We start from the raw sequence: 57671 nt of genomic DNA, 5'->3' as shown, positions 1-57671 counted from the left end.
CCATCAACACCCGTCTTATTCAAGCCAACATCAAGACCTATTTCGACGTGCTGGATCCGGAATCACAAACCACTGACGACATCACCGGGGTCATCACCCGCAACATCACCGCATGCACGCACTTGCTCGCAGTGATTTCGGAGAACACCGCACAGTCCTGGTGGGTGCCGTTCGAGATCGGCGAAGCGACCATCAGCAATCGCCGCATCTGCTCGTACCAGGTTGGCCCCAGCGCTTTACCGTTGTACCTCGACAAATGGCCGAAACTGAGCGGCGATACGGACATCAATTTTTTCATTGATGCTTATCGTGAGGAGGTGATAACCAAACGCTCGATAGGACTGGAATCGATCAGTGAGTCGGTTCGCGGCACCTACAAAGGAAATGCAGACCTGTTCCACGACCAACTCAAGAACCGCATCCGACGCGGTTTCTGACAGGTGCAAAAAAAGCCGCGATCATCTCGCGGCTTTCTCATTTTCAGCGTGCAGCTTTTTCCAAGGTCCAGCCCAGCACATCCAAGGCATCACAGCCGTCCTGGATCAACATGTGCGCAGCATTGGCGAAATGCTCCAGGTCGTGGCCTTCGGCTTCTTTGACGCACAGGCAAGTGACGCTATTGAGCAGATTACGTGCGGCTTTGAGTCGGTGGACGGCGGTTTCAAGAAGGTCGGAAGCACGGGCTTCAGTGTCGATGTATAGCGTCGGGCCGACGCTAAAGTTGCCTTGGAGCGGGTGAAATTTAGGCATGACTTGAATCTCATCTGATTGGTGAAACTCCCACCCTTTCGTGGCTAAACGAATTGGGGTGGTAGCTGTACGCGGGTTAGCCAACCGGACAGATGAACCCGGCACACCCGAAGGTGTCCCACGCACAGCCACCATAGACATGTAGATGTCAGGCAGCAAAAAGCGCCGCGATTATACGGGCGCTTGTGCATCATCTGTTACGACTGGCTAAAGTCGATCACCGATTCGTCGGCGACGGACAAACTATAGGCGAGCCTTAAGCGAAGAAAAACCCGGTTTATACGTCTCGGAGACTTCCTACACCTTTCTCGGACATGCCCTCATTCCTTGATTTTTACCGCGATCAGGTAGATCTAAATACATTCTTGCAGGCACAAAAAAGCCGACATCGCTGTCGGCTTTTTTGCAGGTCACTGCTTCGGTGGTTCACCGGGTTTCGGCACCGGGTCATCAAAGAGATTCAAGCGCTCGCGAAGCTCATGCGCCGGCAACGGTTCTTTATCCGCCGGCAACGCATTCGGATCGGCTTGCGTGGCCGGCACTTCACCCGGGCCGCCCTGCCCTTGCGCTTGCTCTGGCGCCGGTTCCGCACCTTGCGAACCTTCGATGGCACGCTGGGCTTTCTTGGTCAGCACCACGATGTCGATACGGCGGTTGACCGGATTGAACGGGTTCTCGCGATCGAACAGTGCTGACGAGGCATAACCGACGACCCGCGCCACCTGTGCATCCGGATAGCTGCCAGCGATCAGCGCACGACGTGCCGCGTTGGCACGGTTGGCCGAGAGTTCCCAGTTACCGAAATCACCCGTGCTCGAATACGGCTTGGCATCGGTGTGGCCGCTGATGCTGATCTTGTTCGGCACCGCTTTGATGGTGTCAGCCATGGCCAGCAGGATGTCTTCGAAGTACGGCTTCAGACGGGCACTGCCAGAGTCGAACATCGGCCGGTTTTCGGCGTCCACGATCTGGATGCGCAAACCGTCCGGCGTGATTTCGAACAGGATCTGGTCTTTGAATTTCTTGAGTTGCGGGTTCTCTTCGACCTTGTTTTGCAGTTCTTGCAGCAACAGCTCGAGACGTTCCTTCTCGACCTGCTCGGCCATGCCTTCAACCTGCTCGGCGTCGATGGTCACCTTGTCTGGCTGCGGCTGGGATTTCACCTCGGGGTTGAGGGTGTTCTCCGGCGCCAGGGTCGGCGAGCCGCCCAGGTCGATGATGTACGGCGTGCCGCTTTCGGAAAAGCCGACCGGGTCCTTGAAGTAACCGGCGATGGCGATCTTCTGTTCAGGCGTTGCGGTGGACAGCAGCCACAGCACCAGGAAGAACGCCATCATCGCCGTCGCGAAGTCCGCAAAGGCGATTTTCCAGGCGCCCCCGTGATGCCCGCCGGCGATGCGCTTGACGCGCTTGATGATTATCGGCTGGTTATTTTCCATGACTTAACGACCGCGAACCGCTTGTTCCAGCTCAGCAAAGCTAGGACGGTGCGCCGGGTACAGAACCTTGCGGCCGAACTCTACCGCCAGCGACGGCGGCATACCGGAAGCGGAAGCGACCAGCGAGGCCTTGATGGCTTCGTAGACGTTCAGTTCTTCCTTGGCATCGTGGCCCAGGGAAGTGGCCAATGGGCCGAAGAAGCCGTATGCCGCGAGAATACCGAAGAAGGTACCGACGAGGGCCGCACCAACGTGCAGGCCGATGGACTTCTGATCGCCCTCACCCAGGGAAGCCATGGTCACCACGATACCCAGTACCGCTGCAACGATACCGAAACCCGGCATGGCGTCGGCAATGCCGTTCACCGCGTGGGCAGGGTGTTCCAGGTCTTCCTTGAGGCTGTAGAGTTCCATGTCGAACAGGCCTTCAAGCTCATGGGGAGCCATGTTGCCGGAGGACATGATGCGCAGGTAATCGCAAATGAACGCGGTCATGCGCTCGTCTTTGAGCACGGACGGATACTTGGCAAAAATCGGGCTCGCGGCGGCATCTTCAATGTCGCCCTCGATAGCCATCATGCCTTCGCGGCGGCTCTTGTTGAGGATCTCGTAGATCAGGCCCAGCACTTCCAGATAGAACGTGTGACTGAAACGCGAAGTGAACATGCCCAAGGATTTCTTGAGCACGTGCATGGTCATGTAACTGGGGTTGGCCTGCAGAAATGCGCCGAGGGCCGCGCCACCGATAATCAACACCTCGAAGGGCTGAATCAGGGCGGCAATCTTGCCGTGGGAAAGCACGTATCCGCCGAGCACGCTCGCGAATACGACGATGATGCCGATAATTTTAGCCATAGGTAGGAGAGCACTTACTGAGTCGGGTTCAAGGTCATATTCGGAAGTTAAAAAATCTCTTCTTCTACTTATCGGCAAAACTGCGCCAGACTATAGCCAGTTCAGGCGAAAAGCCAATTTGGCCCGCTCCGGGCATAGGTAATGCAGACGATGATCGCGTCCAACCATGGCTAACGAAACGAACGTTCCAACTCCAAAACCAACCACTCTCGAAGGCTGGGTCAAGCTTCTCGATGGCGTGCGCTTGCCCGTTCCGCAAGCCAGTCATGACCGTGTCTGCAAGGCCATCGCCAACAGTCGCAGCTCCCTGCGCGATATCGCCGAACTGATACAGGACAGCCCCGCGCTGGCCTTGAGCGTGATTCGCGAAGCCAATCGCCACACCCATGGCAGCATGACCGAGCCTGCGGAAAACCTTGAGGTTGCGATCAATCGCCTCGGTTTGAAGCGCACCGAAGAACTGCTCGCCCGCCTGCCCGCCGAACCTCAGTCCGACATCCCGGTTGCCCTGCGTCAGCTGCAGCTGATCAGCCAGCACGCGACCCAACAGGCCAACGGTTTTTTCGCCAGTCGCCTGGCGCGGCTGTGGCAAGACATCCACTGGGGCAGCCTGCTGTTTCTCTCGCCGCTCTGGCCGATGGCGTTGACTCATCCGCAGTTGCTCGAAGAGTGGGAGCTGCGGGTCATGCACAAAGGCGAGTCGGCGCGCAAAGTCGAAAAGCAATTGTTCGGCGCTCGCCTGCTGGATATCTGCCTGGCGCTCGTGGACATCTGGCGCCTGCCGATCTGGGTGCAGCAGGGTTATCGGCTGCTGCTCAACGAGCAACGTGAGCTGGTGAAAGTGCTGCGCATCGCGCGCGACAGCGATCATCCATTACGCCAGCAGAACCGCCTCGATGACGATCCGACCCTGCGCCGCTGGCTCAATCAACCGGCCAATACGGTACTGCTGGCCAACGGTCTGGCGCTGTCGGCGCAACAGGCCTGGGACAGTCCGCACAGTGAACGCTGGCAGTACCTGACCAGTCTTTACCTGCAAATGCCAATGGACGAAGTGCAGCAGCAGTTGCACCAACAGGCCGCCAACAGCGCCCGTCATCATGCGATGCCGGACCTCTGGCACCCGGCCGTGTCGCTGATCTGGCCGTGGGGCATGAACCGTGTCCACGCTGGCTTGCTGCCGGCCCCGGCGCCGACCGCCGAAGACCTGGCGAAATGGCGCAGACAGTGTGCCGAGTTGCTGGTCGAGCCGAGTCGTTTCACCAATGCCATGCACTTGACCACGTCTGCCCGGGACGCTTTGGTCGCGTGCGGCATGCGTCGGGTGATGATCCTGATGGCCGACCGCACTCACGCCAATCTGCGGGTGCACCAGACGGCCGGGCTGCCAAAAGAAGTGGCCGGTCTGAACTTCGTCGTCAGCCAGAGCACCGTGCTGCAACGCCTGCTCTCGCAGCAGGCCCAGGTACGCCTGACGCCGGCTAACAACGCACAATTTTCCGCCCTGCTGCCAGCCAATCTGCGCTCACAGTTCGGCGGCGAACACCTGCTGTTGCGCTCACTGGTCAATAATGGTCGGGTGATCATGATTGTGGTGGCGGATCAGGGCGGCGGGCCGTTCTCGGAAATCACCGTACAAGCCTTCGGTAAAACCGCGCAGTGCATCGAAAAGGCACTGCACAGCTTTAGTCACCGCGGCCAATGACGCTGCTATACAATCCTCCCCTTTGTGTTCTGGAGACCTCACATGTCTGACTTCTCTGGCTTGCCGCTGGTCATCGAGCCGAGCGACTTGCTCCCTCGTCTCGACGCCCGCGATCTGATTCTGGTGGACCTGACCAGCAGCGCCCGCTATGCCGAAGGGCATATCCCCGGTGCGCGTTTTGTCGATCCGAAACGCACGCAACTCGGTCACGCGCCTGCGCCGGGACTGATGCCGCCGCAAGCGGCACTCGAAGCGTTGTTCGGTGAGCTGGGACACAACCCCGATGCGGTCTACGTGGTCTATGACGACGAAGGCGGCGGTTGGGCCGGGCGCTTTATCTGGCTGCTGGATGTCATCGGCCACAGCAAGTACCACTATGTCGACGGCGGCCTGAAGGCCTGGCTGGCAGAAGGCTTGCCCATGTCGATCCAGATCCCGGCTCCGGTCGGCGGCCCGGTTGCGTTGACCCTGCACGACGAACCTACTGCCACCCGCGAGTACCTGCAAAGCCGTCTCGGTGCCGCCGACCTGGCGATCTGGGACGCACGCGGGCCGCTGGAGTACTCCGGCGAGAAAGTCCTGGCGGCCAAGGCCGGGCACATTCCCGGCGCGGTCAATTTCGAATGGACCGCGGGCATGGATCAGGCGCGCAACCTGCGCATCCGCACCGACATGCCGCAGATCCTGGAAAAACTCGGGATCAGCAAAGACAAAGAAGTGATTACCCACTGCCAGACTCACCACCGTTCTGGCTTCACCTATCTGGTGGCCAAATCCCTCGGTTATCCGCGGGTCAAAGGCTACGCCGGTTCCTGGGGCGAATGGGGCAACCATCCCGACACCCCCGTAGAGATTTAAGGTTTTTAAGGACAGTTAATGAATAAGCGTTTGTTTATCCTCAGCCAATACCTGCTGCCCCATCACCTGCTGTCGCGACTGGCCGGCTGCATTGCCGAATGCCGCGTGCGCTGGTTCAAGAACGCCTTCACCGCCTGGTTCGCCAAGCGTTATCAGGTGGATATGTCGCAGGCGCTGGTCGAAGACCCGACTGCCTACGAGCACTTCAATGCGTTCTTCACTCGCGCCTTGAAGGACGGCGCTCGCCCGCTGGACGAGACGCCAGGCGCGATCCTCAGCCCGGCCGACGGCGCGGTCAGCCAACTTGGCCCGATCGAACACGGTCGCGTGTTCCAGGCCAAGGGCCACAGCTTCAGCGTGCTGGAATTGCTGGGCGGCGACGCGGCCAACGCAGCGCCGTTCATGGGCGGTGACTTCGCAACGATTTACCTGTCGCCGAAGGACTACCACCGCGTGCACATGCCGCTGGCCGGCACCCTGCGCGAGATGGTCTACATCCCGGGCCGGATCTTCTCGGTCAACCAGACCACCGCCGAAAACGTTCCGGAATTGTTCGCCCGCAACGAGCGTGTGGCGTGCATTTTCGACACCGAGCGCGGGCCGATGGCCGTAGTGTTGGTGGGCGCGATGATCGTTGCGTCGATCGAAACCGTTTGGGCCGGGTTGGTCACACCGCCAAAACGCGAGCTGAAAACCTTCCGCTACGACGAAGCTGCCCGTGCGCCGATCCATTTGGAGAAAGGTGCAGAACTGGGTCGCTTCAAACTGGGTTCGACCGCTGTCGTGCTGTTCGGGCCTGATCAAGTGAAGTGGGCTGAAGAACTGGCGGCCGGTTCACCGGTGCAGATGGGCCAGGGCATGGGCCTGGCAAAAGCCTGATCACTTCAGCTAAGGCACAGAACCTGTGGGAGCGAGCTTGCTCGCGATAGCGGACTGGCAGGCAACATAGGAGTTGAATGTAAGACCGCTATCGCGAGCAAGCTCGCTCCCACATTGGGTTGCGGTATCCAAATTCTTTTGACTGGCATTAACCACTGATCCGCCCTTTCGAACGTCTTCGAAGGGGCGGATGCTACTCGGTGGTGCCGTTACTCTATCTGTCCACGGAAGCCGATCGGCCCTTCGTTGGCGTAGGTATTGGTGCCACTGAGGTTTTTCCCTCCATCACTGGAGGTCACGCTCAACGCCACAACGTTCTGATTATCACGGCCGCCGATGACCCATTTGCCACCCGGATGCCAGGGGGCATCGTTGCCGCCCCACTGATTTTCAACGTTGTACTGGTTCTGGCCCGTGCGCTGAGCCTTGAAGCCAATGGGACCTTCACCCGCATACGTCATGGTGCCGGTGAAACTCTTCCCGCCATCGCCCGATTTGATCTCGATCGCGACAACGTTCTGGTTGTCCCGCGCGCCTAGCGTCCAGTCTCCGCCCGGATGCCAGGGTGCCGAACTACCGCCCCATTGATTTGCCACTACATATCTAGACATAAACTTCATCTCCTTGAAGTTACAAAGAGACCTGCCCTGCGTAGGCAGCAGGCCATACGACTGTGCGTATCCAGTCGCACGACTGTCAGATTAGTAGTACGCCCGGATGGCATTCGACTGACAGACAAACGGTAAAAATCCATAGCTGCTACAGTCAGGTTATTCACCGCCCATTTACCGGTTGGAGTTTTTCCACGGCATGGATGAGACCAGTCCCCACCTGTTGCTACGCGCCCCGATCCCGACGCAGTTGCGCCTGTCGTTCTGTGAAGCCACACCGCGTGATCTCAAGCGCTGGATCGCCAACCTGCCCAAAGCCAATATCGGCGAAACCGCTCGCCAGCTGTATCAAGGCTTGAGCGAACTCAATCAGTTGCTCACGCCCAGCGACAATCGCCTGCAATTGCTCGAACTGCTGCGGCCCGAGGTGTATTACGTCTGCAAACACCTTGAGCAGCATTTCCTGCATCAGTCGATTGTCCTCGACGAGCGTTCCCGCAAGATCGCCAACCTCTGCCAGGCGCTGCAAAGTCACTTGGCCATTGGTTATAAACAGATCGTCGTGCGCATCACTCCGAAGTTCAACAAGGACCGTGCGCCGCTGCTGACCCAGGCGCTGCAACGGGCGATCCACTGCCTGAACGGGCCGCTGATTCGCGCTACCAAACTCTATTGCCCGGTGCCGGAAGGTCTGTGGCTGGAGCTGCATCAGCTCTACCGGATCGCCTGCGCGCACCGACTCCAGCACACGAGCCTGCGCGATGAACTGGCCAGCCAGACGCAAAACCTGAGCATTGAACAGACATACGTGGTCGCGTTGCTGCTGGGCGCCTCACGCTGCAACCAACTGCGCCAGCACCAGATTGCCCGGGTGGCCGAGGTGCTGGAGCCCTGGAGCCAATGGATCAAGCTGCAACCCGGCAACCCGGCAACCGGACTGTTCGCCGTCGTGCCAGACCTCGACACCGGACCGCGTTACCGCACCAAGTTCCGGGCCGAGCAGCAAGAGAGCTTATTGGGGATTGATCCGCAGCCGTTGGTCGCGGCGATTGAAGCTCATTTGCAAAAAAATGACAGTTCATCGCCACTGCCCGTGCCAGCAGGGTTAAGCCTGGATACGTTGCAACACCTTCATGCCGCCTGGGGCCAGGCTGCCGAGCGCAGTTTCCAGCGCACCGTCGGCCAAGGCACGCTGACCCTGTGCATAGGCATGAGCGCGCTGCACTTTTATCTGGGTGGGCAACGCTCATTCAGCGACATCCTGAAAAACCACGGCGCCCGGCCTGCACAGTTTTCGGTAACGTCAGTGACCGGCCGGGAAAAGGACCAATGGCACCAGGCTTTCGACGCCGCTCCCCAAGGCAATGCAGACGCTCTATTGCCCTACGAAGAGATCGAATACCCGCAGCTTCAGAATGACGACAGCCACGAAGCATCCGACCGCAATCAGCACTTCCCGACTCATGTCCTGTCAGTGGTCAATCACAGCCCCGGCGGTTACTGCCTGGCTTGGCCCGCCGCTGTGCCGGCCGAGTTACAGGCGGGTGAGATGGTCGGTATCGAGGACTCTGCCGGGCAGGGTTGGAGCATCGCGGTGGTGCGCTGGATCCGCCAAGTGCGCGGCGGTGGCACGCAGATGGGCATCGAGCAGGTTGCACCCTTCGCCGAGCCTTGCGGCCTGCAACTGGTGCGCACCCGTGATGACCACAGCCAATACCTTCGCGGTCTGTTGCTGCCGCAAATCAGCGCCATCGACCTGCCGGCCACTCTGCTCGCACCGCGCCTGCCCTTTCAGGAGGGCAACAAGGTCATGATCAATACCCACGGCGAGGAACGCCGGGTCGGGCTGGAGCGGCAGGTGGCGAGCACCAACAGCTTTAATCAGTTCGCCTACCGTCCACTGGAGGCCGCCAGAAACGACAACGCCGCGGTGAGCGGCGCTGAGGAGGATTTTGATTCGTTGTGGAAAACACTTTAATCGGGGGGCCACAAAAGCAAAAGATCGCAGCCTGCGGCAGCTCCTACAGGGGAACGCATTATTCCTTTGTAGGAGCTGCCGAAGGCTGCGATCTTTTGATCTTTCTTAGAGCTGTCCGTCGCGATCCCGGAAGCCCAGCAGATACAGCACGCCATCCAGCCCAAGGGTGGAAATCGCCTGCTTCGCCGACTGCTTGACCAGCGGTTTGGCACGGAACGCCACGCCCAACCCGGCGATCGCCAGCATTGGCAAATCGTTGGCGCCGTCGCCGACCGCAATGGTCTGCTCCAGACGCAAACCTTCCTTGTGCGCCAGTTCCTTCAGCAGATCCGCCTTGCGCTGCGCATCAACAATCGGCTCGACCGCCACGCCAGTCACTTTGCCGTCCACTACTTCCAGTTCGTTGGCGAACACGTAGTCGATGCCCAGCTTGGCCTGCAATTGCTTGGCGAAGTAGGTAAAGCCGCCCGACAGGATGGCGGTCTTGTAGCCCAGACGCTTGAGTTCGGCGAACAGGGTTTCGGCACCTTCGGTCAGGCGCAGGGAGGCGCCGATGGAATCCAGCACGCTGACGTCCAGCCCTTTCAACAAGGCCAGGCGCTCCTTGAAGCTGGCGCGGAAGTCCAATTCACCGGCCATCGCCCGTTCAGTGATCGCAGACACCTGATCGCCCACGCCGGCAGCCTTGGCCAGTTCGTCGATGACTTCGGCTTCGATCAGCGTCGAGTCCATGTCGAACACCGCCAGACGGCGGTTACGACGGAACAGCGAATCTTCCTGGAAGGCGATGTCGACGTTCAGTTCCTGCGCGACGCTGAGGAATTCGGCCCGCAGCGCTTGCGGATCAGCCGCTTCACCACGAACGGAAAACTCGATGCAGCCCTTGCCTTGATCGGCCGGGGTGTCCAGCGGCATGCGCCCGGACAGACGATCGATGTGGTCGATGTTCAGGCCATATTTGGCGGTGATCGAACTCACGGCCTGCAATTGCCCGGCGGTCACTTTGCGAGTCAGCAGGGTCACGATGTGGCGTTTCTTGCCCTGATTGCCGACCCACTGCTGGTAATCCTCTTCGGACACCGGCGTGAAACGCACCTGCTGGTCAAGCTTGTAAGCCGTGAACAGGATGTCCTTGAGCACCGACTTGCCTTGCTCGGTGTCAGGAATTTCAACCAGGATGCCGAACGACAAGGTGTCGTGGATCACCGCCTGACCAATGTCGAGAATGTTCACACCACCCTGGGCCAGAACGCCGGTAATGGCCGCAGTCAGACCCGGACGGTCGACTCCCGTGATGTTTATCAGGACGATTTCGCGCAAGGCGCACCCCCGCAGGTGGAAAAAAACCGCATTCTACCCACTTTCAGTGACCATCGGGCACCGTGAGCGCTTTGACGGTCTAGGGCCTGTCGCTATACTGCGCGTCAACTTCACGGACAAAAGAGCCGAGCTCAAGTGAACCGGCCCACGCCAGTAAAAACCGATAACTTCTTTCTGCTGATCTTCCGTGCACTGCGCCACCGCCGTGTACCGATTGCATTGCGCATCGCCAGCCATAACGTGATCCTGGTCGCTCTGGCCCTGGTGATCTATGCCTGTGTGATGGGTTTGCAGTTCAAGCAGGCCATGCACGAGCAGGCGGATGCCCTGGGCGAAAGCCTGACCACCCAGACTGCCACGTCCGCCACGGAGCTGTTGGTGTCCAACGACATCCTCAGCCTCAACGTGCTGCTCAACAACCTGACCAAAAACAAGCTGGTGGCTCACGCTGCCATCTACAGCGTGGATAACCGCATCCTCGCCGAAGCCGGTCAGCGCCCCAAGCATAGCCTGCTGGGCGAAGCCGAAGGCATGTACCAGAGCAAGATCACTTTCCAGGATGTGACCGCCGGGCAACTGCGCATCAGCCTGGACATGGATCAGTTCCAGCAGCCGATGACCATCAGCCTGCAAAGCATGGGCATTTTGAGCGCGATTCTGCTGGCGCTGTCCCTGGCCTTGAGCCTGCGACTGGGTCGGCACATCTCCACGCCGTTGCTGCAATTGCGGGTGTGGCTGCGCCATATCGACGAATACACCCCGGCCACCGAGCGTCAGGATGAGATCGGCGATCTGGCTCGCCAGCTGCACGCCGACTTCGCGCCAGAGCCCGCCGAACCGGAACCCGCTCCCGAGCCTGAATACGACGAAAGCGACTACGAAGACGCGGACGATAACGAGCCAACCTTCGCAGTGCGCAATTTGCGTGACCCGAGTTTCGATGAAACCAAGCCTGTGGCCGGCCTCAAACCTGCGCCACGGCGCATTGTCAGCACCGTTGAAGACGATGATGACGATGATGACGACGATGCATTTGCCGACCTGCGTGATGAGTCAGCTTCGACCGCGCCGAAACCGGTAGCCAAACCGCAAATATCGAACGTGCCGCAGCACAGCGCGGTGCTGGCCGTGCAACTGGGCGCTCAGGATCAGCTGCGTCGTCTGCCCCGCACACGACTGGAAGAACTGCTCAAACGCTATCGCGACTGCCTCGATCAGGCCGCCTCGCTCTACCAGAGCGAACTGCACACCCTGAACGATGGCAGCACGCTGATGCTGTTCCACACCGAAGACAGCGGTGACGACTACCTGACCAACGCTATCTGTTGCGGTGAGTTGTTGCGGGCTCTGGGCCATCAATTGCAGATCGAAGTCGCCGACAGCGGCATCACCCTGCAATTGCAACTGGGCCTGACCCTGGGTGATGAGCTGTTCGGCCTGAGCCAGATTGATCTGCTGCTGACCGAAACCGCTCAGGATGCGCTGGCCCTGTCGCAACACAGCCGCAACCTGTTGCTGGTGGAGCGCAAGATCGGCGACGACGCGTTGATCCGCCAGCGTGCGCGTATCCGACCGATCGCAAGCCCTGAGGGCGCGTGCTGCGTGGAGCGGTTGATGGAGCCTTATCCGTCGATGCTCGAGCGGCAACTGGCGCGGATGCATGAGCGCCGGGCGTAAATAGCCCTGTTGTGAAGAAGCCCGCAGACAAGTGATTGTCTGCGGGCTTTTTGTTGCCTGCTCTGGCCTCATCGCGAGCAAGCTCGCTCCCACAGGGGATTTTTGAACGACGCAGATCCAATGTGGGAGCGAGCTTGCTCGCGATGAGGCCAGGACAGACAGCAGAGATCTCTAAACTGCAGAAACAACAAAGCCCGCACTAGGCGGGCTTTGTTCCTGGATCAATCCAGCCTCAGAACCTGAACACTTCCATATCGGTCCGGATCGGCGAAGCCATCGGGATCTTCGGTTGCTTATCCTTTTCTGCCGCAGGCGCCACAGGCTTGGCAGCCGGTTTTTTTGGCGCTTCGGCAATTGGCGGCTGATTAGCCAGCGGCTTGAGCGCCGTCGACAGTTGCTCGGCCAGACGCTGCAGCAATACACCCTGAGCCTGAACCTGAGCCGCCGTGCCACCGGCATGCTGTTCCTGCAGGTGAATGATGCGGTTATCACGAACCTGGCCACGACGGTCGATCAGACGCCATTGCGCATCAAGGATCGCCGGTTGCGCCTCACCCGAGTCCAGGCGAGTAATCGTCAGAAGAACCTGCACATCCGGCCTGAAGCCCACTGTCGCTGGCGCCAGCACTACGCGCTGGCTGTCCAGATGACCGGCGACCTGACGCAGCAGCAGCTGATCGATATCCGACGACAGGCTACCCGCCCAACGACCATCAGCCGAAGCTTGCAGGCTGCCATCCGGCTGTCGCTGCAACAATGTTTCGCGTTGCAGGTAATCAGCGACCGTTACCGGACCCAGCAACACAGCCATGCCCGCGCTTTGCGCAGGCTGAGCCGGACTTCCGCTGTCCAGCTGATACAGCGACACCGGTTGGTGAACGCTGCAACCCGCCAGGCCAAGAACGCCAGCGAGCATCAAAATAAAAGGAAGGCGCAGAGCAGTCATCGTCCCATCCAGGTGGTTGCCACAAGGCTAACCACAGTGAAAATACTCAATAAATATGAAGAACGCTCGGCCACGCCGGCGCTTGAAAGGCCATATCATCCGTGAATATGCGTTCCGACTCCAGCGGCAAAGCGTCGATCTACGCGTTAAATCGTAGATCGAGCGCTCTAGGACGCTTAATTGAGGTTTTCGACGAGCAGCGCATCTACCCTCTGAAAGCCACGTGGCAATTTGTTACCACGACGTCCACGCTCACCTTTGTAGTGTTCGAGGTCGTCTGCTTTCAGTGACAATGTACGTTTTCCGGCCTGCAGCACCAACGTGGCGCCATCCGGCAATACGGCGATGTCCGTGACATATTCTTCGCGACTGGCGACACGCTCACCGGAGATCCCGATGATCTTGTTGCCTTTGCCCTTACCTAATTGTGGCAGATCGCTGATCTTGAAGATCAGCAGGCGACCTTCGGTCGTCACCGAGGCCAACCAGTTTTGCTCACGATCAGCCACTGGACGCGGCAGAATCACCTTGGCGTTGTTCGGCAGGCTCAACAGCGCCTTGCCCGCCTTGTTCTTGGCTTGCAGGTCTTCACCTTTTACCACGAAACCGTAACCGGCGTCGGAGGCGATCACGTACAGCGAGTCGTCTTCCGGCATCAGCACGCATTCGAAGCTCGCCCCTGGCGGCGGCGTCAGACGGCCGGTCAGCGGTTCGCCCTGGCCACGGGCCGATGGCAGCGTGTGCGCAGCCACCGAATAGCTGCGACCGGTGGAATCGATAAACACCGCAAACTGGTTGGAGCGGCCGGGCGCCAAGGCCTTGAAACCATCACCGGCCTTGTAGGAAAGCCCGGTGGCATCGATTTCGTGCCCCTTGGCGGAACGAACCCAGCCTTTTTCCGACAGGACGACGGTCACTTTCTCATTTGGCAGCAGATCGTGCTCGGTCAAGGCCTTGGCTTCGGTGCGCTCGACGATTGGCGAGCGACGGTCGTCGCCGTAGGTTTCGGCGTCCTTGATCAGTTCGGTGCGGACCAGTTTTTTCAGCTTGGTTTCGCTGCCCAGCAGGGCTTGCAGCTTGGCCTGCTCCTTAAGCAGTTCATCCTGCTCGGCACGCAGCTTCATTTCTTCCAGTCGCGCCAACTGACGCAAACGGGTGTCGAGGATGTAATCGGCCTGGATTTCGCTCAGGGCGAAACGTTCGATCAGCGCGGCTTTCGGGTGCTCCTCGGTGCGGATGATGTGAATCACTTCATCCAGGTTGAGGTAAGCGATCAACAAACCGTCCAACAGGTGCAGGCGACGCTCGACCTTGTCCAGACGGAATTGCAGGCGACGACGCACGGTGTTGACGCGGAACTCGAGCCACTCCACCAGCAGCGCACGCAGGTTTTTCAGCTGCGGCTTGCCGTCCAGACCGATGATGTTGATGTTGACCCGGTAGCTCGACTCCAGCTCGGTGCTGGCGAACAGGTGGGTCATCAATGCATCGTGGTCAAAGTTTTTGCGTGCGCCCGGAATAATCACGATCCGGCACGGGTTTTCGTGGTCGGATTCGTCTCGCAGGTCAGCGATCTGTGGGGCTTTCGACGGCTTGGCCTGCATCATGGCGGCGATCTGTTCCAGCACCTTCGCGCCGGATACCTGATGCGGCAGCGCGGTGACAATGATGTCGCCGTCTTCGATGTGGTAGACGGCGCGCATGCGCACCGAGCCCTTGCCGGTTTCGTACATTTTCAGCAGGTCGGCGCGGGGCGTGATGATTTCTGCTTCGGTCGGGTAATCCGGGCCCTGGATGTGCTCACAGAGCTGCTCTACCGTGGCTTTCGGCTCATCGAGCAAACGCACGCACGCCGTAGCGACTTCGCGCAGGTTGTGCGGCGGTACGTCGGTGGCCATGCCCACGGCGATGCCGGTGGTGCCGTTGAGCAGGATGTTCGGCAAACGCGCCGGCAACACCAGCGGCTCGTCGAGGGTGCCGTCGAAGTTCGGGCCCCAGTCCGCGGTGCCCTGGCCCAGTTCGCTGAGCAGCACTTCGGAATAACGCGACAGCCGCGCTTCGGTGTAACGCATGGCGGCGAAGGACTTGGGATCATCCGGCGCACCCCAGTTACCCTGGCCGTCGACCAGCGTGTAGCGGTAGCTGAACGGCTGGGCCATCAGGACCATGGCTTCGTAGCAGGCCGAGTCGCCGTGCGGGTGGAACTTGCCGAGCACGTCACCGACGGTACGCGCCGACTTCTTGTGCTTGGAATCGGCGTCCAGCCCCAACTCGCTCATCGCATAGATAATGCGCCGCTGTACCGGTTTCAGGCCGTCGCCGATATGCGGCAAGGCACGGTCCATGATCACGTACATGGAGTAGTTGAGGTAGGCATTTTCGGTGAAGTCAGCCAGTGACCGGCGTTCTACACCGTCCAGGCTGAGATCAAGGGAGTCGCTCATGCGGGCCTCATCGGTTCGTTGTCTGGCGCAGCAGCATGGTGCCACCGCGCTGGGTAAATTCAAGTTTGTTCAGCGCGCTCATACCAAGCAGCACTTGCTTGCCATCCAGGCCTGGCACGATGAGGGCGCGCACATCACGCAGCACAATGTCGCCCAGTTGCAGCCGGTCGATGCGGGTTCGGTAACCCTGGGTGCGACCGTTGGCCGTGCTCAGGGTCACCCCAAAGCCTTTTTCCAGTTTTAGCCGTTCGGCCATTTCCGCCGGGATCGACACGTCGGTCGCCCCGGTATCGAGCATGAAATCCACCGGCTGGCCGTTGATCTGGCCGCTGGCGACGAAGTGACCCTGGTTGTTACTGGCCAGTTTCACCTCGATAAAACCCTCGCCCTGCTCAGAGCTGACGACAATATTAGGATTCTGCTGACGCACTTCCCACTGGCCGAAAAACCGCGTCGCCAGAAACAGCGCCGCGCACCAGGCCAGCACCATCAACACTCGACCGGCGCGTTTGCCTGGCGGCTGCTGACTCATGACTTGGCACTCCAGCCGCCTTCAGGCGCGGCAAAGCGCCAGACGATCGGACGTTCCTCGCCATCGGCGCGGGCATCGTTGTTGTTGTCGGTGCCAATCCACGCCCCCTCGGCATCAATAATCAACGCTTCGGTCAGGCCGTAAGGATTTGAGTAGCGACGATGCGCCTGCAAGGCTTCATCGGCAAACGACCAGCAGCGCTCGACCTTGGCCGTCACCGAATCACGGCGGCAGATCTGGTAAGCGTTGCGCTCAAGGGTAAACAGCTTGCCGTTGAACAGCGACAGGTCGGCAAAGTCTCGGGACACTGCTTTGGCTCGGGGAAACTGCGCCGGCTGCATTTCTTTCCCGGCTTCGCTCAGCAACACACAGCCACCATCGCAATCCCATACCGTTTGTTTGCGCTTGATCAGCAACAATCCACGGCTTTGACGCTCGGCGGCGAGCCACAATTGATCACCCGCCGGATTGATCGCAAGGCCCTCGAACAACGCATTGAAGTGCAGCAGCATGCCGCTGGCCCGGGCTTCGCGAATCAGAATCGGCGAGATCTTCAGCCAGAACGATGGCCCAACGGGTGGCACTTGCAGAATCGCAGCATGGGATTCGCTGACGATGTAGCGATTACCGGCGCTGTCGCAGGTGATGCCTTCAAAATCCAGATCCCCGCCACGGACAAACGACGCCACCCAGGTTCGCGAACGCAAGCCCCAGGGCAAACCGCTGTCTGGCACCGGTGGTACGCCGATGCCCACGGTTTCGGCTTGCCATACCTTGTCGCGGGTATCGAGCCGGTAAATCTGATCGTCGTCGCGATCCGACACCGTCCACATATCCTTGCCACACTGGGCCAGCCCGGACAGGTTGCCGCCGCGCATACCGTCAACGGGATGCTCGGACAGCAGGCGCAGTTCCGGCACCGGTTCGGCAAACACCGAAACCGAGGTCAGAAGTAACGCACACGCCAGGGCAAAGCCAACCCGCATCAGCCAAGAACCTCGGCCAGGTTGCCTTTGGATTCCAGCCAGGATTTACGGTCACCGGCGCGTTTCTTCGCCAGTAGCATGTCCATCATTTCCGAGGTCGCGTCGTAATCTTCCAGCGTCAGTTGCACCAGACGCCGAGTGTTCGGGTCCATGGTGGTTTCGCGCAGCTGCGGCGGGTTCATTTCACCCAGACCTTTGAATCGTGTGACCTGCGGCTTGCCGCGTTTCTTCTCGGCCACCAGACGATCGAGGATGCCATCGCGTTCAGCTTCGTCCAGGGCGTAGTAAATCTCTTTACCCAGGTCGATACGGTACAACGGCGGCATCGCGACGTAGACGTGACCGGCATCCACCAACGGGCGGAAATGCTGGACGAACAACGCGCACAGCAACGTGGCGATGTGCAGACCGTCGGAGTCGGCGTCGGCGAGGATGCAGATCTTGCCGTAACGCAACTGAGCGATGTCCGCCGAGCCCGGATCGACACCGATGGCCACGGCGATGTTGTGCACTTCCTGGCTGGCCAGCACTTCGCTGCCGTCGACTTCCCAGGTGTTCAGAATCTTGCCGCGCAACGGCAGGATCGCTTGAAATTCTTTATCCCGCGCCTGCTTGGCCGAACCACCGGCGGAATCACCTTCCACCAGGAACAGCTCGGAACGCATCGGGTCCTGCCCGGCGCAGTCGGCGAGTTTGCCCGGCAGTGCCGGCCCCGCAGTAATGCGTTTTCGCTCGACCTTTTTGCTCGCCTTCAATCGACGGCCAGCGTTATTGATCGCCAATTCCGCCAGCAGCATGCCGGTTTCCGGGTGGGCGTTTAGCCACAGACTGAACGCATCCTTGACCACTCCAGAAACAAACGCGGCCGCTTCACGGGACGACAGGCGCTCTTTGGTCTGGCCGGAGAATTGCGGCTCTTGCATCTTCATCGACAGCACGAAAGCGATGCGTTCCCAGACGTCTTCCGGCGCCAGCTTCACGCCGCGTGGCAGCAGGCTGCGGAATTCGCAGAACTCGCGCATCGCATCGAGCAAGCCCTGACGCAGACCGTTGACGTGGGTACCGCCCTGCGCCGTCGGGATCAGGTTGACGTAGCTTTCCTGAACGCTGTCGCCACCTTCAGGCAACCACAGCAGCGCCCAATCGACCGCTTCTTTGTTACCGGCCAGGCTGCCGCAGAACGGCTCGTCCGGCAGACGCTCGAATCCGTTGACCGCGTCGACCAGGTAGGAGCGCAGGCCGTCTTCGTAATGCCATTCGACTTTCTCGCCGGTGGCCTTGTCTTCAAAACTGACCAGCAGCCCCGGGCACAGAACGGCCTTGGCCTTGAGCACGTGCTTGAGGCGGCTGATGGAGAATTTCGGCGAATCGAAGTATTTCGGGTCCGGCGCGAAGAATACGCTGGTACCCGTGTTGCGCTTGCCGACGGTACCAATGATTTCCAGCTCGGTTTTCTTGTAACCGTCGGCGAACGTCATCTGGTATTCGTTGCCGTCACGCTTTACGCGCACCCGGACTTCGTTCGACAAGGCGTTGACCACGGAAATACCCACCCCGTGCAGACCGCCGGAGAACTGGTAGTTCTTGTTGGAAAACTTGCCGCCAGCATGGAGCTTGGTGAGGATCAGCTCGACGCCCGACACGCCTTCTTCGGCGTGGATATCCACCGGCATGCCGCGGCCGTCATCGCTGACTTCCAGGGAGTGATCGGCGTGCAGGATGACCTGCACCGAGGTCGCGTGCCCGGCCAAGGCTTCGTCGACGCTGTTGTCGATGACTTCCTGGGCGAGGTGGTTCGGCCGACTGGTGTCGGTGTACATGCCGGGGCGTTTACGCACCGGGTCGAGGCCCGAGAGGACTTCGATGGCGTCTGCGTTATAAGAGCTAGCGCTGGGAGTGGCCATGGGGTCTCGTCGTCCGCCTGTAAAAAGAGTGTTCTGTGAAAAAGAGGCGACGACTCACAGTGCAGTGAAATCAATCGCCTGATACAAATCTGCGCCGATGCCGGCAAAACTCAGCATTGCCGGCAATTGCTCGGCAAAACCCTGGAAGCTATGGTCGCCGCCGGCCTGGATGCGCAAGGCACAGGCCCGGTAATACTGCTGGGCGAGGCGGTAGTCCAGCGTTTCATCGCCGGTCTGCAACCACACCTGATACCGCTGCGGGTCCTGGGGTGCCGGCACTTCCAGCTCGGCCAGGGCCGTCACGTGGTCGTGGGTCAACTCCCATGCTTCATCGGTATACAGGTTTTTCTGCGTCCCCAGATACCCGTCGAACATCCGGTGCGGACTGACGGCAGGGTTGATCAACAGGGCCTTGAGGCCATGGCGCTCGGCCAAGTGAGTCGCATAGTAGCCGCCGAGTGAGCTGCCGACCAGCAGTGGCCGCCCAAGCTCCTCAATCGCCTTGTTTAGCTGACCGATGGCCTCACGGGGATGGTGATGCAAGGCCGGAACGCGCAACTGATCGCTCAAGCCCAGACGTTCCATTACTTGTACCAACTGCGTGGCCTTTTTAGACGAAGGCGCGCTGTTGAAACCGTGGATATATAGGATCGAACCGGACATTTGAGCTCCCTGTGCGTCGGGTAAAGAGGCGCAGTTTACTGTAGGAGCTGTCGAGTGCAACGAGGCTGCGATCTTTTGATCTTGCTTTTAAAAAACAAAATCAAAAGATCGCAGCCTCGTTGCACTCGACAGCTCCTACAGGGGCTTTGTCAGTAACCGTTGGAGCCGTAGTCGACCTGGAAGTCGAAGCCGGTAACGCGTTCCACGCCGGTTTCCAGCTGGCCATCAGGCAAAAGTCGCAACCAGCGATACCCCGGCGCCTGGTCACTGACCTTGAAATCATCACTGCCCGGTTCGAATTGAATACACGTGGAAGGCGAGGCAATCAGCCGCACACCCTTGCGAACCTGGTCGATCTCTTGATGCACATGCCCCCATAAAACAGCGCGCACCTGCGGAAACCGATCCAGCACCGCAAACAGCGCCTCAGGATTACGCAATCCGATCGGCTCCATCCACGCACAGCCAATCGACACCGGATGATGGTGAAAACACACCAGATGATGGCGCTCCGGCGCCTCACTCAACGAGCGGGCCAGCAACTGTAGCTGCTCATCCTGCAAATACCCCGGCACCGAACCCGGTACGGCCGAATCGAGCAATGTGACGCGCCAGTTACCGACATCAACCACCGGTTCCAGCAGCGCGCTCTGCACGGCGGCCTCCGCCATGATCCGCGGCTCATCATGATTACCGGGAATCCAGCGCGCCGGCGCATCGAGCTGTCGCGTCAGGTCGCGAAACAGTTGATAGGACTCCAGCGTTCCGTCCTGAGACAGATCACCACTGGCAATAATCAGGTCGATCTGCGGCTGCTGAAGCCGTACCAGCTCGATGACTTTTTGCAGGCTGTCCCGGGTATTCATGCCCAACAACGTCCCGTCCGTTTCGGCAAACAGATGACTGTCGGAAAGTTGCACCAGCAACGCCGAATCGGCGGCGGTCAAAATGGATACGCTTGGCAAGGCGTTCTCCCAGGGCTGAATCACGGGATGGATGAGTGCCGCAATTATGCTGGGGGACGATCAAAAGGGGAAACCTGTGAACCTGACGCAGTTCACACTCAGCGCACAACGGCGTACTCATGCCCGCAGGCCAGGCAATGGCTCAGCCATTCGCCCAGAAACATATTCAGCTGGGCCTTTTCGTCCGGCTGATGCATTGAGGCATTCGGGTAAGGATAGATGCCGCGAAAGCGTCGCGCATGTTCGGCGCTGACCACTTCGGCCATGCACGCATCGTGATAGACCTGGACTTCCAGTTGCGGCACCGGCAGCCACGGCAGGCTGTGTTCCTGGCGCACTTGCAGGGTTGTGGTGTACGGGCAGACTTGAAGGACTTCAAGGGCCAGCACGCCGAGCATCTGGTCGCCGTGGGTTACGGCAATGCGCCGCGCCTCCGGCTCGTTGCGCATGTCCGGCAGCAGTCGCATCAGGCGCACGTAGTTGGCCTCGCAGGAGGCTTGCAGCCCCACGAGGTCGACCCTATAGCGATCGCGCAGTTTGTTTACGACCATAACCCCCTCACTTCAGCGCGGTTCAAAGCTAGCCATTGCAAGGCAATGATGCTGGCCGCGTTGGCAATTCGTCCGTCGCGTACGGCCTGCAGGGCATCTTCGAACGCCCAGACCGTGACGCGGATATCTTCTGCTTCTTCCTCCAGCCCATGCAGGCCGCCGACGCCGGTGCTGTCGCAACGCCCCAGGTACAAGTGCACAAATTCATTGCTGCCGCCCGGCGATGGAAAGTATTTGGTCATCGGCCAGAGCGCCCCGAACACAAGCCCAGCTTCCTCCTGCGCTTCGCGGTGAGCAACTTCTTCCGGCACTTCATCCTTGTCGATCAGACCGGCGACCAGTTCGATCAGCCATGGATTATCGGTCTTGCCCATGGCGCCGACGCGAAACTGCTCGATCAACACCACTTCGTCACGCTGCGGATCGTAAGGCAGTACGCACACTGCATCGTGGCGAACAAACACTTCACGATTGATCTCGCGACTCATGCCACCGGCAAACAATTCGTGACGCAAGTGCACACGATCGAGCTTGTAGAAGCCCTCGTAGCACTTTTCGCGCCGGACGATATCAACGGCGGTCGGAATGGCGTTGGCAAAATCAGTCATGACAATCCTCTTTACTGCAAATCCGTTACGAGGCTCCTTTTTGTTACTTGCAACCTCGACTTCGCGCCATCCTAACGCGCCCGTGACCTTTGATGCAGCCCCTTTCCAGTCAGCGGGATAGACGGTGAGGGTGAAACCAACTCTAATTAGCTTAGTGGCGAACTGACTGCTTCGTTGATAGTCGAAGCGGATAACTTTTCGCCTTTCCCTGTTTTATGAAGGACGCCCATGTCGCTTTTTAAAATCGCCTCCGTGGCCGCAATCGCCCTGACCCTGGTCGCCTGCCAGAGTTTGTTCCAACCCAACTACCGGACGCCGCTGGAAACCACCCGCGACGCTTCCGAACAGCTGAAACCGGGTTGCACAACACCTGACTGCCCGCTGGTGAACATCGATACGCTGCGCTTCCCTGCCGAACCGCAGTTGGACGGCATTATCGAAAAACGCCTGTTGCAAATGACCCGCACCTCGCCCGATGCCCCGGTAGCGCCGACGCTGGCAGCGTATCGCGAGCAGTTTTTGAGCAGTGCCGGCCCGCGCTACAGCAGTTATCTGCAAGCCAAGGTACGTGAGCAGCATGACGGCTTGGTGATCGTTGAATTCTCCAGCTACCTGGACACCGGCGGCGCCCATGGCACACCGGGCCGCAGCTTCATCAACTATTCACGCCAGCAACACAAAGTGCTGACGCTGTCGGACATGTTGGTGCCGGGGCAGGAAGAGGCGTTCTGGAAAGCTGCGCAGGTGGCGCACAACAGTTGGCTGATCAGCACCAAGCTCGATCAGGAGCCGGAGTTCGTGAAGAACTGGCCCTTCGTCAAAACACAAAACGTTGCGCTGACGTACGGCGGGGTGATCCTCAAGTACGAAGTGAGCACCATCGCGCCTTACGCGCTGGGTCACGTCGAACTGAAGATCCCTTACCCTCGCCTGAATGGCATTCTCAAACCCGAGCTGTTTCCTGGCCGTAACTGAAGGCCCGACCCAGCACGAGTTGTAGCAGCCCTGCCAGAATCAGTGACGGCAGGGTTGCGCCGATGTCCGGATACAGATTAGCCAGCAAATGGTAGGTGCTCACCCCGCCTAACCAGGCGAGCAACGCCGGCCAGCGCAATGCGGCTGACGCCACGCGAGCACCGCGCTTGCGCAGGATGAAGTGATCCACCAGCACCACGCCGAACAGCGGCGCAAACACCGAACCGATCAACAGCAGGAAGTTCTGGTACTGGACCAATGGTGCCAGACAGGCGATCAGGATGCAGATCACACCGATGGCCAGCGCCAGATGCTCGACTTTCAAACGCAACAGAATCCCGCTGGAAACGGCCGCCGAGTGAATGTCAGCGAAAGCTTTTTCGGACTCATCCAGCAGGATCAGCAATAGCGGAATCCCCAGGCCGGCACCGGCCAATGCCAACAGCAAGGCATTCACTTCACCGCTCGGCGCGAACGCCAGGGTGTAGGCCACGCCGAGGCTCATCAGCCAGAAGTTACCGATAAAGAAGCCCAGCGCCGTGCCGCCGAACACGTTTTTCGCACGCTTGCCGAAACGCGAGTAGTCGGCAATCAGTGGCAGCCAGGACAGCGGCATGGCGATGGCAATGTCGAAGCCCACGGCGAACGGCATCGAACCATCACCGGCCTGCGCCCACAATGCCGCCAGATCGGCTTTGGCGAACAGGTTCCAGGTCAGCCAGATGCACGCGGCCAGCAGCAACCAGATGCCCCACTTGCGCAGGATCTGCCGCACGAATGTCAGCGGACCACTGACGGCCAGCAAGGTCGCCAAACCACCAAAGAACACGGTCCAGAGCAGGGGATTCGACAGCAGACTGCCTTCACTGAACGCCCGTGCGCCGAGCAGGCTGGCGGCATCGCGCATGACGATGATTTCGAACGATCCCCAACCGATCAGTTGCAGCAGGTTCAGCACGGCCGGCAGGCTCGCACCTTTTGCACCGAGGCTGAGTTTGAGCGCGGCCATCGATGACAGGCCGGTGTCGCTGCCGATCACGCCAACCGCGGCCAGCAGCAGAACGCCGACCAACGTGCCAAGGAAGATGGCCAGCAATGAGCCGGACAGACCCAGACCTGGTGCGAGCAATGCACCGGTCTGCAGGACCATCAGACCGATGCCGAGGGAGAACCACAGGGAAAACAGATCGCGGCCGCCGAAGACACGTTTGTCTGTGGGCACCGCGATATCAGGGGAATAAGTGCTGGGTTGAATGCTCAAGGGTGTTATCTCAGAGGGACATTTGTTGTTCTTTTGATCGCCATCGTCGGAACGCCGCCCGGAGCAAGCTCACTCCCACAGGGGACTTGCGGCGCTCACAAATCCCTTGTGGGAGCGAGCTTGCTCGCGATGGCGGCGGTGCAAGCACCGCCGACCTCAGGTCAGATCAAACCTTCTTGTACAGCTGACTGCCTTCCTGTTTGAACCGCTCGGCCTGGTCCGCCAATCCCTGGGCGACTTCGGCGTCGACGGTTTCGATGCGCTGGTTGGCCGCGTATTCGCGGACTTCCTGGGTGATCTTCATCGAGCAGAATTTCGGCCCGCACATGGAGCAGAAGTGCGCGACCTTGGCCGAATCCTTCGGCAGGGTCTCATCGTGATACGAACGAGCAGTGTCCGGATCAAGGCCCAGGTTGAACTGGTCTTCCCAACGGAATTCGAAGCGCGCCTTGCTCAAGGCATTGTCGCGGATCTGTGCGCCCGGATGCCCTTTTGCCAGATCGGCGGCATGCGCGGCGATCTTGTAGGTGATGATCCCGGTCTTCACGTCATCCTTGTTCGGCAGGCCCAAGTGCTCCTTCGGCGTCACGTAGCAGAGCATGGCGCAACCGAACCAGCCGATCATCGCCGCACCGATACCCGAGGTGATGTGGTCGTAGCCTGGCGCGATGTCAGTGGTCAGCGGGCCGAGGGTGTAGAACGGCGCCTCGTCGCAGCATTCCAGCTGCTTGTCCATGTTCTCTTTGATCAACTGCATCGGCACGTGGCCCGGGCCTTCGATCATGCATTGCACGTCGTGCTTCCACGCGATCTTGGTCAGCTCACCGAGGGTTTCCAGCTCACCGAATTGTGCCGCGTCGTTGGCGTCGGCAATCGAGCCCGGACGCAGGCCATCGCCCAGCGAGAAGCTGACGTCGTAGGCCTTCATGATTTCGCAGATGTCTTCGAAATGGGTGTAGAGGAAGTTCTCTTTGTGGTGCGCCAGGCACCACTTGGCCATGATCGAACCGCCACGGGAAACAATGCCGGTCACGCGTTTGGCGGTCAGCGGCACGTAGCGCAGCAACACGCCGGCGTGGATGGTGAAGTAGTCGACGCCCTGCTCGGCCTGCTCGATCAGCGTGTCGCGGAACAGCTCCCAGGTCAGGTCTTCGGCAGCGCCGCCGACTTTTTCCAGGGCCTGATAAATCGGCACAGTACCGATCGGCACCGGCGAGTTACGGATGATCCACTCGCGGGTTTCGTGAATGTGTTTGCCGGTGGACAGGTCCATGACCGTGTCCGAACCCCAGCGAATGCCCCAGGTCAGTTTCGCCACTTCTTCTTCGATGGACGAACCCAAAGCGCTGTTGCCGATGTTGCCGTTGATCTTCACCAGGAAGTTACGGCCGATGATCATCGGTTCCAGTTCGGTGTGGTTGATGTTGGCCGGAATGATCGCGCGACCGCGGGCGATCTCTTCACGGACGAATTCGGGAGTGATGATTTTCGGCACGCTGGCACCGAAGCTGTAACCGGCGTGTTGCTGGTCCAGCAGGCCAGCGGCGCGCGCCACTTCAAGCTTCATGTTTTCGCGGATGGCGACGTATTCCATCTCAGCGGTGATGATGCCTTTGCGGGCGTAGTGCATCTGGCTGACGTTGGCACCGGCCTTGGCCCGGCGCGGGTTGTTCACATGAGCGAAACGCAGCTTGGTCAGCTCCGCATCGGCGAGGCGTTCCTGGCCGAAGTTGGAACTCAGACCCGGCAGACGCTCGGTGTCGCCACGGGATTCGATCCACGGCGAACGCACATCGGCCAGGCCTTTGCGTACGTCGATGATGACGTTGGGGTCGGTGTACGGGCCCGAGGTGTCGTACACAACCACTGGCGCGTTGATCTCGCCGCCGAAATCGGTCGGGGTCACATCAAGGCTGATTTCGCGCATCGGCACGAGGATGTCCGGGCGAGAGCCCTGAACATATATTTTTTGCGAGCGGGTAAACGGCTGAACCGATTGCTGATCGACTTGGGCCGAATCACTCAGGTTCGTCGTATTTTTTAGTTTTATCGTCATCACGGGCTCTCCGAACACATCCAGGCAGTGGATTTTTGTCGGAGCGAACCTGTCATCGAATGGACGCACGGGCGCTGGGGAAACCAGCAGTGCTGTGCTCAGTGCTCGAGGGTGTTCGATTGTCGAACAACATCCCGGACGAAGCACAAGAGGACTCGCCGGGTGACGAGAAATCTTGTTCCCTACGCAGGCGCTAACCTGATCAGGTTCAACGGGATCCGAAATTATTCGATCTCAGCCTCATAGCAAGGCACCCCGACAAGAACCCGGCCAGTCTAGACACAACTGGCAAAGAACGCCAACACCGCGGTAAACACCATGATGAATGGCGCAAATACAGGATTGTTGCCATGCAGATGCCCAACTACACTCGCAACCCATGCCCCGCCTTGACGCTGCGCGGGCTGCGCCGTACCTTTGGCGCTCAAATTATCAGCGTAATTTTTTAGGGATCGCCTCATGCTGCGCAAACTCTCACTGGCCCTTGCCGTGTCTTGTGCGTCCAACGGAATGGCCTGGGCAGCAGAAGCGCCCTTATCGACCAAGACGGATCTGGTCAGCGTCTATCAGGAAGCGGTGGACAACAACGCCGACCTCGCTGCAGCCATCGCTCAATATGGCGCCCAGAAAGAAGTCGTGCCCCAGGCCCGCGCCGGGCTGCTGCCCAATCTCTCGGGCGGCGCTGAACTCGCCGCCGTGCGCACCGCGATCGATCAGCCATCGGCGACTGCCAACCGTAACGCTCATTCCTATCAAGCGACCCTGGCTCAACCGCTGTTCCGTGCTGATCGCTGGTTCCAGTTCCAGGCCGCCAAAGACGTTAACGAACAGGCTGCGTTGCAGCTCTCGGCGACCCAGCAAAACCTGATTCTGCAGAGCGCCGAAAGCTACTTCAATGTGTTGCGCACCCAGGACAACCTGGCCTCGACCAAGGCCGAAGAAGCAGCGTTCAAACGCCAGCTCGACCAGTCCAACGAACGCTTCGATGTCGGCCTGTCGGACAAGACCGACGTGCTGCAATCGCAAGCCAGCTACGACACCGCGCGAGCCAACCGGATCCTCGCGCAGCGCCAGGTGGATGATGCGTTTGAAGCGTTGATCACCCTGACCAACCGTCAGTACAACTCGATTCAGGGCATCGTCCACACCCTGCCGATCCTGCCACCATCACCGAACGACGCCAAAGCCTGGGTCGATACGGCGGCCAGGCAGAACCTCAATCTGTTGGCCAGCAACTACGCCGTCAGCGCCGCCGAAGAAACCCTCAAGCAGCGCAAGGCCGGCCACGCGCCAACTGTCGACGCCGTGGCGAAATACGAGAAGGGTGACAACGATGCCCTGGGCTTCAGCAACCCGAACGCCTTCGGCCAGCCATACAGTGGCAACGTCGAGCAAACGACAGTGGGCCTGCAACTGAATATCCCGATTTACAGCGGCGGCCTGATCAACTCCCAGGTGCGCCAATCGTATGCACAACTGGATCAGTCCGAGCAGCAACGTGAATCCTTGCGCCGGCAAGTGGTGGAAAGCACCCGCAACCTGCACCGCGCGGTGAACACCGACGTCGAACAGGTGCAGGCGCGCAAGCAGTCGATCATCTCCAACCAGAGCGCGGTGGAAGCGACCGAAATCGGCTATCAGGTGGGTACGCGAAACATCGTCGACGTACTGGATGCCCAGCGTCAGCTGTACACCTCGGTGCGCGACTACAACAACACGCGTTATGACTACATCCTCGACAACCTGCGCTTGAAGCAGGCCGCGGGCACCTTGAACCCGGGGGACTTGCAGGACCTGGCGCGTTACCTCAAGGCTGATTACAACCCGGATAAAGACTTCCTGCCGCCGGATCTGGCCAAGGCTGCGGCGGATCAGCTCAAAGCCCGACCTTAAAAGCAAAAGATCGTCCGAACGCGGCCCGAACCTTCGGCAGCTCCTACAAGGAAACGCATTCCAACGTAGGAGCTGCCGAAGGTTCGGGCCGCGTTCGGACGATCTTTTCGTTACAGGCGCCCCGGTCTAACGGTCGATCAACCGCCCCAACCCATCAAGCAATCGCTGCAACGCGCCCTGATTGGTGCGCATGACTTTCAACCCTGCCTCCGCCATCCGCTGCGCATCGCGCGGCAACTCGAACAGCCGCTGCACCGCCAGCGCCAGACCTTCGGCATCCTCCACTTCCTGCAACGCCCCGGCACTGCGCAGTTGCGCGGCGATTTCGAGGAAATTAAACAGGTGCGGCCCGCTCAATACCGGTTTGGCCAGCGCCGCCGGTTCCAGCAAGTTATGCCCACCGTTGGGCACCAGACTGCCACCGACGAAAGCGCTATCAGCCAAGGCATAAAGAAACAACAACTCACCCATGGTGTCGCCCAGCAGCACCGACGTACCGGCGTTGACGGGTTCGCCAGCGGAACGACGGACCGTGGCGAAACCCTGTTGCCGACACAACTCGAACACCGAATTGAATCGCTCCGGATGGCGCGGCACCAGAATCAGCAACGCATCGGGATGATTGGCCAGCAACTGACGATGAGCCGCCAGCACCACTTCGTCTTCACCTTCGTGAGTACTCGCGGCGATCCACACCGGACGCTCCTGCGCCTGCCATTGCGCACGCAACTCGGCGGCACGCTGAAGCAGTGCCGGGTCGATGGTCAGATCAAACTTGATCGAGCCGGTCACTTCCACGGTTTGCGAGCGGGCGCCCAATTCACGGAAGCGCTGGGCCTCGGCCTCGGTCTGCACCGCGAACAGGCTCATCTCGGCGAGCATCGGCTGGGTCAGTTTGCCGAAGCGGCCATAGCCCTTGGCCGAACGCTCGGAGAGTCGCGCGTTGGCCAGGGCCACTGGAATCCCGCGCTTGGCGCATTGATGGATATGGTTCGGCCAGAGCTCGGTCTCCATGATCACCGCCAGTTTCGGCTGGACCCGATCAAGGAATCGCTTCGCTGCGCAAGGCAAGTCGTAAGGCAAATAGCAGTGCTGGATGCGCGGCTCATTGGCGAACAGCGCGTGGATGCGCTCCGAACCGGTCGGGGTCATGCAGGTCACGGTAATGGGCAACTGTGGATAACGTTGCAGCAAGGCGCGAATCATCGGCGCCGCGGCAATGCTTTCACCCACCGACACCGCGTGCACCCAGATGCCGCCCGTTTTCATCGCCGGTAACCCGAGAGAGAAACGTTCGCCAATGCGCTTGGCGTACGCCGGCGCCTTGCGCGCCCGCAGCCAAAGCCGAATCGCTACCAGTGGCAGCCCCAGGTAAAACAGCGCGGTGTAGAGAGTTCTATTCATGGCGGCGGAGTTTATCGGCTTTTTTCACCGATCGTCTGCAAGTGCACGGCAAAACGTTCCGCCAGCCAACGAGCCGCTGGCCCCAGAGGCTCATCGCGGCGCCAGACCAGCTCCACCACCAGCGCTGGCGGGGTCCATTCGCTGGCCAGTTCGACCATCAGATCCTGATACGCCGGGTACTGCACCACGTGGCGCGGCAGCCAGGCCCAACCGAGTCCGCGCACCAGCCATTCAGCCATCACGTAGAAACTGTCGGCCCGCCAGACTTGCGGGCTGGCGGGTTCGCTACCGGGATAGACGCTCGACTGTGTGGACATCAGCAACTGACGATGCTGCGCCAGTTGCTGGCAATCGACCCGGGCCTGTTGCGCCAGTGGGTGGCCGACGCCGCACACCGTGACCATTTCGACGCTGCCCAACACCCGCCGCTCGAGCGCTTCGGGAATCTGGTCGTGATAAAACAGCAACCCCAGATCGGCCCGACGCTCCACCAGTTTGCGCGCCACATCGCCTTGGGCGGCGCTGGTCAGCTGCACTTCAAGGCTGGGAAATTGCTGAGCCAGGGCTTCGAAGCTTTCGATGATCGGCTGATAAGGCATCGCCTCATCCTGAGCCACACGCAAACGCGCCTCCTGGCCGCGCATCATGGCCAGCGCCCGACCGTTAAGGCGTTCGCACTGGCGCAGCACTTCCCGCGCCTCATCCAGCAATGCGTTACCGGCCTCGGTGAGTTTCGGCTGGCGGCCGCTGCTACGGTCGAACAGGCTGACGCCCAAGTCCTCTTCCAGTAGCGCAATCGAACTGCTGACCGCCGACTGCGCCTTGCGCTGATCCCGCGCTACCGCAGAAAACGAACGCTGCTCCGCTACGCTGACAAACAGCCGCAGCTGCTCCAGATTCCATTGCGTGTTCATGGCTCAACCCATCTTCAGAACAGATAGGTAATGACTTTACCGCATCTGGAGAATCTCTAAAATGCCGACCTCAGAAAGCAACACTTCACACGAGGATGCACCTATGACCGCTTACTACTACCTGGCCATTGCCATCTGCGCCGAAGTGATCGCCACCGTTTCGATGAAAGCGGTCAAAGGCTTCAGCACCCCGCTGCCGCTGATTCTGGTGATTGTCGGCTACGGCATTGCCTTCTGGATGCTGACGCTGGTGGTGCGCAGCGTTCCGGTGGGCGTGGCTTACGCGGTATGGGCCGGCATGGGGATCGTGATGGTCAGCGTCGCGGCGCTGTTTATCTACGGGCAGAAACTGGATGTGCCGGCGATGCTGGGGATGGCGCTGATTGTGCTGGGGGTTGTGGTGATTCAGCTGTTCTCCAAAACCGCGGGGCATTGAAGAAAAAGATCGCAGCCTTCGTCAGCTCCTACCATTGGAATGCGTTTCCCTGTAGGAGCTGCCGAAGGCTGCGATCTTTTTTCCTATCCGAGCTCTGTATACTGCGCCCTCGTCTTGAACACTGAGGTCGCTGCATGCCATCCGTTATTTCCACCGACGTTCTGATTGTCGGCGCTGGTGTCGCCGGCCTCTGGCTGAATGCGCGCCTGCGCCGCCAGGGTTTTTCGACCGTGCTGGTGGAAAGCGCCAGCCTCGGTGGCGGGCAAAGCGTGAAGTCCCAAGGCATCATCCATGGCGGCGCCAAGTACGCATTGCATGGCGCCCTGACCGGTGCCTCGGAAGCCATCGCCGACATGCCTCGCCGCTGGCGTGAAGCCCTGGCCGGTGACGGCGAACTGGACCTGACCGGCGTGCGCCTGCTGTCCGAAGCTCATTACCTCTGGTCCCCCGGCACGATCGCCGGCAATCTCACCAGTTTCTTCGCTAGCAAAGCGGTGCGCGGCCGTGTCGATCAGGTCAAGGGCGAGCAACTGCCGCCCGCCCTGCAAGACAAGCGCTTCAAGGGCAAGGTCTATCGCCTGGCGGAACTGGTGATCGACGTGCCGAGCCTGATCCAGCGCCTGGCCGATCTGTCGGGTGATGGTTTGCTCGCCGGCCAAAAAATCGAACCGTTGCTGGAAGGTGGCGCTTTGGTCGGCCTCAAAGTCGACGAGCGCGAAATCCGCGCCCAGCGCATAGTCTTGAGCGCCGGCGCCGGTACGGCAGCGCTGCTCGAAGCGCTGGGGCTGAGTCAGCCCGCCATGCAACGCCGGCCACTGCACATGATCATCGCCAAAGGTCCGGGCCTCAAACCACTGTATGCGCACTGCCTGGGCGGCGGCACCAAGCCGCGCATAACCGTGACGACCCATCCGGCCGCCGATGGTCAATGGGTCTGGTATCTGGGCGGTGATATCGCCGAAGCCGAAGGTGTTGCCCGCAACCCCTCCGAGCAAATCGCCACGGCGCAGAAAGAACTCGGCCAGCTGCTGCCATGGATCGACCTGAGCACAGCGCAATGGGCCACCCTTCGAGTAGATCGCGCCGAGCCACTGCAATCGGGACTGACCCGTCCTGACAATGCATTTATTGCCGAAGAAGGCCGGCTGCTGGTCGGCTGGCCAACCAAACTGGCGCTGGCTCCGGACTTTGCTGATCGCATCATCGCGTCCTTGCAGCGCGACGGCATCCAGCCAAGTCATCCGACGCCGCTGCCCGACCTGCCAAAACCGCCGATGGGCGTCCCTGCCTGGGAGCAACTGCTGCCATGAGCCAGCCGACCTTGCACGATCTGCATCGCCCGTTGGGCAGCACCGGCCTGCTGGTTTCGCCACTGGGTCTGGGCACGGTAAAACTCGGCCGTGACCAAGGCGTGAAATATCCCAACGGTTTTCAGATTCCCGATGATGACGAAGCGCGCATGCTGCTCAAACTCGCGCGCGACTTGGGCATCAACCTGATCGACACTGCCCCGGCCTATGGCCGCAGCGAAGAACGCCTCGGTCCATTGCTGCGTGGGCAGCGCCAGGATTGGGTGATCGTCAGCAAGGTCGGCGAAGAGTTTGCCGACGGTCAGTCCCATCACGACTTCAGTGCCGCTCATACCCGGCTGTCGGTGGAACGTAGTCTGCAACGGCTGGAAACGGACTTCATCGATCTGGTGCTGGTGCACTCCGACGGCAACGACCTGGCGATCCTCAACGACAGCGAAGTCTATGCGACCCTCGCGGCGTTGAAGAGTGAAGGCAAGATTCGCGGCTTCGGTTTTTCCGGCAAAACCGTCGAAGGTGGTTTGAAGGCTCTGGAACAAGGTGATTGCGCGATGGTCACCTACAATCTGAACGAGCAGAACGAGAAGCCGGTCATTGACTATGCTGCTGCTCACGGCAAAGCCATTCTGGTCAAAAAAGCCCTCGCCAGCGGCCACGTATGCCTGAGTCCGGGCGTGGACCCTGTTCGCGCCAGCTTCGAGTTGTTGTTTGAACATCCGGGCGTTGCCAGTGCTATTGTCGGGACCATTAATCCGCTGCACCTCGCCCATAACGTCGCGACCGTTGCCCAGGTCCTACGTAGAAACTGATGCCGCCCACGCGGCCTTAAGCAGGAGCCGACATGCCGCGTACGCTCATAAGAAAGAACCCGAGCAACTTCAAGACCCTGCCGTTATTTGTCGAAGCGACTCCCGAAGGCCTGAGTTATCAAAGCGTCGGGATGCCGCTCAATTTCTCCCAGACCCTGCAACGTCGCCGCCCGGTGACGGTAGCCGACACTCAGCGGTTTTCGCTTGAGCTGGCCAACCTCGGGGTCTCGGTGCGCCTGACCCTGCATTGGCAGAACCGCGATTACTGGGTGTTGGTGCGTCAGCGTCGGCAGGATCGTGGCGATGTGGTGCTCAAACTGATCTCCGGTTACGTGCCGGCCCATGAGCTGAACCTGCCGCTGCACACGGCGATCCAGGAGATTGCCGAAGAGTGCTTGTTGGAAACGCCTGAGGGCTGGCTCGGCGGGCGCTTCAACGACACTTGGCTGCCGGCGCCCTACTCGTCCGCCCTGCATTATCGCGAGGCTTTGCCGTTTCGCCTGACGCCGCTGTCCGGTTCGGCGCGGCCAGTGCGTTGCGCCAAGATGCAGTTGATCGAACGCCCGTGGGCTTACGTGCATTTGCCGACGGCCTCGCTGCAATTGATCTATGACTTGCGCCTGGACGTGCCCAAGGAGGCCAAATCCCTGAGCCTGTTCCATGTCGACGAGCGACTGGAGGGCGATCAACTGGTGGCCCGCCTCGATCGCAAACGCCCCGACTTGTACCTGATGCCACTGCAGGACGGCCAGCCGATGGCCGAACTCTATACCTTGAAAAAGGATCAGCTGTACCCGGCGAGTACTCGCGGGTTGTACCTGGCAGAGAGTTTTGCCCAGCAGGAAGGCTGGCTGGTGAGGGATGAGCGGATTCGCTGGAAGGATTGGGTGCGGCAACAGGGCTTGAGCCCGCCGGGGAAAGATTCAGGTTTGGCGCGGTTGCGTGGGAAGGCGAAGCAATTGCTGAAGAGAATCGTACCGCGTAAAAAAGTCAGTTCTTAAAGCAAAAGATCGCAGCCTCGTTTCACTCGACAGCTCCTACATTGAAATGCGATTTTCTGTAGGAGCTGTCGAGTGAAACGAGGCTGCGATCTTTTATGACTTCACTCGGATTGCCGGATTTTCTCGACAATCGCGGTCGTCGAGCTGTTTGCCACCAGCCCCAGCACTTTCACAGTTCCGCCGTAAGCGGTCACGATGTCCGCGCCGACAACTTGCTCGATCCCGTAGTCCCCGCCCTTGACCAGCACATCCGGCTTGACCTCGCGCAGCAGGTTTTCCGGGGTGCCTTCAGCGAAGCTGATCACCCAATCCACGGCGCCCAGACCTGCCAGTACGGCCATGCGACGGTCGACGCTGTTGATCGGACGCCCCGGCCCTTTCAGGCGGCTGACCGACGCATCGTCGTTGACCGCCACGATCAAGCGATCGCCCTGAGCTCGCGCCTGCTCGAGGTAGGTCACGTGGCCGGCGTGCAAAATGTCGAAGCAGCCGTTGGTGAAGACAATCTTCTCTTTATGCGCACGCGCATCATCGACCGCCAGCAACAGCTGCTCAAGGCCGAGTACACCGCGCTCCGAACCTTCTTCACGCTGGATGGCGCGACGCAGTTCCGGCGCGCTGATGGCCGCCGTACCCAGTTTGCCGACCACGATGCCCGCCGCCAGGTTGGCCAGGGCCACCGCGTGGGGCAGTTCTTCGCCAGCGGCAATGGCGGCCGCCAGGGTGGAAATAACCGTGTCGCCGGCACCGGTCACATCGAACACTTCACGGGCACGGGCTGGCAGGTGCAGCGCCGGATGATCCGGACGCAACAAGGTCATGCCGTGTTCGCCGCGGGTCACCAGCAATGCGCCGAGGTCAAGATCGTGCATCAGCTGCGCGCCCTTGCTCACGAGTTCGTGCTCATCGGCGCAGCCGCCGACGATGGTTTCGAACTCACTGAGGTTCGGGGTGATCAGGCTCGCACCCCGGTAGATCGAGAAATCCTTGCCCTTGGGATCCGCCAGCACCGGAATGCCACGGGCACGTGCCGCCTGGATCAGCACCTGATGGTTTTTCAGCGCGCCTTTGCCGTAGTCGGACAGCACCAGCACTTTGATGCCTTCGAGCAATTCGTCGACTTGCTCGCCCAACGCCAACGCGTCGGTGGTGAAAGGTTCTTCGAAGTCGATACGCAGCAGTTGCTGGTGACGGCTCATGACCCGCAGCTTGACGATGGTCGGCTGATGCGCGATGCGCTGGAACAACGCCCGCACGCCAGCGCCCTTGAGGCTATTGGCCAGGCTGTCGGCGGCTTCATCGTCGCCGGTCACGCCGACCAGCGAGGCCGGGGCGCCGAGGGCGGCAATGTTCAACGCAACGTTGGCGGCACCGCCCGGGCGGTCCTCGATTTGCTCGACCTTGACTACCGGTACCGGCGCCTCAGGGGAAATCCGTGAGGTACCACCATGCCAGTAACGGTCGAGCATGACATCGCCGACCACCAAGACAGGGGCTTGATCGAATCGCGGCATGGACAACTTCATGGAGCAACCCACATACAAAATGAACAGGGGCGCGATATTAACACAGGGTTGGCGTGGGCTTGCGCATGGCATTAATGAGAGGATTTTTTGCGGCCGCCACCCCTCGGTGGCGGCCAGCGGCGGTCAGGCGATACCCGCAGTAACCGGCTCGTCCAGGCCCATCGCATGCAAGCGCGAGTAGTAGCCATTTTGCGCGAGCAATTGAGCGTGGGTGCCGCGCTCGACGATTTCGCCATGATCCATGACCAGGATCAGGTCGGCTTTCTCGATGGTCGACAACCGGTGAGCAATCACCAGCGTGGTGCGACCTTTCATGACCTGATCCAGCGCCGCCTGAATGTGCCGCTCGGACTCGGTATCGAGCGCCGACGTTGCCTCGTCGAGAATCAGCAACGGTGCGTTCTTCAACAAGGCCCGGGCAATCGCCAGGCGCTGGCGCTGGCCACCGGACAGCAACACGCCGTTTTCCCCGACCTGGGTGTCCAGGCCTTGCGGCATCTCCGAGATGAAGTCCATCGCGTAAGCATCCGTGGCGGCCTTTTCAATGTCGGCACGCGGTGCGCCGGCCAGGTCACCGTAGGCGATGTTGTTGGCAATGGTATCGTTGAACAGGGTCACATGCTGCGTCACCTGCGCCACGTGTCGACGCAGATTGCGCAGACGATAGTCTTCGATTTCCACGTCATCGAGCATGATTTCGCCGGTTTCGTGGTGATAGAAACGCGGAATCAGGCTGGCCAGGGTCGACTTGCCGCTACCCGAACGACCGACCAGGGCGATCATTTGCCCAGGTGCCGCCGTGAAGCTGATGTTCTTCAGCACTTCACGCTCGGTTCCTGGATAGGTGAAGCTCAGGTTGCGCACTTCCAGGTGGCCGCTGACGCGATCGCGCTCGACGGTACCCAGGTCAATCTCTGGCTCGACGTCCAGTTGCTCGAAAATGCTCTCGGCACCGGCAACGCCTTTCTGGATTGTCGAGCTGACTTCCGACAGCTGCCGAATCGGCTTGGGCAACAGGCCCGCCGCAGTGATGTAGGCCACCAGGTCACCGGCGGTGGCATCGCCGCGCAGGAACAGCACCAGGAACATCAGCACCGCCATGGCGGTGTAGATCACCAATTGCAGCATGGGCGTGTAGACCGCACCGGTCTTGGTCATGCGCAGTTGCTTGTCGGTGTTGCCCTGGCTGGCTTCAGCGAAACGACGCTCTTCATAGCTCTCGCCGCCGAAGCTGCGCACCACGCGATATCCCTGGATGGTTTCGGAGGCCACGTGAGTCACGTCGCCCATCGCCACCTGGATTTTCTTGCTCTGCTTGCGGAATTTTTTGCTGGTGCTGCTCACCATGATCGCGATGATTGGCAGGATCGCCAACATCACCAGGGTCAGTTTCCAGTTCATCCACAACAGGTAAGCAAACAGGAACACCACGGTCAGGCCTTCACGAATGACCACTTTGATGGCGTCCGTGGCCGCACCGGTGACCATGGTCACGTTGAAGGTGATGCGCGAAATCAGGTGCCCGGAGTTATGGGTGTCGAAATAACGGTTGGGCAATACCAGCAACTTGTTGAACAGCTCGACACGCAAGTCGTGGACCAGCCCCAACGATACTTTGGCCAGGTAGTAGTTACCCAGGAAAGACCCCAGTCCTTGCCAGGCGGCGATCAGGATGATCAGCAACGGCACGGCCATCAGCAACTGCAAGTCTTGCAGATAGGGAACAGTCGGGAAGAGCACCGCTTCGGGGTTGCTCAGGCCATCGACGAAATATTTGAGAATCCCTGCGAGCATGGGCTGCGTCGAGGCAAAGATCACGAAGCCGACGATACTGATGGCAAACATGCCCCAGTACGGGCGCACATACGACAGCAGGCGCAGGTAAATCTTCAAGCTCGACGGCGCAGGCGAATCAGGGCTGGTCATGAGAACCCGTTGTATGAGAAAAGAGCCCGCGAGTGTAACACAGGCCATTTTAGTCGCTGAGCTGCGGTAACATGGCCGGCTATCCATGCCTCACGGCACCCAACCCGGAGTATTGATGCAAGCGCTTGATCACACCCGATATCTCGCCCTGCGCGAGGGAGCACAAGTCCTTGAAGCGGATGGTTCGGGGGACAAGGTTCTGCGGTTGACGGACGGTTCGATACTCAAACTGTTTCGCCGCAAACGCCTGTTGACGTCGGCTGCGTGGTACCCGTACGCCAAACGCTTTGCCGACAACTGTGATGCGTTGCGTGAACGGCACATCCCCTGCCCGTCGATTCGTCAGGTTTACCGTATTGCGAGTATCGAGCGCGATGCCGTGCACTACGATCCACTACCGGGCCAGACCCTGCGTCAGCTGCTGGACACCCAGGGCAATGCCGATCCGTTACGCGGTCAATTGGGGGTCTTCATGGCCACTTTGCATGAGCGGGGGATTTATTTTCGCTCGGCGCACCTGGGCAACATCGTGCTCACACCTGAACATCAGTTGGGCCTGATCGACATTGCCGACATGCGGGTGTATCGCCGTCCGTTGCGCAAGACTCTGCGATTGCGCAACTTCAAGCATATGGTGCGTTACCCACAAGATCGGCAATGGCTGCTCGACGGTCACGGCGAAGTCTTCATGCAGCATTATGGCCAGACCCAGAGCATCTGCTCTCCGGAGGAGCTGAGCGTCGCCCTGCAAAAATGATCTGACTGCCTTCGCCTCCGGGGAGGAGGCGAAGGCCAGGCATTACGCCAGCGCGGGTTGTCGCGCCTTCAGCACGCGAGAGAGGATCATCGCGGCGGGCAGCAGCACCAGCGGCCACAACTCGTCAGGGTTACCGATCAGCAAACTGCCATCGAAATTCAGCATCACCAGCGCACACGCCAGGTACATACCCCACGCGTCGCGCAGACGCCAGGCCTGCCAAAGGCTTACGACCATCAGCGCTACGAACAACGCCAGCGCAACCCCGCCGCTGTACAGCCCCAGCGCTACGAAAATGTTGTGCGGATGCTGAATCGGCATCCAGCCATCGAGTACCTGGGCGGTGTGAAAGTTGATGCCGCAGCCCAGTGCCCAGCCGCAGTGGCGCCACTCGCCGACCATGATCTGGAAGATTTCGATACGGTACGAATCGCCTCGATTCCAGAGGGACTGGTACCAGGCTTCGTTGTGCACCGCCAGGAACAGCAGGCCTAAAACAACCGCGCCAATCGCCACCGCAGTGCCAACCAGCCGCGGCTTGAGATAAATGCCATAAAGCAACCAGATGCCAAACAGGAACACAGCCCCCACAAACGCAGTACGCGTCTGCAGGACGAAGGCTACCGCGAACACCGACAAAACGATGGCCAGGCCACCTTCGATATACTTTCGTTCCCTGAGCCAGATTGGCAGCGCCAGCGCCAACGAACAGAACAGCCAAATGCTGGCGTAGATGACGTTCTCCAAGCGTGCCGGAAGTATCGCCACCCGGCCGCCGACGGCGAATTCACCGGTTACCCAACCGTAGAGCGCGCTGCTGAAAATGTACAACGTCAGGATCCAGAACTGAGCGCGAATGAACGCCGCACTGCGGAAGAACTGCGGATCGGTAAGGGCGCCGGCCACCATGACGAACATCAGTACATAGAAGACGTGTTTGTAGAATTGCATCTGCCCTGCAATCGTCGCAGGCACCAGAAACCACAGAATGAACGCCAGCCAGCCCCATGCCAGTGGCTCCTTGAGCAAGCCCGCACCGCGTTCCTTGATCAGGAAAACCAGGCCCGGCAATGCCATCAGGACGTAGAACAGGTTATTGGTCCACTTCGACGACCAGCCCACCACAAAGCTCAAAAGAAACAGACAGAGCACCGTTCCGAAATACACCATGGTGTTCTTTCCTGGCTTCATGCCGCTAAATTCCATGGAGCACCCAACCCATTGCCAGACCCAAGATAAGAGCTGCGATCAGCTTCAGCCGATCGAGACGTTTACGCCGTAACTTGTTCTCCCGCTCCTTCGGAACCACCACATGCTCTCCGAAGCCGGTGTGCAATACCGCGTCGTTTTCCAGAATCAATGCATAGCGGTTTTCGCCAGCGTACAGACGCGACAGGTCTTTCTCCCCGGAGAATCCGGAATACGGTGCATGCATCAAGTAATCCGCACGACGGCGCAGCCCTGGATTAAAGGAAAAACCTTGCCACTCGGCTTTTTGCGAGCCCAGTACGTAGAAAGGAATGCCATGGCTGACTTTGCGCTCGTTCAGGAACACGTAAGGACTGTGAACCATCAGGTCATGATTGAAGCTGCGCAGCCACACCTGCAGTGCCTGCGGATCTTCCTCCAGCAGGCATTGGGACTCTTCGATGAACCCTTCGCGATAGAAGTCCCAGTCGTCTTCACAGTGGAAAATCCACGATGTCTGCACCTGAGCATAAGCGGCATCGATGGATCGCAACTGCCCCAGGCGTGGCTTGTTGATGAAGAACTGGGTATGCGCCCTCCAGTGCTCCGGAATACAGGCCTCTACGGCGCTGTCGCCGGAGTCCTCTGTAATGAACACTTTACGAATGGGAGCCGTGTTGAACCGGTCAAACGTCTCGAGGGTACGCTTCAACAGATCGAAGCGACCGCAACTAGTGATTACTACCGAAATGTCGCTAGTCTCGCTGAACAGCATTTATTTGCACCGCACCATTGGTTGTTTAATCGCCCGGCTTCACAGCCCCAGCGACAAGCGTAATTTTTCTTTCCAGCCCAGCGGAACATGCTCGCGCAGCGGCGCACGCAGGGCGTCGACAATCGCATGTCCTACAGCCCGGAACGTGTAATGCTGCTCTACCAAAGCCTGTCCGGCCAATGAAATGGTCTCGGTCAGCTGTGGGGACTCGCGCAACACGGCCAGTTTTTCCCTGAGTTCGTCACGGGTTCGATAGAGCACGATGTTGTGCATATCGACAAACCCCAGCGCGCGATTCTCTGCTTCCCCTTGATCGTAAGCAAACAGCACACAACCACAGGCCATGGCCTCGAAATTCTTGATCATGTATTCGCCCATGCCGACGTCGGCACTCACGAAGTAACGGATCCGGCTCAACGTCTCGCAGTATTCCTCACCCGACTTGGTGCGGGTGATCAGCAGATTCTCCACTTCAGCCACGGACTCGAGCATGGCCTTGCGTCCGGCATACGCCACGCTGTTGAGACTGCCGACAAAACCCAACTCGATATCTCGTTCACGCTGGCAGTTTTGCAACAGTGCCTGATCGTAACCCTTGGGCACGAAATGCGCGTCAAACCCTTCCTCACGCAAGCGCTGGCTGACCATGAAACCCGAGCTGATCACCCGCGCCCAAGGCAGCTTGCGGTAATGGGCGCTGAACTTGCCGGTGTACTTGCACGGGATGTAATTCTGGTACGCATCGTGTTCCAGAATAACCAGATTGGGCAGGGTCTGGATGAACCTCACCTGTCTGATTTCTTTTTTGAAACGCAGGAAAAAAACAATCCGGTCGTAGCGCGTCACATCGACATGCTTGCGAAAATATCCACGCAAGTCGTCCTGCTCCGCGCTGGTCAGCTCGCGCTTGTCGCAGTCGCAGTGCTCGGCGATACCGTCATACAGTCGATCGAGGATCGCTCGCTGTTCTTTCTGCACCAGAAACAGAACTTTCAATTGGTCTCTCTCTTTCCAGACAGCTCTTGGACCCAGAATAATTCGTGGCGTCGCACCGCTTTACGGAAGAACTCGTTTTCGCCGAAAGCCGGCCAGTGTCGGGCCGCCAGACAACGTTGGATCGCCCGGCGAAGTAGACGCTTGAGGGGAAGTCGGGGCTGAAGGTCGTGCATCATGCCCAACGACATAGCCTTGTGCCACTGCTTTTCGGCCGACAGACAAAGCGCCCAGGGCCGCAACGGTTCGTGATTATTGATCTGTGGCGGCAGTGTCACACCGGTCCCGGCATCACCCATGGGCCAGCGATCGTTGTCGTGTAGATGATTGGCGTAATGCAATAAGGTTTCGGGCTGCCAGGCTGTACCGTTCAGTGCCTGCATCACCGCCTGCTGTGAGCATAGATGGTCTGGGTGCGGGTCGAAACGCGGATGTGGCAAAACGATGACCTGAGGCTGGATACGCTCGATCAACTCACTCAGGTCGGCCAGCAGATTGTTCCAGGACGGTATGCCATCGGCGTCACTGCCCAGGGCAAACGGATTGAACCGTCGAAAATATCGGGTATCACCAAGTTGTGCCTCACGGGACACCACGGCCTCGGTCGGCGTGCTTTGCATGGCGGGCAATTGCAGACAGAAATACCCCAACTGAATGCAGCGTTCCTGAGGTACACCGCCCCACAGCGGCACGCTGAGACTGTCCCAGGCGCGAAGCGAGCCTTTCAACCGGGACGCTTCGACGCCATTGAGCCCCATCTGCTGATAGTGCCCGGCCTCGATTTCACCGGCGGTCAAGGTCACGATCCAGCTTTGACTGGCGCTGCTGTACAACCCGAAGGCGGCCAACTCGGCATCGTCGGCGTGGGGCGCGATCACCATCACCCGTTGACGGCTGTAATCCGGATGCTCGAACGCCCTGAGCACCGGCTCACCCAGCAGTCGGCAGAAACACCCGCGCAGGCGTAACTCACCTTGCGACAGAACCCGCGCCTGACCACTGAGGTTGAGGTAACGCAGGCCGTTCACACCACGCTCGAAGGTTTGTCGGTCCGGGTTATCCCCCCCCGACAACTCGACCACGGGATCGATAAAGCGTCCCAGCCAAGTGCTTTTTATCCGCAGCGCCAAGACCAGAGTGGCGTCGTCGACCAGCATGACACCTTCGTCAAGGCGCAAACGCTCACCGTCAAGGTGAACCTTGGGCTGCTGGGTGTACGGTGGAAAACTGTACTGATAATCGTCTTTGGGCGAATAAAACAAATGGTCGGCAAACCATGCCTCGTGGGCAATCCAGCCCAGAACCGCGAGCACCAACGGCAGCCACCAGGCCACCAGCACACCCATGGCAATCAATAGCACCAGCGCGATGAGCAGACCAATGCGTTTGTTGCGTCGATGGCGCTTGAGCAATTGCTGTTTGCGGTTCATGGGCTGGCTCATACGGTGAACACCGGCACAGGATTGCACCAGCGATCCTTGTACTCACGGTCGGCGCGACCGAAAGAAAACCGCAACGGTTTGTCCAACGCCCGGGCATGCTCCCAGGCGCTTTGCGTATTGAGAAAACTCAGCACGCTGCCCGGACTGAATTCTCGGGTTTCGGGATCGACGCCGCCATTGATGTACTCGACGCTGATCCACTGCGGTGTCTCGACACGGTAGACCAGTTGAATCGCTATCGGCGCATCGTTGAGAAAAATCACCGAGCCGATCAGCAAATCACGCAGCAACTCGATGACCTCAGCCATGCGCTCGGCCCCCGTCGCCGGGAAGCCCCAGCGACGCTGGAACAGGTCGCAATAGATCGCCGCCAGTTCACTGCTGGAAAACTCCGCGACCGGCCGAACCACTCCGCCCGCTTCTTCCAGCAATCGCAATTCACGGCGCTGGTTGTAGCGAAACTTCTTCGACAGTTCTTCGGGAGTGCGGGCCATCGCCAGCTGTTCAGCCTGCAACTTGATGCCGGTGAAGCGGCCTTCATTCAGCACCGACAGGTAGCGTCCACGATGACGCAACGGCGCTTGTGCATCGGCAGCGGCCGGCAGGATGAACTCGGCATTACCGAGGTCGAACAGACCTTTTTTACCGCAGCGTTTGAGCACATCCTTGGACAAGGCAAGGTCGCGGCCCCAGGTCGGGATCGCCGCTTTGACTTCACCGTTTTGCTCCCAGGCCAGGTAGCGCACAGGAATGTCGGCCAACTGCGCAAGCCGCTCGACCACCATGGGATGAGTGGCGACGCTGCCGCCATATCGTTGCCAGGCTTCAGCATATGTCGAGGCGTCGACTACCGCCCAGCCACGTTCGCGCCAGCCTTGAAATCGGTTGAGCATCAGCCCCTCGGTGCCAGTTCGGTAACGTGCGGCAAACGCCAGAAAGCATCGCGCACCGCGCGGTCGGAGAAGCGCTCACGCAAGCGATCGAGCATCAGCTCGGCACACTGGTGACGTTGCTGCTCGTCCATCGCGGCCAGATGTTGCAGCCCTTGAGCCAAGTGTTCGGCATCGCCCAGCGGGAACAGAATACCGACGCCCTCGACCACTTCTTTCGCCCCGCCACACGCCGTGGCGAGCAAGGGCACGCCGGCAGCCATGGCCTCCAGCAGCACCATGCCGAACGGTTCGTGATCGGAACTCAGGGCAAACACATCGAAGGCACGGAAATAACGTCGGGCTTCAGGCACCTGACCGAGGAACAGCACGCGGTCGCCGATACCCAACTCACGGGCCAGGGCCTTGAGGTCCTGTTCCAGTCGACCGGCACCGAGCATCACCAGTTGGCTGCTGGCCGGCAAACCCGGCAATGCCGCGGCAAAACCGTGCAGCAGCGTGGTCTGATCCTTGTCCGGATGCAGCCGTCCGACATTGCCGACAACCCAGGCATCCGGCGCCAGGCCGAGGGTTTCCCGGGCCTCGCGAACCGACACCTGGCTGTCCTGCAAGGTCTGCACATCGATACGGTTATAGAGCGTCTGAATCCGCGCCGCCGGCCACTTCGGCAGGCAATGGCGCATGTCGTCGCGCACGGCATCGGAAACCCCGAGCAGGCTCAGGCGCTTGCGGAAAATATTCGCGAAGAGTTTGCGTGTGCCGCGCTTGTAATCGTCAAACGCGTGATGCACGCCAATCACCGGCAACGAGGTGCCGAGCAAGGCGATATAAATAGGTTTGAAACGGTGAGCGATGCAAAAACTGAAATTGCGCGAGGCGGCGATCTTGCGCAGATCGCCGATGGCGCCCAGCTTCAGGCCACGAATGGCCTTGGAGCTGTATTCCATGAACAGCACTTCGTCGGAAGCGCAGCCCGCGGCGACTTCGGCATCGGCAGCCCCGGTCAAAAACACCGTGGTCACTCGATAACCGGTCCCCGCGAACAGGCTGGCGTACTGCCGGGCGCAGTCCAGAAACGGCCCGTCATAGCCGTGACAGAACTGCAGCACATGGCGTTCAGCCGAGCGTGTCATATGCGTCCGCGCCCTCTTTGACCACCAGGATGTCTTCCATGATCAGATACTGTAGATCGGAACCGAAGAACATGTTCAGGGCATCCGTCGGCGAGCAGATCATCGGTTCGCCACGACGGTTGAGCGAGGTGTTCAGCGACACACCATTGCCGGTCAGCACTTCCAGCGCCTTCATCATGTCGTAGTAGCGCGGGTTGTATTCGCGCTTGAGCACCTGGGCCCGGGACGTACCGTCTTCATGGACGACTTCAGGCACGCGGGTCTTCCACTCTTCCGCCACTTCGAAGGTGAAGGTCATGAACGGCGCCGGGTGATCGATCTTGATCATCTGCGGTGCAACGGTGTCGAGCATCGACGGGCAGAAAGGCCTCCAGCGCTCGCGGAACTTGATCTGGTGGTTGATGCGGTCAGCCACGCCCGTCGCACTCGGGCAACCAATGATCGAACGACCGCCCAAGGCGCGCGGACCGAATTCCATGCGGCCCTGGAACCAGGCCACCGGGTTGCCATCGACCATGATTTTGGCGATGTTTTCCGGCATGTTCTCAAGCTTGCGCCATACCGGCTTGCTCGGGTGACGGGCGCATGCAGCGAGGACGTCTTCGTTGGTGTACGACGGACCGAGGTAGACGTGTTCCATCTTCTCGACCGGCACACCACGGGCGTGGGACACATAGGCCGCCGCGCCGACCGCGGTGCCGGCATCGCCGGACGCAGGCTGCACGAACAGCTCTTTGACGTCATCGCGGGCGATGATTTTCTGGTTCAGCTTGACGTTCAACGCACAGCCACCGGCGAAGGCCAGCTTGCCGGTTTCCTTGAGTACGTCGCCCAGGTAGTGGTCGATCATCTGCAGCGAGATTTTTTCGAACAGCGCTTGCATGCTCGCGGCGTAGTGGATGTACGGCTCGTCGGCGATATCGCCTTCGCGCTTCGGACCCAGCCACTCGATCAGCTTTGGCGAGAAGTAGAAACCCTTGCCCTTCTCTTTATAACGACGCAGGCCGATGACGTTGGCGTAGTCGGTGTTGATCACCAGCTCGCCGTTCTCGAACGAAGCCAGGCGCGAGAAATCGTATTTGCTGGCATCGCCGTACGGCGCCATGCCCATGACCTTGAACTCACCGTCGAGCATCTCGAAACCGAGGAACTCGGTGATCGCGCCGTACAGGCCGCCGAGGGAGTCCGGATCGAAGAATTCCTTGATCTTGTGGATCTTGCCGTTTTCGCCGTAACCGAAAAAGGTCGTGGCGTACTCACCCTTGCCGTCGATCCCGAGGATCGCGGTTTTCTCTTTGAAACCGGAGCAGTGGTAAGCGCTGGAGGCGTGAGCCAGGTGATGCTCGACCGGTTCGATCTTGATTTTCTTCGGATCGAAACCCAATTGCTCGAGGCACCAGACAATCTTGTTGCGATAGCGTTTGTAGCGACGGTTACCCATCAGGATCGCATCGAGCGCGCGGTCCGGGGCGTACCAGTAACGCTTGGCGTAATGCCAGCGAGCCTTGCCGAACAGGCTGATCGGCGCGAACGGAATCGCTACCACATCAACGTCGGATGGCTTGATGCCGGCCTGCTCGAGGCAGAACTTCGCCGACTCGTAAGGCATGCGGTTCTTTGCATGTTTATCGCGCACAAAGCGCTCTTCCTCAGCCGCCGCGACCAGCTTGCCGTCGATGTACAAGGCTGCGGAAGGATCATGGCTAAGGGCGCCGGACAGGCCAAGAATCGTCAATGCCACAGGGGTCTAGCCTCTTTAGTCTGCATGCAGGCGCAAGGCGCCTCAAAGATTAATGTGCCCTCGCAAAGGGCGAGTGGCAGCTAAAGGGCGGGATTATAGCGTAAACATGGCGGGAATGACCCAGCGCATATTGCCCCGTAAAGATGATCCGGGCGAAAGCAGGCGGCACTGCTCATCCGCGGCCTGACCTCCAGTAAATACTGATATTGCCGTCGATAGCTTGGCGGTAAACCGTATAGGGCAGGAGGACGGTGTCGAAAACACCCGACAGGGTGAAATCCACCAATACAAACGGCAAAAGAATACCCGTGGGATCAGGCGCTGCGTTTAATACGCAAAAGTCGTAGGCCAGACCGCTGTAGATGCGCGGGATGGATTGACAGTAGGTCTTTTGCTTTCTAAGGCTACGAGCCGCATCCTCGTCATCCTGCAGTACCGTAACAGCGGTCCCGCAGCCTGATAAAACCAGTGCAAAAGTGCTCAGTAACACCGTCATTTTCATCGTCAAAATCTGCCCTCCGTGAACGTCAGGCAAACTAGCATCGCGGCTATTCAGGGCACAGTTCACGGCATCCCTGTTTCGCGTAGGACAATTCATAAGAATCTGTCCCTTAATCTCGAGTGGCTGTTCTGGCCCCATCGCGAGCCTGCTCGCGAAGGGATTCAGGCAGCGCTAGAGATATCTTTGGGTACGCGCTGATCAATGACCCGATACAGCGCACTGCTCTCAGGCCAGTTACGCATGAACCTTGCCCGATCCCGCGCATAGGCCGGGGCGAAGCTGCTGAGCGAGGCATGCTGACACATCGAATCCAGATCAATCAGCGCCCAGCGATCGTGCTGCCAGAACAGGTTATGCCCCTTGAAATCCCCGTGACTGATCCGCTCGCCAATCAGCTCGGCAAACAAATGATCCAGCGCCAGCAATTCGGCTTCCGGTGCCTCACCGTTTTCAACATAAGGCGCAAACCGCTCGATGATGTCCGGTCCCGGCAAATACTCGGTCACCAGATAAGCCCGACTGCGCAACCAGAGAAAACGCTTCTCCAGCAACGCCAACGGCTTGGGCGTGGCGATGCCGAGAAACGCCAGGCGATTGCCTTCACGCCAGGAATGCCAGGCACGGCTCGGACGCCAGAAGCGTTTGAGCCAGTGGGCAAAACCTTTGATGTTGTAGCGCTTGATCACCAGCGTACGACCAGCCACCTCGACCTTGCCGACGCTCGCCGCGCCGCCGGTCTTGTACAGATGGCCCTGATCGAGCAACGCATCGGCCTGCGCCAGCACCGGCAGCATCGCCGCTTCTTCCTCGCGGCGAATCGCCCGCAAGCCGAACGCTCCGCGCTGGACACTGAACAGCGTGCATTCGCGGCCGACCTTGATCAGGAAGTCCTTCAGACGCCAGGTGCGAACCTTGTTGATCTGCTTCTGCAACGCTTCCATCGGTAAGGCATGCTCGCCGTTGCTCAACAGGTAATACACCAGCAACTCTTCGGTGTAGGGCTCCAGCGATTTGGGCAACTGGGCGAAAAACACGCCGAGGTTTTCCAGGACTTTCTGCCGCGAGAGCGGCTGGCCTGGCGTCTCCGTGCGGATTCCGGCACCGTCGATCAAATACAGCCGACCGCCCTGGCGCAGCAGGTTGTCCAGGTGCAGGTCTTCCTGCCACAGGCCCTTGCGGTGCAATTGACCAATCGCACCCAGCGCATCGGCCAATACCACCGATTGCTCATCCGCCAGCATCGGCAAGTGTTCGACCTGTTTCCAGGCATCCCCAAGGCTGTCGGCGCCTTCAAGGAAATCAAACAGCAGCCAACCACCCTCGCCGTCCTTCAGGCCATCAGCCAGCAGCAGCGGCGTGGTCAATCCCTGAGCCGCCAGCAACCGCACGCCGTCCAGCTCACGCTGAAAATGCCGCGCCGCTTTGCTGCCGACCAGCAACTTGGCCAGCACCGGCCGCCCACGCCAGACGCCGGCACCGACATAACGCTGCCCCGGCAATACCCGCAACAAACTCAGCAACTGCAGCTCGGCAGGGCCGGCGGCATCGGCCAACGGAATGTTCAGCGGCAGGCTCGGGCTGCGGCCAGCGTTTTTTAGTTCGGACAAACGCATCAGCGCGCCTCCTTATGACTGCGCCGCGCGGTCAGTCGCGCCAGCCAGCTGTCGATCAGCGAACTGTCTTGCGATTGATCCAGATAGGCGACCAGCAGCTCGCGCAACTGCGCTTCGCTCCACTCAGGCGCCCGACGCAGCAACGGCTCCAGGTCTTTGGCCCGATCACGCAGACCAAACAGCAACGGCCGGGTCTTTTCCAGGTCGATCAGTTGGGCCAGGTAACCGTCGCCGGTGGCCTGGAGAAAAATGTGCTTGGGGTAGAAGCAACCGTGAACCTGACGCGCGCCGTGCAGGCGCCGAGCCAGTTGTCCACAGGCCTTCAGAATGGCCGAATGCTGCGCCGAACTCAGGTCTGACCAGCGCCGCAACAGCGAATCCAGGTCATCCCAACCGTCCAGGGCTCGGGTCAGCAGAATCGCCCGGACTTCGCCATCGATTTTGCGCTCACCGAAAAACGCCGCTTTCAACGCTGGAATTCCGAATCGCTCATAGCGACTGATATTGCGAAATTCACGGGCAAAGCTCGGTTCGCCAAAAGGCGCATGCAAGGTGCGCATCTGGTAGTTGCTCTGGCGTTTGAGGTAGTAGCCATGACCTTCCAGATCCAGCCGAAACACGCTGCTCCAGCCACCGCGAGCGGTGTTGGGCTCGTCCACAGCGTCGAGCTGCTTGGCCCAGAGTGCGTCGAAGGTGCCGAGGCCGTGACGCTCAAGCAGCGCACGGTCTTCAGCGGCCAGAAAATCAGTCATTCGCGTCCCTCGAAAAATCTAATCACGTGCCGGATCCGTTTTTTATCGGCGGCATTCAGCCGATCACACTGGCGGTATTGCAGGTAAAAGCGCAGGCGCTGGGTAGCCGACAAGTGATACTTGGCGACCTTGTCCAGGCACGCCAGGTCCTTGGTGATCCGGTACTTGAGCCAGAAGCCGCGCCAGAAATCGCCATTGGGGCAGTCGATCAAAAACAGCCGGGGCTCGTTGTCGATCAGCAGGTTGCGCCACTTCAAATCGTTATGGGTGAAGCGGTGGTCGTGCATGGTCCGGGTATAACCCGCCAGCTGCCGGCTGACATTGTCGACCCAGGCGCGGTCCGCCAGCTTAGGGTCATGCCGCTCGGCCAGGGCCGACAAGTCTTCGGTATGCGGCAGTTCACGGGTGATCATCGCCCCGCGATCGTACGCCGCGCCGCGACGCTCCAGCCCCCAGGCCACCACTTCGGCGGTGGGAATGCCCCACTTGGCGAAGCGCTTGAGGTTCTGCCACTCGGCCTTCACCCGGGGTTTACCCAGGTAACGGCGCAGACCTTTGCCGGCACCTACGTAGCGTTTGACGTAATAGTTGACGCCATTGCGCTGGACGCGAATGACCTCGGACAACGGGTCGCGGGTCAAGCGCTCGCCCTGAAGCGAAAACACAGCCTCAAGACTGCCGAAATCTTCTGCCAGATCGCTGTACGCAGGCTCCAGTGTCCAACCCGCCATCAGAGCGCATCCCCGTATCGCTGTTTACGGTCGTAGAGTTTGTTGGCCTTGCCTTCGAGCCAGGCGAGCAACCCGGCTTCCTCGCCCAGGATCTGGCGCAGGGGCCGCTGGAAATAGCTCTTGAGGAAACGCAATTTGTCGCGACGGGTCAGGCCAATGTCCAGTGCCGAAAAATACAGCGCCGCCAGGTCCTTGTTGCGCCAGCGTTGGGTAATCGTCGGACGGGTCTGGGCACGGTGCAGGTCGATCACCGAGAGTTTGAAATCGTCGGCCGTCACCGGTTTGTCGGTGTGCAGCAGAAAGTGGCAGATGTAGCAGTCGCGATGGTTGACCCCGGCGCGGTGCATCATGCCGGTCATGCGCGCGACTTCGGCAATCAGCGCGCGCTTGAGTCTTGGCTCGGGCGGGTGCTTGACCCAGTCGATGCTGAAGTCTTCGAGGCTGACAGTGGGCGCCAGCTCTTCGGTGACGATGAACGAATGCTGGTCCGCCGGGTTGCTGCCCTTCTCGCCATAAGCCACGGCGGTCATGGTCGGCACGCCGACTTCTTGCAGGCGCTGGATAGCCTTCCATTCCTGGCCGGCACCGAGCACCGGCAACTTGGCAGTGAGCAGGTTCTTGAAGATCTCGCCCCAGCCGATGCCACGGTGGATTTTCACGAAAAACCCGTTGCCGTCAACGACGGTACGCAGGGTCCGGCGCGCTTCCAGTTCGCGGTACACCTCGCCCTGGAGGCCCTCGACTTCAGCGAACGGGTCGCGTCCAGCCCAGAGGCTCTTGAACGGTTCAGCCAGCATCAACTTCATTAAGCGTGCTCCGCCAGAATCACATCGGCCGCGTGCTGCGGCATGCTGTAGAGGTCGGCCGTCTCCGCGAAGGCCAGACCGTTGCGGCTCCAGGCCGCCCGTGCTTGAGCGTCGTTCAACATGCCGATCAGGTACTGAGTCAGTTGCACCTGATCGAAAGGCTCGTCCAGCACCAGACCGGCGTCGGCCTCGGCGATGTAATGGGCGTAACCACACACCGCACTCACCAGCACCGGCAACCCGGCCACCAGGGCTTCGAGCAACACAGTCCCGGTATTTTCGTTGTACGCCGGGTGAATCAACAGATCGGCGCCGAGCAGAAAACGCGGGATGTCGCTGCGACCCTTGAGGAACGTCACGTTATCGCCGAGCCCCAGTGTGGCGCTCTGCATCTGGAACAATTTGGGGTCGTCCTGGCCAATTACAAACAGCCGGGTGCGTTTCTTCAGATCGGCGGGCAATGCAGCCAGCGCCTTGAGGCTGCGATCCACGCCTTTGGTCTTGAACCCGGAGCCGATTTGCACCAGCAGCAGATCATCGTCTTTCAGGTTGAATTCGCGACGGAATTCGGCACGGATCTCGGCGGCATTGGCCGGCGCACGACGGTCCTGAGAGATACCCGGCGGCAGCAAATGGAAGCGCTCAAGCGGCGTGTCGTAATGCTTGATGAACAGCGGCTGCTGGACTTCGGAAATCATCAGCACTTCGGTCTTGGCATCCTTGGCGAACACGGCGCGCTCGTACTCGGCGAAGTGCCGGTAGCGGCCCCAGCGACGGTACAGCGAGTTACGCAGGTTCTGCGCCTTGTCTTCGAAGCAGCCGTCGGCGGCGTAGTAGACGTCCAGGCCCGGCATCTTGTTGAAACCGATCAGGCGGTCCACCGGACGCTTGGCCAGATCGGCCTCCATCCATTCGGTGAGCTTTTCGTTGCGTCGATGGTTGAAGAACGCTTTGACCGGTGCCACCAACACTTCGAAGCCCGGTGGAATGTCGCCTTCCCAGATCAGCGTGTAGACCCGAATCTGATGGCCGCGCTGCTGACATTCCAGGGCAATGCGCATGAAGTCGCGCTGCAAGCCCCCGAATGGAAAGTATTTGTACAAGACGAATGCCAATTGCATCAGCGCAGCTCCTCAGCCAGTAACAACGTGCTCAGTCGGGTCGCGACACGCTCGGGATTCAGACGCGTGAAGCACAGGGGCCACTCGCGTTTAAGGTCAAACTGACGGGCATCTTCGGCCGTCGGTTGATACGTACATTTCTTTTGCATACACGGCGCACAGGGGAAATCGCTGGCGATGTGAATCTGCGCTTTACCGTAGGCACCGGTCAGGCCCGGGTTGGTCGGGCCGAACAGCGACAACGTCGGCACGTCCAGCGCAGCGGCGAGGTGACCGAGACCGGTGTCCACCGCCACGCAGGCTTGCGCGCCGGCCAGCACTTTGCCGACACCCGCCAGATTCAGCTTGGGCAGCACTTCGACGTGCCTCATGTCTTTGGCGATGCGCTCGGCCCGGGCTTTCTCGATCGGGTTACCCCACGGCAGCTTCACCGCGACACCGAGATAGCCGACGCGCTCGGCCAACTCGCGCCAGTAGGCTTCAGGCCAGTGCTTGGTGTCCCACGTGGTGCCGTGCAGGAACACCACGTAAGGATTCTTGCGCGGCAATTCCACCAGTCGCTCGACGTTCAGGCCGTAATCGCCCAAGCCTTTTGGCAGGTCGTAACCCAGGGCCACGGCGAACAACTGACGCACCCGCTCCACCGCGTGTTGCCCACGGGCCACGGCCAGACGCCGGGAATAGAAGCGTGCGGCAATCGGCTCGCGGGCCGAGTTTTTATCCAGCCCGGCCACCGGGGCTTTGGCGTATCGGGTCAGCAACGCACTTTTCAGCAGGCCCTGGGCATCGATCACCAAATCATATTTGTTGGCGCGAACGCTTTGCTTGAAGCGCTTCCACTCGCCACTCTTGATGGTCTGCCAGATGTTTTTGCGCCAGCGACGGATCGCCACCGGAATCACCTTGCCCACGGCCGGGTGCCAGGTCGGGATTTCGGCGAAGCCTTCTTCCACCACCCAATCGAACTGGATGCCGGGGATCGCCCGTGCCGCGTCGGTCAGCGCCGGCAACGCGTGAATCACGTCGCCTAGCGAAGAAGTCTTGATCAGCAGTACCCGCAAACTATTTGACCTCGACCACAGTGCCCTGCAAACGTTGCAAGGCTTCGTTCACCGCTTGCGGCATGAGCTGGCGCAGGCAGTTGTAATGACCGAAACGGCACGTGCGATCGAAGCAGGGGCTGCATTCGATGCCCAGGCGCACGATCTCGACGTGCTCGGCCAGTGGCGGTGTGAAACCCGGCGACGTCGAGCCGTAGACTGCCACCAACGGGCGATTCAGCGCAGCGGCGACGTGCATCAGGCCGGAGTCGTTGGACACCACCGCGTCGGCGCAAGACATCAGGTCGATGGCTTCGGCCAGGGAGGTGCCGCCGCTGAGGTTCACCGACTCTTCACGCAGACCGGGAATCAGCCGCGAGCGGATGTCTTCGCCGACGGCGTGATCGTTTTTCGAACCGAACAGCCAGACTTGCCAGCCTTCGCGGATCTTCGCTTCGGCAACCTTGGCATAGTGCTCCGACGGCCAGCGCTTGGACTCGCCAAACTCGGCACCGGGGCACAGCGCCAACACCGGGCGGTCGAGAGCCAGGCCGAACTTGGCCATTGCCGCTTCGCGAGTGACCGGGTCAATCTGCAGGCTCGGCCGTGGATAAGGTGTCGGCAGCTCGGCACCCGGCTCGTAAGCCAGGGCCATGAAGCGCTCGATCATCAGCGGGTAACGTTCTTTATCCAGCGTGCGCACGTCATTGAGCAGGCCGTAGCGGAATTCGCCACGCCAGCCGGTGCGTTTAGGGATGCCGGCGAAGAACGGCACCAATGCCGACTTCAGGGAATTGGGCAGCAGGATCGCCTGATCGTACTGGCCGGCCAGGGATTTGCCGATGCGCCGACGCGTCGCCAGCTCCAAAGCACCGTGACCGAGCGGAAAGCTCAAGGCCTGGCGTACTTCGGGCATGCGCTCAAGAATCGGCCGGCTCCACTCGGGGGCCAGCACGTCGATTTCGCATTGCGGGTGGCGCTGCTTGAGACACTGAAACAGTGTCTGCGCCATCACCATGTCACCGACCCAACTGGGCCCAACGATCAGAATTTTCATGTGGTTTCCATAAACGAGCCGGGGAGGCATACGCCTCCCCGCCTCGAGAATCACTGCGGGAGCAGGGCTGCTTGCGATGGGTCATCACCTTCAACATTATTGTCGACTGTCATTCCGCTATCGCGAGCAAGCTCGCTCCCACATGGGTATTGGTGCACATCCAGTGCGGTGCAGCTTAGCTACTTCAATCTACCAAACACCACAAATCTACTGTGGGAGCGAGCTTGCTCGCGATGAGGGCATCACATCCAACATCGATGGTGACTGTCAGGCCGCTATCGCGAGCAAGCTCGCTCCCACAGGGGTGTTCAGTGCTGCCACTATCCGGGTTCAGCTTAATCCCAGCTCCCGCCAGATCCGCACTACCTGCCGCCGTTCGTCCACGAACTGGTCGCCCGGTATCACCCCGGCGTCCTTCTGCAAGGCCTGCCGGTGAGCGGCTGAACGGTAGGCTTTATAGGCCTCGCGCAACAGGCTGGCGTCTTCGGCGGGCATCAGCCCTTCCTCCTCCAACCCTTCCAGAATGCGGATATTGTCAGTCCAGCGCAGCAATGGCGGGTGCGATTCGGACCACGCCAGGGCCGCGTATTGCACCATAAATTCAATATCGACGATACCTCCGGCGTCCTGCTTGAGATCGAATGGCGCCGTGGCCTCGAAGGCATTTGCCCCGGTGCCCGCCGCGGTGCTCTTGCTGCCAAGGTTATCGCGCATTTTGGCGCGCATCTCGCTGACCTCCTGGCGCAAGGTCGCCAGGTCCCGCGGCTTGCCCAATACCTCCGCGCGGACTTTCTCGAACGCACGGCCGACGTCCGGACTGCCCACCAACACCCGCGCCCGCACCAACGCCTGATGCTCCCAGGTCCAGGCTTCGTTTTCCTGATACCGGGCAAACGCCCCGAGCGAACTCACCAGCAACCCCGACGCGCCGGACGGCCGCAGACGCATGTCCACTTCATACAGCTGACCGGAGTTGGTCTGGGCCGTGAGCAAGTGAATGATCCGCTGCCCCAGCCGAGTAAAGAATTGCGCGCCGTCGATAGGCTTCGGCCCGTCGGTTTCCGCCTGCGGGTCGCCATCGTGGATGAACACCAGGTCCAGGTCCGAACCATGCCCCAGTTCCAGACCGCCGACTTTCCCGTAACCGACAATGATGAAGCCGGGATCGCACAAGGTGCCGTCGGTACGCAGCGGCGTACCGTATTTGGCCACGGTCTGGCGCCAGGCGAGGGCCAGCACTTGTTCCAGGATCGCTTCGGCGAGCCACGTCAGGTAATCACTGACCTTCATCAACGGCAGGCTGCCGGCGATTTCCGAAGCGGCGACCCGCAAGCGGTGCGCCAGTTTGAAATGCCGCAGGGCTTCCATTTGCTGTTCGAGGTCGTCTTCGGGAATCCGCGTCAAACGCTCGCGCAACTCGGCGGCCAGTTCCGGCGCCAGTGGCGGTTTGAACAGCCGACCTTCGTTGAGCAATTCGTCGAGCAGCAGCGGGAAGCGAGTGATCTGTTCGGCGATCCACGGGCTCGCGGCGCACAAGGTCAACAAACGTCGCAGCGCGCCGGGATTCTCGGTCAGCAACACCAGATACGCGGAACGACGGGCCACGGCTTCCACCAGCGGCAATACTCTTTCCAGCACCAGATCCGGATTGGCGTGCTCCACGGCCTGAGCCAGCAACCGCGGAATAAAGGCATCAAGGCGCTCACGTCCCAAGCGTTGCATCGCCCGCAACTGCGGGCTGCTGCGCAAACCGGCCAACGCTTTCAGGGCTTTGGTGGCATCAGCGAAACCGCCCTCTTCCAACTGACGGCAAGCGGCCTCTTCATCCTGAGCCTCTTCCCACAACGGCAGCCATTCGCCGCCGACCACCACTTCGCTTTCGGTGCCTTCCTCTTCGTCGGGGTCGGCAATCACCTGACCGAAGTGCCACGCCACGCGACCGCGCCAATACATAAGCTGTTCGTGGAAAGCGGTCCAATCGGCGAAGCCCAACATAAAGGCGATGCGCGACTGATCCTGAGCGCCGTCCGGGAGCATCTGGGTCTGGCGGTCGGCGATAGCCTGGATCGCGTGCTCGGTGTACCGCAGGAATTCGTAACCTTCGCGCAGTTCACTAATCACCGCCGGCGGCAGGTAACCCTGACCTTCCAGCGTGCTCAGTACTTTTAATAGAGGACGTTGCTGCAAGCTCAGGTCGCGGCCGCCGTGGATCAGCTGGAATGCCTGGGCGATAAATTCGACTTCACGAATGCCACCGGAGCCGAGCTTGATGTTGTCGGCCATGCCCTTGCGCCGGACTTCCTGCTGAATCAGCTGCTTCATGGTGCGCAGCGCTTCGATCGCCGAGAAGTCGAGGTAACGCCGGTAAACGAACGGCCGCAGCATGTCTTGCAATTGCGCGCCGGCCACTTGATCGCCGGCCACCACCCGCGACTTGATCATCGCGTAGCGTTCCCAGTCACGCCCCTGATCCTGGTAATACTGCTCCAGCGCGTTGAAGCTCAGCACCAATGCGCCGGCCGAACCGTAAGGCCGCAGGCGCATGTCGACGCGGAATACAAAACCGTCGACGGTCATCGGGTCCAGGGCCTTGATCAGGCGCTGACCGAGACGAATGAAGAACTCCTGGTTATCCAGCGAGCGTTTGACGCCGACGGTTTCGCCGCCCTCGGGGTAGGCGAAGATCAGGTCGATGTCCGACGACAGATTGAGCTCCACCGCGCCGAGCTTGCCCATGCCGAGAATGACCATTTGCTGCGGCTCACCGCTGCGCCGACCGGTCGGCACGCCGAACTGCTGACAATGCCGTGAGTACAACCACTGATAGGCCTGATCGATGCTGGCATCGGCCATGTTCGAGAGGTCGCGACAGGTCTGGGTCAGATCGCACTGACGCGTCAGGTCGCGCCAGATGATCCGCACTTGATGACGGGTACGTTGACGACGCAGGGCGCGACCGAGCCCATCGTCGGTTTCCGCTGCATTCACCGCTGCCGCAATCTGTGCGCACAGCTCGCCGGGCGCAAAACTTCGGTCCAGCTCACCGGACTGCACCAGCTCCAGCAACATCAGTGGGTCGCGCACACTCTGTTCAATCACGAAGTCGCTGGCAGCGGTGACGCGGGCGAATTGCGCCCAGCGTTCAGGCGTCCAGCCGGCCAGGCCATGGTCGTCGGGAAGCACCGCGACGGCCGCACGGAACGACTGCTCGGCGCGGGTGACAAACGGCAGGAGGATGCCAGGCAGTTCGGCAAGCGAAGGGAGGCTCATGGTCTATCCTTGATCGGCGTGTAGAGGGCTGCATGTAGTGATTCGCGAGAATGCACTACCTGATCGACTGTCGAACAAAGGTTAGAAATAGCTGAAATTTCTTTATTTTTGGCAGACAGCATCAAGCTTTCACCTTTTCTGGTTGGCAAAAGACCAACCTTAACGATTATTCTCACAACGCAGCTGGAGGCCACAAGCCGCTCATCTGTAGTTTTACTACTCGTATATACATTCGAAAGGCTGAAATGCCCGATGATTTGTAGTAAAACTACACGCCGCCGGAACAACCTCTCGGCAATCCAAGAATTTATATCGTCTGCCCACAAGGCCAGTCGCAAACTCAGGCAACCGATTCTGGAAGCCTTTCCGCCCTGGAGCAAGCCATGCAAGACCTCGATCCCGTCGAAACCCAGGAATGGCTGGACGCCCTGGAATCGGTTCTCGACAAAGAAGGCGAAGACCGCGCTCACTATCTGATGACCCGTATGGGCGAACTCGCAACCCGTAGCGGTTCGCAATTGCCTTACGCCATTACCACGCCATACCGCAACACGATCCCCGTTACCCACGAAGCACGCATGCCTGGCGACCTGTTCATGGAACGCCGCATTCGCTCGTTGGTACGCTGGAACGCGATGGCCATGGTGATGCGTGCGTTCCTGACAGATTCTGTCGTGG

At 60.0% G+C, this 57671-nt stretch carries 49 protein-coding genes, 1 pseudogene and 1 riboswitch (1 of these 51 running past the window's edge); of the genes and pseudogenes, 14 read left to right on the top strand and 36 right to left on the bottom strand.

The window, feature by feature from the left end; all coding sequences use genetic code 11:
* Positions 1–437, top strand: partial view of a toll/interleukin-1 receptor domain-containing protein gene (locus tag ACIQU2_RS24420; protein WP_046045711.1) — the 3' portion only. The gene continues 49 nt to the left of window position 1, outside the view; 437 of the gene's 486 nt are visible here — the last part of the coding sequence; the start codon falls outside the window, past its left edge; the stop codon is at positions 435–437.
* Positions 438–480: 43 nt separating this feature from the next.
* Here ACIQU2_RS24420 and ACIQU2_RS24415 read toward each other — a convergent pair whose 3' ends face one another.
* From ACIQU2_RS24415 to motA, 3 genes are all read right to left on the bottom strand, one after another.
* Entirely contained in the window at positions 481–750 is a 270-nt protein-coding gene (locus ACIQU2_RS24415) for a hypothetical protein (protein ID WP_403144491.1), read from the bottom strand.
* A gap of 410 nt (positions 751–1160) precedes the next feature.
* The gene (gene motB, locus ACIQU2_RS24410; protein WP_403144488.1) at positions 1161–2189 is read right to left on the bottom strand and encodes a flagellar motor protein MotB; all 1029 of its coding nucleotides are present in this window, start codon (positions 2187–2189) and stop codon (positions 1161–1163) included.
* Between the two features lie 3 nt (positions 2190–2192).
* On the bottom strand, positions 2193–3044 hold the full coding sequence (gene motA, locus ACIQU2_RS24405; RefSeq protein WP_403144486.1) for a flagellar motor stator protein MotA: 852 nt from the start codon (positions 3042–3044) through the stop codon (positions 2193–2195).
* Between the two features lie 166 nt (positions 3045–3210).
* Here motA and ACIQU2_RS24400 point away from each other — a divergent pair, with 166 nt between their 5' ends.
* From ACIQU2_RS24400 to asd, 3 genes are read left to right on the top strand one after another with little or no spacing between them, the layout of a single operon-like run.
* Positions 3211–4749 carry an HDOD domain-containing protein gene (locus ACIQU2_RS24400; protein WP_403144483.1) on the top strand — a complete coding sequence of 513 codons (1539 nt, stop codon included), beginning with the start codon at positions 3211–3213 and terminating at the stop codon, positions 4747–4749.
* Positions 4750–4791: 42 nt separating this feature from the next.
* A complete protein-coding gene (locus ACIQU2_RS24395) occupies positions 4792–5607 on the top strand; it encodes a rhodanese-like domain-containing protein (RefSeq protein WP_403144480.1) in 816 nt (271 codons plus the stop codon).
* Positions 5608–5625: 18 nt separating this feature from the next.
* The gene (asd, locus tag ACIQU2_RS24390) at positions 5626–6486 is read left to right on the top strand and encodes an archaetidylserine decarboxylase (protein WP_403144477.1); all 861 of its coding nucleotides are present in this window, start codon (positions 5626–5628) and stop codon (positions 6484–6486) included.
* A 209-nt stretch (positions 6487–6695) separates the two neighbouring features.
* Here the strand turns inward: asd and ACIQU2_RS24385 are convergent, their stop codons facing one another.
* A complete protein-coding gene (locus ACIQU2_RS24385) occupies positions 6696–7097 on the bottom strand; it encodes a hypothetical protein (protein WP_042932429.1) in 402 nt (133 codons plus the stop codon).
* A 199-nt stretch (positions 7098–7296) separates the two neighbouring features.
* Between ACIQU2_RS24385 and ACIQU2_RS24380 the strand changes: the two genes are divergently transcribed.
* Positions 7297–9075, top strand: a complete 1779-nt coding sequence (locus tag ACIQU2_RS24380; RefSeq protein ID WP_347802556.1) for a molecular chaperone — start codon at positions 7297–7299, stop codon at positions 9073–9075.
* A 105-nt stretch (positions 9076–9180) separates the two neighbouring features.
* On the opposite strand, the gene serB is transcribed toward ACIQU2_RS24380, so the two are convergent.
* Entirely contained in the window at positions 9181–10395 is a 1215-nt protein-coding gene (serB, locus tag ACIQU2_RS24375; RefSeq protein WP_008153333.1) for a phosphoserine phosphatase SerB, read from the bottom strand.
* A 135-nt stretch (positions 10396–10530) separates the two neighbouring features.
* Here serB and ACIQU2_RS24370 point away from each other — a divergent pair, with 135 nt between their 5' ends.
* Positions 10531–12072 carry an AhpA/YtjB family protein gene (locus ACIQU2_RS24370; RefSeq protein WP_403144473.1) on the top strand — a complete coding sequence of 514 codons (1542 nt, stop codon included), beginning with the start codon at positions 10531–10533 and terminating at the stop codon, positions 12070–12072.
* Positions 12073–12304: 232 nt separating this feature from the next.
* On the opposite strand, the gene ACIQU2_RS24365 is transcribed toward ACIQU2_RS24370, so the two are convergent.
* The 9 genes from ACIQU2_RS24365 to ACIQU2_RS24325 form a co-directional block, all read right to left on the bottom strand.
* A complete protein-coding gene (locus tag ACIQU2_RS24365; protein ID WP_403144470.1) occupies positions 12305–13018 on the bottom strand; it encodes a membrane integrity-associated transporter subunit PqiC in 714 nt (237 codons plus the stop codon).
* 176 nt (positions 13019–13194) lie between these two features.
* Positions 13195–15462, bottom strand: coding sequence for a DNA topoisomerase IV subunit A (parC, locus tag ACIQU2_RS24360; protein WP_403144468.1), 2268 nt, complete (start codon positions 15460–15462; stop codon positions 13195–13197).
* A 7-nt stretch (positions 15463–15469) separates the two neighbouring features.
* Positions 15470–15994 (bottom strand): TIGR02281 family clan AA aspartic protease, encoded by a 525-nt coding sequence (locus tag ACIQU2_RS24355; protein WP_347802552.1) that lies wholly within the window; start codon positions 15992–15994, stop codon positions 15470–15472.
* Positions 15991–16980, bottom strand: coding sequence for an esterase-like activity of phytase family protein (locus ACIQU2_RS24350; protein ID WP_403144465.1), 990 nt, complete (start codon positions 16978–16980; stop codon positions 15991–15993). Before ACIQU2_RS24350 ends, ACIQU2_RS24355 begins: the two co-directional genes overlap by 4 nt.
* Entirely contained in the window at positions 16980–18884 is a 1905-nt protein-coding gene (gene parE, locus ACIQU2_RS24345; RefSeq protein ID WP_347802550.1) for a DNA topoisomerase IV subunit B, read from the bottom strand. Before parE ends, ACIQU2_RS24350 begins: the two co-directional genes overlap by 1 nt.
* 54 nt (positions 18885–18938) lie before the next feature.
* Positions 18939–19547, bottom strand: coding sequence for a YqiA/YcfP family alpha/beta fold hydrolase (locus ACIQU2_RS24340; RefSeq protein WP_008153348.1), 609 nt, complete (start codon positions 19545–19547; stop codon positions 18939–18941).
* Positions 19548–19696: 149 nt separating this feature from the next.
* Positions 19697–20512 (bottom strand): 3',5'-cyclic-AMP phosphodiesterase, encoded by an 816-nt coding sequence (gene cpdA, locus ACIQU2_RS24335; RefSeq protein WP_403144462.1) that lies wholly within the window; start codon positions 20510–20512, stop codon positions 19697–19699.
* 98 nt (positions 20513–20610) lie between these two features.
* Positions 20611–21063: a DUF1249 domain-containing protein gene (locus tag ACIQU2_RS24330; protein WP_347802547.1), complete on the bottom strand. Its 453-nt coding sequence runs from the start codon at positions 21061–21063 to the stop codon at positions 20611–20613.
* The gene (locus tag ACIQU2_RS24325) at positions 21054–21671 is read right to left on the bottom strand and encodes an NUDIX domain-containing protein (RefSeq protein WP_131058782.1); all 618 of its coding nucleotides are present in this window, start codon (positions 21669–21671) and stop codon (positions 21054–21056) included. The genes ACIQU2_RS24330 and ACIQU2_RS24325 overlap by 10 nt, the downstream gene beginning before the upstream one ends.
* A 228-nt stretch (positions 21672–21899) precedes the next feature.
* Between ACIQU2_RS24325 and ACIQU2_RS24320 the strand changes: the two genes are divergently transcribed.
* Positions 21900–22646 (top strand): RsiV family protein, encoded by a 747-nt coding sequence (locus ACIQU2_RS24320; protein WP_347802546.1) that lies wholly within the window; start codon positions 21900–21902, stop codon positions 22644–22646.
* Here the strand turns inward: ACIQU2_RS24320 and cytX are convergent.
* Positions 22615–23907: a putative hydroxymethylpyrimidine transporter CytX gene (gene cytX, locus ACIQU2_RS24315; RefSeq protein WP_403144458.1), complete on the bottom strand. Its 1293-nt coding sequence runs from the start codon at positions 23905–23907 to the stop codon at positions 22615–22617. The two genes, ACIQU2_RS24320 and cytX, sit on opposite strands and share 32 nt — an antisense overlap.
* A gap of 166 nt (positions 23908–24073) precedes the next feature.
* Entirely contained in the window at positions 24074–25963 is a 1890-nt protein-coding gene (thiC, locus tag ACIQU2_RS24310) for a phosphomethylpyrimidine synthase ThiC (protein ID WP_403144456.1), read from the bottom strand.
* A gap of 162 nt (positions 25964–26125) precedes the next feature.
* A riboswitch (TPP riboswitch) is annotated at positions 26126–26231 on the bottom strand.
* A gap of 191 nt (positions 26232–26422) precedes the next feature.
* Here thiC and ACIQU2_RS24305 point away from each other — a divergent pair.
* Positions 26423–27856, top strand: a complete 1434-nt coding sequence (locus tag ACIQU2_RS24305; RefSeq protein ID WP_403144454.1) for a TolC family outer membrane protein — start codon at positions 26423–26425, stop codon at positions 27854–27856.
* 126 nt (positions 27857–27982) lie between these two features.
* Here ACIQU2_RS24305 and waaA read toward each other — a convergent pair whose 3' ends face one another.
* Together waaA and ACIQU2_RS24295 are read right to left on the bottom strand one after the other, a co-directional pair.
* On the bottom strand, positions 27983–29260 hold the full coding sequence (waaA, locus tag ACIQU2_RS24300; RefSeq protein ID WP_403144452.1) for a lipid IV(A) 3-deoxy-D-manno-octulosonic acid transferase: 1278 nt from the start codon (positions 29258–29260) through the stop codon (positions 27983–27985).
* A gap of 11 nt (positions 29261–29271) precedes the next feature.
* A complete protein-coding gene (locus ACIQU2_RS24295) occupies positions 29272–30174 on the bottom strand; it encodes a LysR family transcriptional regulator (protein WP_403144450.1) in 903 nt (300 codons plus the stop codon).
* Positions 30175–30277: 103 nt separating this feature from the next.
* Here ACIQU2_RS24295 and ACIQU2_RS24290 point away from each other — a divergent pair, with 103 nt between their 5' ends.
* From ACIQU2_RS24290 to ACIQU2_RS24275, 4 genes are all read left to right on the top strand, one after another.
* Positions 30278–30610 (top strand): multidrug efflux SMR transporter, encoded by a 333-nt coding sequence (locus tag ACIQU2_RS24290; protein WP_008027887.1) that lies wholly within the window; start codon positions 30278–30280, stop codon positions 30608–30610.
* A 134-nt stretch (positions 30611–30744) separates the two neighbouring features.
* Positions 30745–31920: an NAD(P)/FAD-dependent oxidoreductase gene (locus tag ACIQU2_RS24285; RefSeq protein WP_403144447.1), complete on the top strand. Its 1176-nt coding sequence runs from the start codon at positions 30745–30747 to the stop codon at positions 31918–31920.
* Positions 31917–32729, top strand: coding sequence for an aldo/keto reductase (locus ACIQU2_RS24280; RefSeq protein WP_046056445.1), 813 nt, complete (start codon positions 31917–31919; stop codon positions 32727–32729). Before ACIQU2_RS24285 ends, ACIQU2_RS24280 begins: the two co-directional genes overlap by 4 nt.
* 32 nt (positions 32730–32761) lie before the next feature.
* On the top strand, positions 32762–33730 hold the full coding sequence (locus ACIQU2_RS24275) for a metal ABC transporter ATPase (RefSeq protein ID WP_347802538.1): 969 nt from the start codon (positions 32762–32764) through the stop codon (positions 33728–33730).
* 101 nt (positions 33731–33831) lie between these two features.
* Here ACIQU2_RS24275 and hldE read toward each other — a convergent pair whose 3' ends face one another.
* Positions 33832–35256, bottom strand: a complete 1425-nt coding sequence (gene hldE / locus ACIQU2_RS24270; protein WP_347802537.1) for a bifunctional D-glycero-beta-D-manno-heptose-7-phosphate kinase/D-glycero-beta-D-manno-heptose 1-phosphate adenylyltransferase HldE — start codon at positions 35254–35256, stop codon at positions 33832–33834.
* A gap of 123 nt (positions 35257–35379) precedes the next feature.
* Positions 35380–37182, bottom strand: coding sequence for a lipid A export permease/ATP-binding protein MsbA (gene msbA, locus ACIQU2_RS24265; protein ID WP_403144441.1), 1803 nt, complete (start codon positions 37180–37182; stop codon positions 35380–35382).
* Between the two features lie 115 nt (positions 37183–37297).
* On the opposite strand from msbA, the gene ACIQU2_RS24260 reads away from it, so the two are divergent.
* On the top strand, positions 37298–37939 hold the full coding sequence (locus ACIQU2_RS24260; RefSeq protein ID WP_403144438.1) for a toluene tolerance protein: 642 nt from the start codon (positions 37298–37300) through the stop codon (positions 37937–37939).
* Positions 37940–37981: 42 nt separating this feature from the next.
* Here the strand turns inward: ACIQU2_RS24260 and ACIQU2_RS24255 are convergent, their stop codons facing one another.
* The 16 genes from ACIQU2_RS24255 to glnE all read right to left on the bottom strand — a co-directional run bounded on the left by ACIQU2_RS24255 (position 37982) and on the right by glnE (position 56993).
* Positions 37982–39130: an O-antigen ligase domain-containing protein gene (locus tag ACIQU2_RS24255; protein WP_403144436.1), complete on the bottom strand. Its 1149-nt coding sequence runs from the start codon at positions 39128–39130 to the stop codon at positions 37982–37984.
* A gap of 4 nt (positions 39131–39134) precedes the next feature.
* Complete coding sequence (locus ACIQU2_RS24250; RefSeq protein ID WP_403144433.1) at positions 39135–39902, bottom strand: glycosyltransferase family A protein; 768 nt, start codon at positions 39900–39902, stop codon at positions 39135–39137.
* 39 nt (positions 39903–39941) lie between these two features.
* Complete coding sequence (locus tag ACIQU2_RS24245) at positions 39942–40898, bottom strand: glycosyltransferase (protein WP_403144430.1); 957 nt, start codon at positions 40896–40898, stop codon at positions 39942–39944.
* Positions 40895–42325, bottom strand: coding sequence for a PIG-L deacetylase family protein (locus ACIQU2_RS24240; protein WP_403144427.1), 1431 nt, complete (start codon positions 42323–42325; stop codon positions 40895–40897). The genes ACIQU2_RS24245 and ACIQU2_RS24240 overlap by 4 nt, the downstream gene beginning before the upstream one ends.
* A gap of 8 nt (positions 42326–42333) precedes the next feature.
* Positions 42334–43230, bottom strand: coding sequence for an antimicrobial resistance protein Mig-14 (locus tag ACIQU2_RS24235; protein ID WP_347802530.1), 897 nt, complete (start codon positions 43228–43230; stop codon positions 42334–42336).
* Positions 43230–44360, bottom strand: coding sequence for a glycosyltransferase (locus ACIQU2_RS24230; protein WP_347802529.1), 1131 nt, complete (start codon positions 44358–44360; stop codon positions 43230–43232). Before ACIQU2_RS24230 ends, ACIQU2_RS24235 begins: the two co-directional genes overlap by 1 nt.
* Positions 44344–46101 (bottom strand): carbamoyltransferase, encoded by a 1758-nt coding sequence (locus ACIQU2_RS24225; RefSeq protein WP_008146248.1) that lies wholly within the window; start codon positions 46099–46101, stop codon positions 44344–44346. The genes ACIQU2_RS24230 and ACIQU2_RS24225 overlap by 17 nt, the downstream gene beginning before the upstream one ends.
* Before the next feature lie 172 nt (positions 46102–46273).
* On the bottom strand, positions 46274–46609 hold the full coding sequence (locus tag ACIQU2_RS24220) for a YceK/YidQ family lipoprotein (RefSeq protein WP_347802528.1): 336 nt from the start codon (positions 46607–46609) through the stop codon (positions 46274–46276).
* 155 nt (positions 46610–46764) lie between these two features.
* Positions 46765–48216, bottom strand: a complete 1452-nt coding sequence (locus tag ACIQU2_RS24215) for a lipopolysaccharide kinase InaA family protein (protein WP_403144423.1) — start codon at positions 48214–48216, stop codon at positions 46765–46767.
* Positions 48216–48968, bottom strand: coding sequence for a lipopolysaccharide kinase InaA family protein (locus ACIQU2_RS24210; protein ID WP_403144420.1), 753 nt, complete (start codon positions 48966–48968; stop codon positions 48216–48218). Before ACIQU2_RS24210 ends, ACIQU2_RS24215 begins: the two co-directional genes overlap by 1 nt.
* Positions 48965–49699 carry a lipopolysaccharide kinase InaA family protein gene (locus ACIQU2_RS24205; protein WP_347802525.1) on the bottom strand — a complete coding sequence of 245 codons (735 nt, stop codon included), beginning with the start codon at positions 49697–49699 and terminating at the stop codon, positions 48965–48967. Before ACIQU2_RS24205 ends, ACIQU2_RS24210 begins: the two co-directional genes overlap by 4 nt.
* Positions 49699–50505, bottom strand: a complete 807-nt coding sequence (rfaP, locus tag ACIQU2_RS24200; protein WP_403144417.1) for a lipopolysaccharide core heptose(I) kinase RfaP — start codon at positions 50503–50505, stop codon at positions 49699–49701. The genes ACIQU2_RS24205 and rfaP overlap by 1 nt, the downstream gene beginning before the upstream one ends.
* Entirely contained in the window at positions 50505–51626 is a 1122-nt protein-coding gene (locus ACIQU2_RS24195) for a glycosyltransferase family 4 protein (RefSeq protein WP_403144415.1), read from the bottom strand. Before ACIQU2_RS24195 ends, rfaP begins: the two co-directional genes overlap by 1 nt.
* Entirely contained in the window at positions 51626–52687 is a 1062-nt protein-coding gene (gene rfaC / locus ACIQU2_RS24190) for a lipopolysaccharide heptosyltransferase RfaC (RefSeq protein WP_140677125.1), read from the bottom strand. Before rfaC ends, ACIQU2_RS24195 begins: the two co-directional genes overlap by 1 nt.
* Before the next feature lies 1 nt (position 52688).
* Positions 52689–53723 (bottom strand): lipopolysaccharide heptosyltransferase II, encoded by a 1035-nt coding sequence (gene waaF, locus ACIQU2_RS24185; RefSeq protein WP_129439087.1) that lies wholly within the window; start codon positions 53721–53723, stop codon positions 52689–52691.
* Between the two features lie 330 nt (positions 53724–54053).
* Positions 54054–56993 carry a bifunctional [glutamate--ammonia ligase]-adenylyl-L-tyrosine phosphorylase/[glutamate--ammonia-ligase] adenylyltransferase gene (gene glnE / locus ACIQU2_RS24180; RefSeq protein WP_403144411.1) on the bottom strand — a complete coding sequence of 980 codons (2940 nt, stop codon included), beginning with the start codon at positions 56991–56993 and terminating at the stop codon, positions 54054–54056.
* Between the two features lie 383 nt (positions 56994–57376).
* Here glnE and ACIQU2_RS24175 point away from each other — a divergent pair.
* A pseudogene (locus ACIQU2_RS24175) lies at positions 57377–57671 on the top strand (pyruvate dehydrogenase (acetyl-transferring), homodimeric type); the annotation flags it as partial.

This window comes from Pseudomonas sp. NPDC098740, assembly GCF_044760065.1.
In the GTDB taxonomy this organism is placed as follows: Bacteria; Pseudomonadota; Gammaproteobacteria; order Pseudomonadales; family Pseudomonadaceae; genus Aquipseudomonas; species Aquipseudomonas rossensis.
This window is presented reverse-complemented; position numbering and strand designations above follow the sequence as displayed.

Bases quoted from the DNA above. Each gene is read 5' to 3' on its own strand.
- ACIQU2_RS24240 (WP_403144427.1), bottom strand. From the start codon at position 42,325: ATGAACCGCAAACAGCAATTGCTCAAGCGCCATCGACGCAACAAACGC.
- ACIQU2_RS24285 (WP_403144447.1), top strand. From the start codon at position 30,745: ATGCCATCCGTTATTTCCACCGACGTTCTGATTGTCGGCGCTGGTGTC.
- ACIQU2_RS24325 (WP_131058782.1), bottom strand. From the start codon at position 21,671: ATGACTGATTTTGCCAACGCCATTCCGACCGCCGTTGATATCGTCCGG.
- waaA (WP_403144452.1), bottom strand. From the start codon at position 29,260: ATGAATAGAACTCTCTACACCGCGCTGTTTTACCTGGGGCTGCCACTG.
- ACIQU2_RS24385 (WP_042932429.1), bottom strand. From the start codon at position 7,097: ATGTCTAGATATGTAGTGGCAAATCAATGGGGCGGTAGTTCGGCACCC.
- ACIQU2_RS24210 (WP_403144420.1), bottom strand. From the start codon at position 48,968: ATGACTGATTTTCTGGCCGCTGAAGACCGTGCGCTGCTTGAGCGTCAC.
- ACIQU2_RS24215 (WP_403144423.1), bottom strand. From the start codon at position 48,216: ATGCGTTTGTCCGAACTAAAAAACGCTGGCCGCAGCCCGAGCCTGCCG.
- ACIQU2_RS24235 (WP_347802530.1), bottom strand. From the start codon at position 43,230: ATGCTCAACCGATTTCAAGGCTGGCGCGAACGTGGCTGGGCGGTAGTC.
- ACIQU2_RS24280 (WP_046056445.1), top strand. From the start codon at position 31,917: ATGAGCCAGCCGACCTTGCACGATCTGCATCGCCCGTTGGGCAGCACC.
- ACIQU2_RS24290 (WP_008027887.1), top strand. From the start codon at position 30,278: ATGACCGCTTACTACTACCTGGCCATTGCCATCTGCGCCGAAGTGATC.
- ACIQU2_RS24195 (WP_403144415.1), bottom strand. From the start codon at position 51,626: ATGCAATTGGCATTCGTCTTGTACAAATACTTTCCATTCGGGGGCTTG.
- ACIQU2_RS24275 (WP_347802538.1), top strand. From the start codon at position 32,762: ATGCCGCGTACGCTCATAAGAAAGAACCCGAGCAACTTCAAGACCCTG.
- hldE (WP_347802537.1), bottom strand. From the start codon at position 35,256: ATGAAGTTGTCCATGCCGCGATTCGATCAAGCCCCTGTCTTGGTGGTC.
- ACIQU2_RS24205 (WP_347802525.1), bottom strand. From the start codon at position 49,699: ATGGCGGGTTGGACACTGGAGCCTGCGTACAGCGATCTGGCAGAAGAT.
- ACIQU2_RS24295 (WP_403144450.1), bottom strand. From the start codon at position 30,174: ATGAACACGCAATGGAATCTGGAGCAGCTGCGGCTGTTTGTCAGCGTA.
- motA (WP_403144486.1), bottom strand. From the start codon at position 3,044: ATGGCTAAAATTATCGGCATCATCGTCGTATTCGCGAGCGTGCTCGGC.
- ACIQU2_RS24400 (WP_403144483.1), top strand. From the start codon at position 3,211: ATGGCTAACGAAACGAACGTTCCAACTCCAAAACCAACCACTCTCGAA.
- ACIQU2_RS24340 (WP_008153348.1), bottom strand. From the start codon at position 19,547: ATGTCCGGTTCGATCCTATATATCCACGGTTTCAACAGCGCGCCTTCG.
- ACIQU2_RS24250 (WP_403144433.1), bottom strand. From the start codon at position 39,902: ATGCTGTTCAGCGAGACTAGCGACATTTCGGTAGTAATCACTAGTTGC.
- ACIQU2_RS24395 (WP_403144480.1), top strand. From the start codon at position 4,792: ATGTCTGACTTCTCTGGCTTGCCGCTGGTCATCGAGCCGAGCGACTTG.
- ACIQU2_RS24380 (WP_347802556.1), top strand. From the start codon at position 7,297: ATGGATGAGACCAGTCCCCACCTGTTGCTACGCGCCCCGATCCCGACG.
- ACIQU2_RS24260 (WP_403144438.1), top strand. From the start codon at position 37,298: ATGCAAGCGCTTGATCACACCCGATATCTCGCCCTGCGCGAGGGAGCA.
- parE (WP_347802550.1), bottom strand. From the start codon at position 18,884: ATGGCCACTCCCAGCGCTAGCTCTTATAACGCAGACGCCATCGAAGTC.
- rfaP (WP_403144417.1), bottom strand. From the start codon at position 50,505: ATGAAGTTGATGCTGGCTGAACCGTTCAAGAGCCTCTGGGCTGGACGC.
- parC (WP_403144468.1), bottom strand. From the start codon at position 15,462: ATGAGCGACTCCCTTGATCTCAGCCTGGACGGTGTAGAACGCCGGTCA.
- ACIQU2_RS24320 (WP_347802546.1), top strand. From the start codon at position 21,900: ATGTCGCTTTTTAAAATCGCCTCCGTGGCCGCAATCGCCCTGACCCTG.
- asd (WP_403144477.1), top strand. From the start codon at position 5,626: ATGAATAAGCGTTTGTTTATCCTCAGCCAATACCTGCTGCCCCATCAC.
- ACIQU2_RS24305 (WP_403144454.1), top strand. From the start codon at position 26,423: ATGCTGCGCAAACTCTCACTGGCCCTTGCCGTGTCTTGTGCGTCCAAC.
- ACIQU2_RS24365 (WP_403144470.1), bottom strand. From the start codon at position 13,018: ATGACTGCTCTGCGCCTTCCTTTTATTTTGATGCTCGCTGGCGTTCTT.
- thiC (WP_403144456.1), bottom strand. From the start codon at position 25,963: ATGACGATAAAACTAAAAAATACGACGAACCTGAGTGATTCGGCCCAA.
- msbA (WP_403144441.1), bottom strand. From the start codon at position 37,182: ATGACCAGCCCTGATTCGCCTGCGCCGTCGAGCTTGAAGATTTACCTG.
- ACIQU2_RS24230 (WP_347802529.1), bottom strand. From the start codon at position 44,360: ATGACACGCTCGGCTGAACGCCATGTGCTGCAGTTCTGTCACGGCTAT.
- ACIQU2_RS24415 (WP_403144491.1), bottom strand. From the start codon at position 750: ATGCCTAAATTTCACCCGCTCCAAGGCAACTTTAGCGTCGGCCCGACG.
- motB (WP_403144488.1), bottom strand. From the start codon at position 2,189: ATGGAAAATAACCAGCCGATAATCATCAAGCGCGTCAAGCGCATCGCC.
- ACIQU2_RS24350 (WP_403144465.1), bottom strand. From the start codon at position 16,980: ATGCGGGTTGGCTTTGCCCTGGCGTGTGCGTTACTTCTGACCTCGGTT.
- ACIQU2_RS24355 (WP_347802552.1), bottom strand. From the start codon at position 15,994: ATGAGTCAGCAGCCGCCAGGCAAACGCGCCGGTCGAGTGTTGATGGTG.
- ACIQU2_RS24330 (WP_347802547.1), bottom strand. From the start codon at position 21,063: ATGGTCGTAAACAAACTGCGCGATCGCTATAGGGTCGACCTCGTGGGG.
- ACIQU2_RS24255 (WP_403144436.1), bottom strand. From the start codon at position 39,130: ATGAAGCCAGGAAAGAACACCATGGTGTATTTCGGAACGGTGCTCTGT.
- waaF (WP_129439087.1), bottom strand. From the start codon at position 53,723: ATGAAAATTCTGATCGTTGGGCCCAGTTGGGTCGGTGACATGGTGATG.
- glnE (WP_403144411.1), bottom strand. From the start codon at position 56,993: ATGAGCCTCCCTTCGCTTGCCGAACTGCCTGGCATCCTCCTGCCGTTT.